Raw genomic sequence first — 57,671 nt, 5'->3', positions numbered from 1 at the left:
TATGCATTTCATGGTATGACTGATTTAGCCAAAAAAGAGCATGAAAAAGGCTACAGCAAAGGGACTCAATCTGCGCTTTTACTCTCTCTTATTACGACTACGCTGGGTTATTGCTGCTTACTAGGTGCACCACTAACGTTATTATCTCAAGTTGGTGTGTTTGTTATTGCGGGTTTAGTGAGTGCTTGGCTATTTACAGTTTCAGTTTTGCCATTGTGGCAATCTACACTCACGTTATCGCCTTCGAGTTTATTGATGAGTCAAAAACTCATTAAGGTTTTTTTATACTGCAATAGTTTAAAAAAGCCAATACTCATTACATTATTAGCCCTTATAAGTGCGTTATTTTTAATAAAACCCATTAGCTTTAATGATGATGTAAAGCTATTAAATGCAAGCTCCGAGCATTTAATGCTAAACGAAAAAAAGCATTTGTTATTACTTGGGCAATGGGACACCCAAATTGTTTTTATGTTTGCAGATAGCGACGAAGCGCTATTACAAAAGCAAGAACAATTTTTAAAACGCTTAACCCAACTAAACCCTAATTTTAAACATAACAGCATTAGCCATTGGTTGCCTAGTTTACAAAAGCAGAGGGATAACCAAGCCTTGTTTGAACAGGCAAAAAACAAAGGGACTTTGAATATTGCTGAGCGCGTTACAGGGCAAGTGCTAGCAAGTACAAAGGCACCGTTATTAACTTATGAAACACTCGCCACGAGTACATTTAAACCATTACTGCTTTCTCAAATGGTTGTTGAGTCAGAACAATCGATAACGTGGGTGTCTATTTCGGGTATTTCATCTGATCAACTAATTAATGAGGTTGAAAAAAACAATGGAATTTACCTTTATAATAAACCTAAACAAATTAGTGCTTTATTAAGTGATTACCGTGAATATTTACTATTAAGCCTAGTGCTTGCGGGTTTTATTAGTTGGCTGCTTTTTAGTTGGCGATTTACGATTAAGATAGCGCTGCTGCAGGTGACCATTTTATCTGTTGTGGTGTTGAGCATGCTTTGGGTATGTAATGCGATTCAAGGTAGCTTGTCGTTATTTAATTTACTCGGTGCGTTACTTGTTATTGCCTTAGCAATTGATTACCTCGTTTTTTATCAAATAAATAAGTTAGAGCCCAAAAATGTGTTAGCGATTAGCTTATCGGCTGCGTCATCAATGTGGGTATTTGGCATGCTGAGCGCATCTGATACACCGGCTATTTTTAGCTTTGGGCTGAGTGTAATGGTAGGGATTTTAGCTATTTACTTTTTATCACCGCTGAGTGTTTTAAAGCCTCAAAAGGAATAATGATTTGAATAACCTTGAGCAGTACGATGTTGTTGTTATTGGCGCTGGGCCTTCTGGTGCATTGGCTAGTAGTCTTTTAGTTCAAAAGGGATGGCGGGTATTGGTACTTGAACAGCAAGCGTTTCCACGTTTTTCAATTGGTGAAAGCTTACTGCCGCAATGTATGGCGTACTTAGAAGACGCGGGCTTAATCGATACACTACATAACAATGCAGCGGCTTTAGGTTTTCAGTTTAAAGATGGCGCTGCTTTTCATCGGGCAGGGCAAAATACGACTATAAACTTCACCGAAAAATTTACTAAAGGCCCAGGCACTACGTATCAAGTGAAAAGAGCCGACTTTGACAAATTATTAGCAGACAAAGCACAAGGGCAAGGCGTAGAAATCAGATATAAGCACACGGTGATTGACTACTGTGATGAGCCAAATGGTGCATCATTAGTGGTACACAATGAGCAGCAACAAGCTTACCGCGTTAATGCCCGATTTGTATTGGACGCAAGTGGCTTTGGGCGTGTATTACCAAAATTGTTAGATTTAGAGCTTCCCTCTAGCTTTCCTGTTCGCAGCGCTTATTTTAGTCACTTTAAAGACAATATTAGTGATGCAAGCTTCGATCGTAATAAAATTTTGATTACCGTACACCCTCAATATTCTGACGTGTGGTATTGGCTTATTCCCTTTAGTGATGGTACTGCGAGTATTGGGGTTGTGGCACAGTCAGAACGTTTTAATGATGATGAATCTAGCGATTTACTAAATCAATTTATAGAGCAAGACCCTTATTTAAAAACACTGTTAGCACAGCGTGAGTTATTAACTCCAGCAAAAAATATAAAAGGCTACTCGGCAAATGTGAGTAAGTTATATGGTAAGCACTTTGCTTTATTGGGTAATGCGGGGGAATTTTTAGACCCGGTATTTTCATCAGGTGTAACAATTGCTCTCAAATCTGCAAATTTAATTGCCCCACTTGTTGATCGCTATTTAAAAAACGAAGTCGTCGATTTTGACGCTCACTACGCACAGCCATTACAAGCTGGAGTCGATTGTTTTAGAACATTTGTAACAGGGTGGTACGATACGCGTTTTCAGGATGTGATATTTTACTCTGAACAAAATACTCAGGTGCGAGAAATGATTAGTGCTATTTTAGCGGGTTACGCATGGGATACAACTAACCCATTTGTTGCACAAAGTGAACGCCGTTTAAATGTGTTGGCTCAGTTATGTCAAAATTAATTAAGTATGCGGTGTGTAGTGTATTTATATTTGCTGTATTGAGCGCATGTACGAGCTTTACAGCATCTAAAAATAGAGTGTATCTATCACCTAATATTCAATTAAATATTAATAGCGTGCCAGCACAAATGTTTGATAAGTCTTGGCAGCATGTTTTGTATATTACGAATCAGCAAAACACACACACTGTATTTGCCCAATTAGCTATAAATGACAAAGGTGCAATTAAGTTATTGTTAATGACAGTGCAAGGCTTTCCGATTATGGAGCTTGAAAAACCTTTAAATGGCCCAGTAAAAACACGAAATATGCTGGCGGTAGAAGGGATAGACCCTCATTATATTTTAGCGGATATTGCATTAGTACATTGGCCAGTAGCATTTTTACAAAAGCAGTTAGAGGGTGCTTTAATAGAGCAGGTTGGCTCTAATCGGGAAGTATTTAACGATGAGGGTACATTTATTACCATTGACTATAGTGATGAGTCGACAACGTTGAACAATATTTTACATCAGTATCAAATAACATTTAAAAAGGTAGAACAGTGACATATTGGCTGAATGATTTAGGCATTGTGAGTGCGATGGGCATAGGCCAAGATGCAACTACAACAAGCTTAAATAAATATAACCCTGCAACTCCTTTATTAACTTTAAATAAAAGTTTAAGTGCTGAGCAAACCCCGCTGTATGTCGGGCAAGTTCAGTCTATTGCTTTATCAAATAATAAACGTATCAATACATTTATTGATCTAGCTTTAGAGCAGATTAAGCCAACCTTAGATAAACTTTCGCATATTGATAAGTCGCGTATCGCAATTGTAATGGGTACTAGTACATCAAGTATTCATGATGGCGAAAGAGCGCGTAAAAGCTATGAAAGTACAAAACTCTGGCCTGATGACTTTAGTTACAGTGATCAAGAGTTAGCTACACCCGCTCATTACATTGCACATAAAATAGGGGCTCTAGGGCCTTGTTACAGTATTTCTACTGCGTGCACGTCGAGTAGCAAAGCGTTAATTAGCGCCCGAGCTTTGCTAAATGCTGATTTAGCCGATGTGGTAATTTGTGGTGGTGCGGATAGTTTGTGCCAATTAACAATTAATGGCTTTGACTCGCTCGCTTCTTTAAGCTCGGGTTTATGCCAGCCTTTTTCTAGCACCAGAGACGGCATTAATATTGGTGAAGGGGCCGCTTTATTTGTAATGACTAAAAATAAGCCAATAACAAATAACGGCGTTATGTTACTAGGCAGTGGCGAAAGCTCAGATGCGCATCATATGTCAGCCCCCGATCCTAATGGGATGGGCGCCCAAGCCTCAATGGAAAAAGCACTAAAAAGCGCAAAGTTATCCTGTGGTGATATTGATTATATTAACGCTCACGGTACGGCTACTGTAAAAAATGACGAAATGGAAGCACTTGCAATTAATCGCGTGTTTGGCAACAATACCCCGCTTAGCTCAAGTAAGCATTTAACAGGGCATACTCTTGGTGCTGCAGGCGCCATTGAAGCCGGTATATGTTGGTTATTATTAAAAGATAGCGGCCAACATATGCTGCCGTATAACGTGATTAAAGAAGGCAGTGATTTGGCTGATATAAAAATAATAAAACAAGCGTTTAAGCCCGCTCTTAAATATTGCTTATCTAATTCATTTGCGTTTGGCGGTAATAATGCCAGCTTAATATTGGGAGTTAACGTTGACTAATTACCCTATAGAGCAAGTAGTCCCGCATGATGCGCCTATGATTTTAATAGATAGCCTTTTAACACACAGCGAAGATGAAGCTCAATGCGGCGTTACTATCACTGAGCAAAGCCCTTTTTTTAGTCCTGCAATTAACGGCGTACCTAGCTATATTGGTGTTGAGTACATGGCGCAGTCTATTGCCGCTTACGCTGGTGCGTTAGCGAATGATGAAAATAAACCTGTAAAAATTGGTTTTTTAATTGGCACGCGAAAATATCAAACTTATCAACCGTGTTTTAAAAACGGCAGTAAGCTGACTATTGAAGTGAAAAAGCTATATCAAGAAGAGTCAGGTTTAAGTGTATTTGAATGCCAAATACTCGCGTGTGAAACTCTACTTTGCCAAGCAAAAATTAATGTATTTCAGCCTGAAAACCCGTTGGAATTTATAAGAGAAAATCAATGACAAAAAGAATTTTAGTTACGGGTTCAAGCCGTGGTATTGGTAAAGCTATTGCGTTAAAACTTGCTGAGCAAGGGTTTGATATTGCAGTACATTGCAGAGCGGGTGTTGAGCAAGCTCAAGCAACATGCGATGAAATTAATGCATTAGGTAGAGCCACCAGTTTATTACAATTTGATGTATGCGACAGAGAGCAGGCCAAAGCACAAATAATAGAAGATATAGCTCAGCATGGCGCTTATTATGGTGTGGTGTGTAATGCAGGTATTACTAACGATATGGCATTTCCTGCTATGCAAGGGGAAGACTGGGATTGTGTAATACGTACAGGCCTTGATGGGTTTTATAATGTAGTACACCCAACTGTAATGCCTATGGTACAAAGCCGTAAAGGTGGGCGAATAATTACAATGTCATCGGTGTCAGGTATTGCAGGTAACCGAGGGCAAGTAAATTATAGTGCAGCAAAAGCCGGTATTATTGGGGCCACTAAAGCACTTGCATTAGAATTGGCAAAACGCAAAATCACAGTTAATTGTGTGGCACCTGGTTTAATAGAAACCGCGATGACTGATGAATTACCTATTGATGAAATGATGAAAATGATACCCCTTAAACGCATGGGGAGCGTTAAAGAAGTTGCGGGAACAGTCGCTTTTTTAATGTCTGATGATGCAGCTTACATAACACGCCAAGTGATTTCGGTTAATGGTGGCATGGTTTGATTAAACGCGTTGTTGTAACAGGGATGTCGGTGGTCACTGCATTGGGCGATGATTGGTCTGAATTCAAACAAGCCTTAATTAAAGGCGAAAATGCTGTTGTTACTATGCCAGAGTGGGATATAGCTGACGACCTCAATACTCGTTTAGCCGCGCCAGTTAAACACTTTGAGCGACCAAGTCATTACAAACGAAAACAAATCCGTTCAATGGGGCGAGTGTCACTTATGTCAACTCGTGCTACTGAATGCGCACTTGAACAAGCCAAACTACTCGAGCACGAAAGTCTAACAGATGGCTCTACGGGCATAGCGTATGGCTCATCTACGGGCTCTACTGAGCCACTACTCGCCTTTGCAAATATGATGGAAACGGGGTCGATGTCAGGTGTAACAGCCACGAGTTACATTAAAATGATGGCGCATACTGCCCCTGTAAATGTTGGTGTGTTTTTTGGTTTAAAAGGGCGTGTTATAACAACAAGCTCTGCTTGTACATCGGGATCTCAAGGAATAGGCTACGCCTATGAAGCGATTAAGTTTGGCCGACAAAAAATAATGGTGGCTGGTGGAGCTGAAGAGTTATGCATTACTGAAGCCGCCGTATTTGATACGCTTTATGCAACATCTACAAAAAATGAAACACCAAAACAAACACCAAGACCTTTTGATAAAAATCGCGATGGCTTAGTGATAGGCGAAGGCGCGGGTACACTTATTTTAGAAGAATACGAACATGCAAAAGCGCGCGGAGCAACAATATTAGCTGAGGTGGTTGGTTTTGGTTGTAATTCTGATGGACAGCACGTTACTCAACCAACATCAAAAACAATGCAACTAGCGATAGAAATGGCACTGCAAGATGCCAATTTAGAACCAGAAAAAATTGGTTACGTTAATGCTCATGGTACATCAACAGATAAAGGTGATATTGCCGAGTCTCACGCAACGTTTAAAGCATTGGGCAGCAAACCTATTAGCTCGTTAAAAAGTTATTTGGGGCATACATTAGGTGCTTGTGGTGCAATAGAAGCATGGGCAAGCATTAATATGATGGCAGATAACTGGTTTGCACCAACAATTAATTTAGATAACGTTGATGACGAATGTGCTCAGCTTGATTACATAAGGCATCAAGGGCGTGAGATTAATACCGATTACGTGATGAGTAATAACTTTGCGTTTGGTGGTATTAACACCTCTTTAATATTTAAACGCTATAAAGTAGATTAAACACGTTAAAAGATAAGTTATGACTAACTGTTAGCTCGTTTTTACTGTATAATTTGCGACCCTTGATAATGTGGCCGTAGGTTATACAGCATGAATTTTAAATCTTTTAGTTTCGCTCCTGAAATCATCCAGGCGTTGGACGAACTTAACTATCACACCCTTACGCCCATTCAGCGCGCAGCAATTCCTGCTGTTCGTAAAGGTAAAGACGTTTTAGCCAGTGCACAAACTGGTACCGGCAAAACTGCCGCGTTTGCTTTACCTATCATCCAAAAATTGGTTGAGTCTGAACTCAGCACAACTAATGCACCTCATGCATTAGTACTTGCTCCAACGCGTGAACTTGCAGAACAAATTGCAAATAATTTTAGAGATTTTGCAAAGCATACATCACTTAAAGTCGTTAGCTTATTTGGTGGTGTTAGCACTGCCGGCCAAGCAAATGCTTTAAAAGAAGGTGTAGATATTGTTGTTGCAACGCCAGGTCGTTTATTTGATCATATTCGTTTAGGTAACTTAAGCCTTGCAAGTGTTAAGCACCTTGTTCTTGATGAAGCTGACCGTATGCTTGATATGGGCTTTATTGAAGATATGCAAAACGTTATTAAAAGCTGTGCAGAAGAGCGCCAGATTTTACTTTTCTCTGCTACATTCCCTGCAGCAATTAAACAATTTGCATCTAAAGTATTGAAACAAGCTGAAATAGTGCGTGTTGATCAAACTAACAGTACAGCAAGCACCGTTGAGCATGTTGTTTACCCAGTTGAAGAACGTCGTAAGCAAGAGCTACTTTCTGAATTGATTGGTAAGAAAAACTGGCAACAAGTGCTTGTCTTCGTAAACATGAAAGAAACAGCTGATGAGCTTGTTAAAGAGCTTAACCTTGATGGTATTCCGGCAGGCGTTTGCCACGGTGATAAATCTCAAGGTAACCGTCGTCGTGCTTTACGTGAATTTAAAGAAGGCAAGGTACGCGTATTAGTGGCTACAGAAGTCGCTGCTCGTGGTATTGATATTGATGGCTTACCTCGTGTAATTAATATTGATTTACCTTGGCTTGCAGAAGATTACGTTCACCGTATTGGCCGTACAGGTCGTGCTGGTCGCCAAGGTCAAGCAATCTCATTTGTTAGCCGTGAAGAAGAAAACACTTTGTTTGAAATTGAAACGCTAATCGGCCAAAAAATCAAACGTGTATATTTAGAAGGTTATGAAGTAAGTAACCGTGAAGTACTAATTGATAAAATTGGTAAAAAACCAGCGCATTTACGCCGTACACGTTCTAACAAGTTATCAGGACAAGCAACCGGTGAAGCGAGAGCAGTAAATCGCTCACGTATTTCAAGCGTTCGTAAAAGCTTAAAAGGCGAAAAACTGTCACTTAAAAAGTCATAGTTAACGCCGTTTAGTTTAAAAAAACCTGAGTTTACTCAGGTTTTTTTGTGCCTGGTGATAACACCTCATCAATAATATTTGCGTATAAATAAGCCGCTTGCTCGTCCTCTTTATTTGCTATTATGGACAAACCAACCGGTAAACCACTTACTTTTCCGACTGGTAGGGTTATGTGCGTTGTGCCAGCAATAGCAGATAACGAACTACTACTGCCATTAAAATTATCACCATTAACTAAGTCAGTTTTCCAGGCGGGGGATACTGTAGGCGCTATAACAATATCAAGCTTGTTGTTTTTATATACATTAATAATGGCTGTTGTTGCTAAAGTGCGATAGCGTTCTTTAGTCTGCTGGTATTTTTGTTTGTTAGTTAAATCAATAGCCTGCGATTGAACTAGGATATCTTGCTCAAAATGGGGCATTTCTGTTTTTTTATTTTGAATATTAAAATTAATAAGTGCTTTTAGGCTCTTAACAGCCACTTGTGTTGGAGTGTTTGCGAGGTAATGATTAATTTCGGCTTTGAAGTCGTAAAGTAAAATATAGTATTCATCAGCAAATAGCGTATCTAAGTTATCAGTAATATCTACATTAATAACAGTATGCCCAGCCTGTTTTAATGCTTGTAACTGCTTGGCATAAAGGCGCTGCGTTTCAACTGTAAATTTATCACTTGGTAGTGCACCAATGGTAAGTGATGATTTTGGTTTTAGATTATCTGTTTTTAATTCAAACCCTGTAGTTGTCGCATCAAGGGAGTCTTCACCTTGCAAAACAGATAAAACCAGCAGCGAATCTTTAAGTGAATGCGCCATCGGCCCTACTGAATCTTGGCTACTTGAAAGAGGCACAACGCCTGAGCGTGATACTTGGCCCATACTCGGTTTTATTGCATAAACTCCATTTACTGAGGCAGGGCACGTAATTGAACCGTCTGTTTCAGTCCCTAATGCTATAGGCGCAAAGTTAAGTGCTACCGCAACAGCAGAACCTGCGCTAGAACCACATGGGTTACGTGTTACATCGTGCGCATTATGTGTTTGTCCGCCTACGGCACTCCAGCCTGAAGATGAATAGGATGAACGAAAATTTGCCCACTCACTTAAATTAGCTTTACCTAAAATTATAGCGCCCGCATTACGTAGTTGTTTAACGACAAAAGCATCATTATTAGTAACGTTATTTTTAAGTGCTAAAGAGCCAGCAGTTGTGGGAAGTGTGCCTTTAGTTTCTATATTATCTTTAAGAAGTACAGGTATTCCATGTAATGGCCCAGCCCAAGTTCCTTTGGCGGCAAGTTCATCTAACGTTTTAGCTTGAGCAATAGCTGTAGGCTCTAAACTAATAACCGCATTATAGTATGGATTAAGTTTATTAATTCGATCTATATAATTTTGGGTGAGTTGCTGTGCATTAATAGAATTATTTTTATATGCACTGTGAATTTCATCGATGGTTTTTAGCTCTTGTGCTTTAGCGTTAAAAATTGCTAATACACTAAGCAACGAAAAGGTAAATGTTTTGATCATTGTTGAGGTGCTTGGGTTGTTATTATTTTCTATACATTTAGCACAAAAAAGCCTCACAAAGTGAGGCTTTTCGATAAACAGCTTAAAAAAGAGGTTTAAGCGTTTTCTAACATAGACAGTGCGACCGCTTCAGCCGCTTTAATACCATCAATACCCGCTGATAAAATACCGCCAGCGTAGCCTGCGCCTTCACCTGCAGGGTAGAGCCCTTTGGTGTTAATACTTTGGAATGTTTTATCACGCTTAATACTAATAGGCGACGAAGTACGTGTTTCAACGCCGGTTAATAAACCGTCGTTAGTTGAAAAGCCACGAATTTGTTTATTAAACGCTGGTATCGCTTCGCGAAGAGCATCAATTGCAAATTGTGGTAACACTTTACTCAAGTCGGTTAACTTAATACCGGGTGTATAAGAGGGTTGTACTTCACCTAAGTTTTCTGATGATTTACCTTTCAAAAAGTCGCCAATTAACTGGGCTGGTGCATCGTAGTTGCTACCACCAAGCTCATACGCTTGCTCTTCAAGTTTACGTTGTAAGTCTATTCCAGCAAGTGGATTACCTGGGAAATCTTGCTCCGGTGATATGCCTACCACAATAGCGCTGTTAGCGTTGCGCTCACTTCGTGAATATTGGCTCATACCGTTGGTAACAACACGGCCCTTTTCAGAGGTTGCAGCGACTACTGTGCCACCTGGGCACATACAAAAGCTGTAAACTGTGCGGCCATTGTCGCAATGATGAACAAGTTTATAATCGGCAGAGCCTAAAATTGGGTTTCCTGCATTTGTACCAAAACGACATTCATCGATCATTGATTGTTTATGTTCGATTCTAAAACCGACTGAGAATGGCTTTGCTTCAACATAAATCCCTTTTTTGTGGATCATATCAAACGTGTCACGTGCGCTGTGACCAACGGCTAATACAACATGGCGAGTGTTTAGTTGCTCGCCATTTGAAAGCGTTAAACCTGTTACTTGCCCGTCGTCTAAATGAATATCGTCAACACGTGTGCTAAAGCGAATTTCGCCGCCTAGTTCTATTATACGAGCGCGCATTTTTTCAATCATGGTGACAAGTTTAAACGTACCAATGTGTGGCTTACTTACGTATAAAATTTCATCGGGCGCGCCTGCTTCTACAAATTCAGTTATTACTTTGCGGCCATAATGTTTTGGATCTTTTACTTGGCTGTATAACTTACCGTCTGAGAATGTACCTGCGCCACCTTCACCAAATTGTACATTTGATTCGGTATTAAGTGTGCGTTTACGCCAAAAGCCAAACGTGTCTTTTGTACGTTCACGTACCTCTTTACCGCGCTCTAATATAATGGGATTAAAGCCCATTTGAGCAAGTAATAAGCCTGCAAATAAACCACAAGGGCCAAAACCAATCACGACAGGGCGCTCTGTTATATTTTCGCTGGCTTGGGCTACAAATTTATAGTTTGTGTCTGGCGCTACTTTTACATGTTGGTCTTTTTCAAATGCCGCGAGTAGCTCGGCTTCGTTATCAACTTCTATATCGAGTGTATAAATCAGTAAAATAGCTGATTTTTTACGTGCATCATAACCACGCTTAAACACATTAAAACTGTGCAATTGTTCTGGTTGGATTTTTAGTTTATTTACAATTGCTTGACCAATTGCATCTTCGTCATGATCAAGTGGCAGCTTTATTTCGGTTAAACGTATCATTTATATCTCTTTTAGGTGTCATAGCGGGGTATTATTACCGCTCACAATAAGGGGATGCAGGGCACAACGGGTGTGCAAACATAAGGCGCGTATTTTACGTTAAAATAGGGTGATATGGCACTTATTTATTGTATTTTTGGAGTGGATGGGTATGATCCACAACTGTTGTTTAAAATCTTAGGTATTAAAATAGTATGGCGTTTGTAGTCACCGAAAATTGTATAAAATGTAAGTACACCGATTGCGTATCAGTGTGTCCAGCAGATGCATTTTTTGAAGGCCCTAATTTTTTAGCTATTAGCCCGATTGATTGTATCGATTGTGGTTTATGTGTCCCTGAGTGTTCAGCTGATGCTATATACCAAGAAGATGAATTACCAGAGTCTCAAAAAGAGTTCACTGAATTGAATGCTGAACTTGCACTGGTCTGGCCGCGCATTACAGAGGTTAAACCTGCACTAGAGGACGCTGATGTATGGAATGGCATAGACGATAAACTTAAACTACTCGAAACATAATTCGTAACAATTAGTTACTCCTTTATCATTAAATAGTTGATTTTTTATTTCAAAGTATTAACAAATGTACCTGGATAAATTACAATCCCCAGCTTAAGTTACTCCCTATGAGTAATTACAGTCTAAATGGATGTTTATGCAGTACTTTATAATTATAATAAAAAAGTTTACCTTCCTATTTTTAAGTTTCGTTTTATTACTCTCAAGCCTTGATGTAGCGGCTAGTAAACAGCAAGTATCCTTATCTCGTATTGATTCAAATATCACTATTGATGGTGTTATGGATGAAGCGCACTGGCAAAATGCGACACGTATACCTCTACTCTACCAAGATGAGCCTAACGAAAAAGGCACACCTCCTGTAAAAACTGATGCCTTTATTTACGAAGATGGCACAAACTTATATGTTGCCTTCATTGCAGAGGATCCAAACCCTGAACAAATTCGTGCATCACTTCGTGACCGCGATACGCTATGGGAAGACGACGTAGTCATTCTTGTTATTGATACATTTAATGATGAACGCAGTGGTTATGAATTTCATGTGAATCCCCTTGGTGCACAAGGCGATATAAGAATGACCGATACCGATGGATGGAGCTCAGATACCTCATGGAATGCTATTTGGGATAGCGCGGGACAAATTAACGAGAAAGGTTACGTTGTTGAAATGCGTATTCCTTTTAAGGCACTGCGCTTTCCTGAAAATAAAAAAGAGCTAACGTGGGGTTTTTCAGTCATGAGAAACTACCAACGTGATGTTTTATATCAGTTATCAAATATGGGGTTTGATAGAAATATAAAATGTAGCCTTTGTCAGTTTGATAAGTTAGTGGGTTTTAGCGATATTGAATCGAGTAAAAATATTCAATTAACACCTACATTGACAGCACTTCGTAACGATAATAAATCTGAATTACCGGGTAACTGGGATAATGGCGATATAGATACCGAAGTGGGCTTAGATTTACGCTGGGGTTTAACCAAGGACGCTGTTTTAAATGCGACTATCAACCCAGATTTTTCGCAAGTAGAAACAGACTCTTTAGAGCTCGATGTAAATACAACCTTTTCTATTTATTATGCTGAAAAACGTCCTTTCTTTTTAGATGGAGCTTCTTACTTTAAAAGCAGCTTATTTGAGCTTTTATACACGCGTACAATTGCAGAGCCTACTTTAGGTGCAAAATTAACGGGTAAAACGGGTGATCATAGTTATGCGTTAATGCTCGCTGATGACGACAATAGTAATATTTTACTGCCAACGAATCAGGGCTCTGGCTTTGCAAGCTTAAACGAAAAAACGAATGCGGCCGCAGGGCGTTATCAATATGACCTAGGTCAGCAGGGTACTATTGGCCTTTCAAGCACGCACAGAGAAAGTGATGACTATCACAACACTGTATTATCAGTGGATGGTAGCTACTGGTTTAATCAATCGGATACTCTTTTGTATCAAGTATCATCTGCTAATACACGTAACTCTGAATTTTTAATTCAAAATTATAACTTATCTGAAACTCAGTCAGATGAAGCATATGCCCTGGAACTTACCCGCGATAAACGTGATTACAAATTATTTGCATCTTATGAAAATATTGGGCAGGACTACCGAACTGATTTAGGTTATCAAGCTAAAGTCGATTATGAAAAAGTAGGCTTTGGTGGCGGACAAACATGGTACAGAGATGAATCTGATCTACTTACCTCATGGTCATACGAAGCTGACTGGGATAAAACGTGGGCGCAAAACGGCGACTTACTTGAAGAAGAATACGAAGGCTTTTTAAGCTTCAAAGGCCAAAAACAATCTATTTTTGAAATTGGTTTAGTGCACCGTTATGAAAACTATAACGACAATTTTTATAATCAAAATATTGGTTTTATTTATACGGGCTTTAAACCCACTAAAGATTTAAAGCTTTCGTTATATATTGAATACGCTAGCCGCATTGATTATGCAAATGAGCAATTAGGCGATGCGTTTGACACTCAAACCCAAGTGGTTTGGGACATTAACGACCATTGGCAGCTCGATGTAAAACATAACTACAGTCAATTAGACAACCCGCAAGGGAAACGTGTGTTTACTGCTAACTTGGTCGACTTTAGACTTCATTATAAATTTAGCATGCGTTCAATTCTTAAATTAATTTTACAATTTGAGGACATTGATAGAGACGAAAACGCCTACTTTTACCAAGTTAGTCAAATCAATAAAGACTATGGCAGCCAGCTTGTTTACTCATATAAAATTAATGCGCAAACACTGTTTTATTTGGGTTACTCAGATAGAGGTTACCAAGACGATTCTCTTAAAAATATTGAGCGAGATCAGCGTACATTTTTTACAAAAGTTAGCTATGCATGGCAGCTTTAAATAAAAATAATAATTGTACCTGCGATAGTTGTTACATTCCTAGGTTGTGTAGCAAGGCATGATTTTGAAGAATAATTTTAGGAAATGGTGTATTGAAGCATCGGGAATGTCAGAAAGGATTAGCAAATACAGATACTAAAGGCTGTGATGGTGTGGCCTAGATTGACGCGGAAGGAAAAACAAAAGAGAGCTTATCGATGGTATGTATTAAATTTTAAACAATTAGAACCTTTTTGTTTATTTTTGTTAATCCCACCTATACTATATATCAAATATAATTAGTTAATCCGTTATTGTTACAATTTTTTGTTATTCTAATGGCTTAGGATTATATCAATGCTTGCGTAGTACTAAATGCAAGCGATATAATCCGTTTTTGGTAATAGGTTTGATAGGAGAAGCAAAGTAGATGGATTTTTTTTATGAGTAAACTTAAGCCGCTCGGTTTTATTTTCCTAATCATAATTCTATTTTGTTTTTGCATAAACATAGAGTTAACGAATCAGATTAATCGTATAAATTTATTTAGTACCAGTATTGATATACGAAATTTCGAAATAACGAATACCACTCTTGATATGGCTCCTTGGTATAATCCGATCTTAAATGGCCACTATATAATTGAGCAGCCCACTGCTGACTTTTTGCTTATTAAAACCACTGACACCCAGTTTGTAGCTGCTGATTCAAGTAAGTTAATTATAATGACACTTGCATCACCTATTAATTTTTTACTTTTATGTATCTTAATATTTGGTTCTGGCCTGTACTTACGCAGAGAGCGTAGAAAGCGTCATTATAAAAATCAAATAGCGGAGCTTAATCTCCAAGCCAATAGCTTACTCACTGCATTTAATTTGCAAGTAAAACCGGCAGAGAATCCTTTGGGTGTAAGCAGCTTAAGCCAATCAATAAATAGTTTAAATACGCATGTGGCTAATTACGTAAAACAAACTCAAACCAGTATATGCCAAGATAAACTGACGTTATTAATTGACCGTCATGCATATATTGAACATATCGACAGACAAATTAATCATGCTAATCAAGAAGATCTCAAGTGTGCGCTCCTGTTTATAGACCTTGATGGCTTTAAACAAGTAAACGACTCGTTTGGTCACAGTTTTGGTGATGAAATATTAGTTCAAGTTGCTAGCCGACTTGCGAATGTATTACGCCACCATAAATTAAGTAACATAAATAGTGCTAACCAATTAGAGCAAAACTTATCAAGGTTAGGAGGGGATGAGTTCTCCATTTTTATAGAATTACTTGATGATAGCGACAGAGTCGTTGAAATTGCTAAGCATGTGCTAAGTGAGCTTGAAAAAGACTTTGTGCTTGGCAATAAAATAGTAAAAATTAGTGCCAGTATTGGTATTGCGGCTTACCCAGAAAGTGCATCAACGCCTCAAGCGCTTTTACAATTAGCCGATGTAGCTATGTATAGAGCTAAAAGTGATGGTAAGGGAATATTTAAAGTTTACTCGCCAGAAATGGGTAACAAAATGCGCCGTTACCATTATTTACTTGAAGAGCTGCGTTTAGCAGTCGCGTGTAAAGATTTTTACTTATCTTTTCAGCCAATTGTGCATGTTGAAGATTGTATGATTGATTATTTCGAAGCACTTACCCGATGGGACCACCCAGTTGAGGGCATGATCCCCCCTTCAGAATTTATTCCAATAGCAGAGGAGTCTAATTTGATATTAGAACTTGGCGATTGGATTATGCTTGAATCATGTAGGCAAATGGCTGCATGGCACAATGCAGGTATGCGTAAAGTAAAAATATCAGTAAATGTTTCGGGCATTCAATTAAAGCACCGTGACATTTATGATTGGATAATGAAGAAGCTCAAAAAAACCGGTTTACCCGCTACGTCTTTAATGCTTGAAATTACAGAATCAACATTCATTAAAGCCAGTCCAAGAATTATTAAAGAGCTAAGTAGGCTAAGAGAAGAGGGTATCACTATTGCTATTGATGACTTTGGTACAGGTTTTAGTTCTTTAAGTACATTAGCGGATTTACCAATAGATGTTATTAAAATTGATCGCTCGTTTATAGCTCAAGCTAATAAAAGCCAAAAATATAATGATATATTAAATACAATTAGTGAGCTTGGACAAAAGCTTGGCCTTAAAATTGTAGCTGAAGGCGTTGAAGAAATAGGGCAGTTTGAACTTGTTAAAAAAATGGGTGTGAGTTCTGTTCAGGGTTATTTAGTAAGTCGACCTGAGTCATCAGCTAATGTAGGTAATAAAGTATTACGCAATAACACCAGTAACCTTTCAGCATCGGGTACAAGTGCTTGGGATATTGTTAGTTAGTTTACAAATAAAAATGCCACTCTAAATAGAGTGGCATTTTTTGTTTAATCAGTAATTATTGTATTAAAGATCAAATGTGCGAGAAACGGCAAGTACGATACGCTCATCAGCATAATCGTAATCTAAGCTTGTGTTTTCAGCGGCCACTTCAATACCAAACCCTTCATAACTAGTTTGATATGCTAAACGGTAATGATTGTATGATTTTTTCTCGTTTACGTCCCACGCCCATTTTTGTCCATCAAGCGAGTTTGAAATATCAAAGCTTGCACGTAGTGCATGATTTGGAGCCAGCTCATAGGTGTGTGCAATCATTGAGATTACATGGCCTCCACCTTGACCAAAATAATCCCAGCTGTACCAAAAGTTAAGCTCAGTTTGGCCGTATTCACTTGCATAACCAAACTTAGTGTAAGCTTCAGCGTAGTTACCATCGCTGTTATTACCTTGATAAGTGTAATAAGCAATACCGTAGTCAACGCTAAATTGCTCATCAAGTTGTACATATTTACCTACGTAAGCATCAAGTTCAAAATCAGTGTCGTCACCAAAATCTACATTTGAAGCCCATACACCGGCGTAAACACCGCTATCAAAGGCATAGTCTAAGCTGCCTTGAATTGCAGGGTCGCTATCTGTTTGGCTTACACCATTAAAAGTGTAGTCAGACGCTGCAGTGATTGTTGTTGACCAATCAGCTGCTGCGGTTGTTGATAAAAGTGCAAATGGTAGCGCTACTACAAGTTGTTTTAGTTTTCTATTCATTATTAATCCCTAGTGTACAGTGTCTATTTTTGTGTAATCAATTTTATTTTCTTTTGGTGAGCTATCAATATTAGTTACTGTTTTAAATTTGTTATAGCCAATAAATGCGGCACAAATAAAGAACAAACCAATTACTAATGCACCTACCCATTGAATTTGTAAAAATTCTAATTTAAATAATAGTGTCAATAACGATAGGGCAATAACGTTCATCGCCATGTACTTTGCTTTACCAAAACGTTTTACAGTTAAATTAAGGTTATCTGTATATAATCGCACTAACGAATCAAGTGAGTTAATTACAAATACAATACCTACAAACACCATCGCAAAGTTTTTAATTCCCTGAGTCGAAATGCCTGCTTCGTGGTATTGGTATAGCACGCTAAACCAGATTGCAATTGGAATTGAAGGAAATATTAACATTGCACCAAGTACTTGGTATGTTTTAAGACCCCCGACAAAACGTGATGTAAATTGACCAATCATTATGCTCCACGCAAACCACCAAAATAAATAAAACTCATGATAGTCATTAAGTGGTAAAACAAATTCATTAAGATTAGCGAAATACGTTCCGATTGATCCTAGGTTATCTGTAAATGCTGACATCTCATTGTCGCCCATTGCAAAAGCGCCAACCCACATAAAGGCAATCAATGCTAAAAACAGCCACGTAGTAGAAATACTTAAAATACGAACATATTTAATATCTGTACTCGAGTACACAGCAAAACAAATAGCAGCGAATACGATTAGATAAAACTCAGGAGCTACACTTGAATCATCAGCCAATCCAGGTAAATACCAAGATAAATTGTTCAATAATAAATAAGCGGTGAATGCGCATGTACCAATAATTACAACATTATTGATAAATTTAACCCAAGGAATTTCGAAAAATTTCACTTTAGGTTCTATTACACAGAAATAAAAGCACGTAAGAAAGTAAAATCCCCAGATCAAAAATCCCCAGTAGCCAAACTCAATAGCCAGTGGATTTGCAAACGCGTATTCTGGGCTTGCTTTTATGTCTGCATAACCTGCAAACTCGGTTAAAGGAAACATTATAAGACCTACATCAAGGCCTGACGTAAATAGTATAGCGATAAAAGTAAACGTTTTTACCGGTGTTACACCTACTACGCGAACATTACCCCATTTAAGTAAGATAATAATAACCGCTAGTAAAGTAAAAATGATGCCAGCATTAAGCCAAATAGTCATTGTTACCCTCCAGTAATGAATAAAAATAATTCATAAGCACTCCGTATTTTATTGTTTTATTCTCGCATTAACACAACGTAACCTATTTACATCGTGTGCCACTGCAAGGCACGCATTGGTTTAGCCCGACGAGACCAAACCTAAGCATGTGGCTAAAGTTAGATCTCCGTACTACGTTGTGTTTCTTGCCAGTTTGTTGTTATGGCAACATTCACATCCGATTTCTGTAATGGTTCTTTACCTAAAATTATGTCAGCTGCTTTTTCGGCAACCATAATAGTAGGCGCATTCAAGTTTCCGTTAGGAACTGTTGGGAATATAGATGAGTCAACAACACGTAGTCCTTCAATACCATGTACTTGCGTATTTGAATTAACAACGGCCATATCATCCTCACCCATTTTGCATGAGCAAGAAGGGTGGTAGGCACTTTCTACGGCTTGGCGTACAAAGGCATCTATTTCTTTATCTGTTTGAATATGTTTACCAGGTTGAATTTCTTCATCACGGTATTCATCAAAGGCACTTTGTTCGATTATGTCGCGTGTTAAGCGAACGCACGCTCTGAAGCCTTCAATATCGTCTTGGTGTTCAAGGTAATTAAATAAAATGGTTGGTGGTTGCTCAGGGTTCGCAGAAGCAATAGTGACACTACCGCGACTTTTTGGTTTGTTATGACCAACATGTACCTGAAAACCATGACCTGCAAATGCACTTCTACCATCGTAACGCATAGCCGCTGGTAAAAAGTGATATTGAATGTCTGGCCATTCAACACCTGGTTTTGAGCGAATGAACGCACACGATTCAAAATGATTCGTTGCACCTAAACCCGAACGCGTTAATAACCAGCGCGCGCCAATCAAACCTTTTGATACAATGCCTAGCTTGCCGTTAAGTGTGATAGGTTGCTTACACTTGTATTGAAAGTAAAACTCAAGATGATCTTGTAAGTTTTGACCAACACCTGGTAAATGATGCTGTACTTCAACGCCTGCTTTTTCAAGCACTTGAGTATCACCAATACCAGAGAGTTGTAAAATATGTGGAGAGCCAATTGGCCCTGCACTTAGTACAACGTCTTTTGCAGCATGTGCAGTTTTAACGTCGCCATTTACTTTGTATTCAATGCCAGTGGCTTTTTTGCCATCTAAAATCACGCGTTGTGCTAGTGCACCTGTAATAATTGTTAAATTACTACGTGATTTAACAGGGTCTAAATACTCACGAGAAGCAGAGCTGCGCACGCCGTCTTTTACGGTCATGTGCATTGGGCCAAAACCCTCTTGCTGCGACGCATTATAATCATCTGTAGAAGCGTAACCGGCTTGTACACCTGCTTTGATAAAGGTGCGGTAAAGCGGGTTTTTCATTTCGTTGCCGTTATTAACGCCAAGCGGGCCTTTGCCACCACGGTAAGTATTTTCACCAAGGTAAAAGCTTTCTGCTTTTTGAAAATACGGTAAACACGATTGGTAATCCCAGCCGTTTGCACCGTGTTGCTGCCATTCGTCAAAATCTTTTGCGTGGCCACGTACATATACCATGCCATTAATAGATGACGAGCCGCCTAACACTTTGCCTCGAGGACAATGCATCTCACGGTTATCTAAATGAGGCTCAGGCTGCGTATGAAACTGCCATGCGTATTTGTCACTATTCATAGGAATAGATAACGCGGTTGGCATTTTTATAAAAATACTTTTATCGCTACCGCCAGTTTCAAGTAGTAACACGCGGTTACTTGAATCTTCAGATAAACGGTTTGCTAAAACACAACCCGCCGAACCCGCGCCAACAATAATATAGTCGTAATGATTACTCATAGTAGGGCGCCTTAAAATGGGCTTTCTATGTCGGCCATACCAACATAAATAGACTTAGTTTGCGTGTATTGATCAAGAGTTTGTATACCATTTTCACGGCCAATGCCCGATTGCTTATAACCGCCAACTGGCATTTCAGCAGGTGAGTTACCGTATGCATTAATCCAACAAATACCGGCTTGTAACTTATGAATAACGCGGTGCGCACGTTTAATATCGCTAGTAAATACGCCTGCGGCTAAGCCTAGGTGAGTCCCGTTAGCGCGTGCAATAACATCGTCTTCGTCGTCAAAAACAAGCACGCTCATTACAGGGCCAAATATTTCTTCTTTAACAATAGTCATGTCGTCATTACAATCAATAAACACAGTCGGTGCCACAAAATAGCCATTTGGTGCAGATTTAGGTGAAAGCGTTGTACCACCGGTTAATAGCGTTGCACCTTCTTCAATACCTTTATTAACGTAGCTCATTACTAGTTCTTGGTGCTTTTTAGAAATAAGTGCGCCAAAGTTAGTATTTAAATCTTGTGGGTCGCCAGCAATAATGCTTTTCTCAGTGCGCGCTTTAAGCTCATCAATAAACTGCTGATATACATTTTTATGAACGTAAATACGTGTACAGTTAGTACAAATTTCGCCTTGCGTATAAAAGTTACCTAACATAGCAGCACTAACCGCTTGCTCAATGTTGGCATCATCAAATACTAATAGTGGAGATTTACCACCAAGTTCCATCGTGACATCTTTTAAAGTACCGGCAGCACTTGCTACTACTTTTTTACCTGTGCCTACTTCACCCGTAAATGATACTTTATCAATATCGCTATGCTGCGTTAGCCACTGGCCTACATCGCCCGCGCCTTGAACAACATTAAATACACCTGCAGGTACGCCAGCTTCAACAAAGACTTCTGCGAGTTTAAGTGCGCCCAGTGGTGTTTCTTCTGATGGTTTAAATATAAATGCATTACCAGCTGCAAGGGCAGGGCCCGACTTCCAACATGCAATTTGTAGTGGGTAGTTCCATGCACCAATACCCGCACAAATACCTAATGGCTCTTTACGTGTGTAGTAAAAGTCATCACCAACCATTTGTTGTTGGCCTACTTGTGCTGGCGCAAGGCCTGCAAAGTATTCAATTACATCAGCGCCGGTTTCAATATCAACACAATTTGCTTCTTGCATTGGTTTACCGGTGTCGAGTACTTCTACAAGTGCTAGCTCATCGTTGCGCTCGCGTAAAATAGCCACTGCTTTTAATAAAATGCGGCTACGTTCAATGGGTGTCATTGCTGACCACTGAGCAAAACCTTGCTTTGCACTGGCAATGGCTGCGTTTTGAATAAATTCGTCGGCAATTTCTACTGCGTAAATAACCTCGCCCGTTGCTGGGTTTGTTACATCAAATGTTTTGCCGTTCTGGTTTGCAAGAAAATGGCCGTTAATAAAATTTTGATAGACAGGTGTAGTCACGCTAGGCTCCATATTGCTTGATAAGTGAAAGTACGTAGCTTTTTGCTAACTTTTCACTGTGTTTAAACTGATTATTGTCTGATTTACTAAGTACTGCTCTTAACCATAGGCCATCGATCATTGCGGCGCTAAGTTCTGCAGCTTGCTTTGCTTGCTCAATAGGCATTAATTGCTTAAAAGAAAATGCTAAATTACTTTGCAAGCGTTTACTGTTTACGTTTTGTAGTCTGTGTAATTCTTCATCATGCATCGATTGCGCCCAAAAACTTAACCACGTTCGGGTTGTATCATTACGCTGTTGTACAAGCGCAAAGTTGGCTTCGATAATAAACATTAAACGCTCAGTGGCAGTGGTTTGATGATTTACTTTACTTATTAAGCCTTGTTTTAAGCTTGTTAGTAAGTATCTAACAGTGGCTTCAATTAACCCCTGCTTACCACCAAAATAATGACTAATAATACCTGACGATAAACCGGCATTTTTACTAATGCTGTTTATAGTTGTGCCTTGTAGTCCATTAGTTGCAACTGACTCTATAGTCGCGTCAATTAGCTGCTGACGTCTGACAGGTTCCATTCCGACTTTAGGCATAATTTTTATTAATTGAACGTTCAATAAACATAAGCTTAAGGTAATAGCTCTAACAATTCAAGGCTGAAGTAAATATCTAGATGCCAAAATGTAGATTAATCATTAATAAAAGCGCAACTAATGCGATAAAGAAGATAAGGTTTTACTTTGTTTTATTTTATTTAAAACAAAGGCTTGTGAATTTTATTTTGAAATTAAATAATAGTAATGATTTGTTTACAGCAACAAATGAATAAAATGTTCAATAATCATTAGTGCAGTAATAGTTAGAGTACTAATGGTATTAATTTAATACAAAAGGGCACTAAACCTGCAATTGCTTAGTGCTCTAATAAATTTATATAGAGAGTAAACTTTGTAGTTTTATCGTTTTAAAGCGCTTGGTTTTGAAAGGTCAGGCATTATTAATAACGCCTTTAAAAAGTAGGGGGTAACGTCTTAGTCTATTGCCAATATAGTCATCAGCTAAAATTTGCTGGCAAATAAAGTCTATATCTTTGCTTGCTTCAAAAACCCAATCAAAGCGCTCTATAGCCAGTAAAAAACCACGCTTTAAATGAGTTTGAGCACGGTACTGCTCTAAATTGTCTTGAATAATTGAGACTTTGCTTGGATCAGCTTTAAGCTCTTCTACTACTTGGTTTATAAAAGTAGTATTGAGCTTACTGGTAGGGCGGTGTCTGCGTTTACGTGGGTGCATTAGCTCTCGTTTGCAATGTTATATAATTTTTTCAAAAAATCATCTTTATGCTTTTCATGTTCGTAGTCAAGGTGGTAAGTATTATGAAAACCAAAGCGTAATTCAACGCCGCTACCTTGTAGGTATACTGTGTAACCATCTACGTCTGAATAAGCGGTAACACCTTGATAATGCTTACCTTCATCAGTCATTTCACCTTTTTGAATTATACGTTCATATACGGCTAAAATCTGTTTATTGTCGAGTTCGTTTTTCATGTTTTATACCCTTCGTTTAGTAACTCATACGATACAGATATGAGGGTCGATCATCTTAAAAACAATAGCTAAAAAAGTGTGATATTACTTTGTAATTTCGCTTTTTTAAATTATGCTCAAAACTCATTTATTGTTGAGCTTACACCATGATAGACAAGGCGTTACTACTAAAGACTCGTGAGTTATCGGATCAATTAATTGCATTGCAAACTCCAATTAGGATACTCGATGCTATTAATTGGGATAAACAAACTAAAGAGGAGTTTTTTAGACAGAAATGTCAAAAAAACCCACTCATCGATCGTGCATACTATCAACAGCGCGACCTTGGTTTTGTACCTAGCGAGCTGCGCCAAGCGTTTTCTACTTTGCACCGTAACATTATTAACCAATTGGGACAGTTAAATCCGATTGCTCAATATATGGGAAAAATGTGCACCGAGTATAAAACGGTATTAAGTATGCTCGAGTATCGTGGAACGCCAGAGTTTCATGACTTATCAGTGGAGTTATTTGGACACCCTAAAGACTTATTCCATGCTGGTGAGCCCTCACTTTCTGAGCTAGCTAATATGCTAGATAAACCGCTGCAAAATTTACTTATAGCCGACATACTGCCTGACGACCCTAAAAATATTGATGCTGTTGATGCTGTGCGTATTTTGTCTGAGCAAGTAAATGCCAGTATGGCAGGCATAAACGTAGAGGTAATGCTTAGCGATGGTATTGTCAGTGATGCAGCCGCCGGTGCTAATAATATAAAGCTTAATCAAGATGTTAAGTTTTCTCAGCGTGAGCTTGATATTTTAGAAGTGCACGAAGGGTGGATACACGTAGGTACCACTCAAAATGGTTTAGCTCAGCCTTATTTAACATGTTTAAGTAAAGGCACGCCTAGCTCTACTATTACCCAAGAAGGCTTAGCGGTACTTACCGAAATTATTACATTAAAATCGACTCCAAGGCGTTTATCTAAATTAGTGAATCGTATTCAAGCCGTTACAAAGGTAATTGACGGTGCTGAGTTTGTAGATATTTACCGTGATTACGTAGCGCAAGGTTTATCAAAAGATGACAGTTACACACTAGCGCAGCGTGTATTTAGAGGCAGTACGCCAACAGGTCTGCCTTTTACAAAAGATATTGCTTACATTAAAGGCTTTGTACTGGTTTATAACTTAATACGCGTAGCAATACAGCTTGGACGAATCGATAGACTTCCTTTATTACTGGTAGGTAAAATATCGATAGATGATTTTAGATTAATATCGCAGCTTCATGATTTAGGTGTAATAGAGAGTCCACAATTTGTGCCACCACATTTTAAAGATTTACGCGGTTTGGCAACTTGGTTGAGCTTCGGTCGTTTTATTGGCGATTTATCGTTTGAAAAATTAGAAAATGATTATAAACCGTTATTTTTATAATTAATCAATATAACTTACCGACATAAAAAAAGCCCATAACGGGCTTTTAAAATAAAGTACTTTAGGTTTTGCTATCGAGCGTTGGTGCTTTCAAATATTTTGTCAGCTGAGGCTGCAACAAAACCAGTATAAAGCTCACCGTCGGCTTTAGGGTAACGAATAGCAAACTCATAAAAACAGCTAGGGATGCTCATATCACCGTCACTGAAGGTAACAGAGTATTCATCTGCAAGTGTTGACGATTGCTCTAGTAACACCTCTGGTGAGCCTTTAACTTCGCCGCCTGACGTATTAAGCGAAAAGCCGGCGTCTTTTAGGGCTTGGTTAACATCATGAATGTTATCAAACTTAGCAAGCGTATTAATATTTACGGTAAAGTGATTGGCGCGGTAACCCCACGCCGACATCCACGCTGCATATTCACTTTCAGCTAGCAGCTGCTTATAAGTATCGGTGCTTACTTGCCAATGCGTGCCTGAATACAAAAAGTTATCAGCTGTTACTGCGCTTTCGTCAATTTGGCTTACCATATCGGTTACGATAGCTTGTAACTCTGGCGAGCATTTTTCAACTAATAGCTCAGAAATAAACACTTTTGGCTGATTAGGATCGCTATGCTCGTAGTGCTTTGCATAGAGTTTTTTAGCTTCAAAATGGTACTCACCACATTCTTTGTAACCAATAGCTAAAAAGTGAGCAGCGAGCTTTTCAAGACCCACTTTTTCAATATTAAACGTACGCAGCGCAATATGATCGTTAATAATGTCATTTTTTTGCGTTGACCCTAAAAGGTCATGAATTTTGACTGCCGATGGTGTTACGTTTAAGTAGTTTTTCCAAAGGCTCTCAAATAATGTGTTTACATCAGTATGCATGTTAAATCCTTAAATCTAAAATTTTGGTTTATTACTTATTCAATTATCAAGCCTGGCGCTAGGGTTTGCGGTAAGCTCACTTTGTCTGACTCAACAGATGCCACAGGGTATGCACAATAATCAGCGGCGTAATAGGCACTTGCTCTGTGATTACCACTGGCGCCAATACCGCCAAATGGAGCTGCACTAGAGGCACCCGTAATAGGGCGGTTCCAGTTAACAATCCCTGCACGAATGCGCTTTAAAAAGTGAGTGTAATCATCTTCACTGTCGCTAAGTAAACCTGCAGATAAACCAAAGCTTGTGTTGTTAGCTTCAATAATTGCGCTGTCAAAGTCGTTGTAACGATACACTTTGATAAGCGGTCCAAAATGCTCTTCATCTGGCATGTCGGTAATGTTTGTTACATCAATAATACCCGGGCTTACAAAACCGGTGCCTGATTTTAATTGCTTAAGTTCAACAAGGATTTGCGCGCCTTTTGACACTAATTCACTTTGCGCAGCGACCATACCCAGTGCTGCTTTTTCGCTTATCATTGCACCCATAAAAGGCTGCTCTGTAGCAAAACTGTCGTCTACAACTATGTTTTTAGTCGCGCTTATTAGCTTTTCTAAAATAGCATCGCCATTGAGCGATTTTTCAATAAATAAGCGGCGTGCACATGTACAGCGCTGACCTGAGGTAATAAAGCCTGATTGAATAATATCGTGCACAGCAGCGCTTACATCACTCACATCTTTTACAATAAGAGGATTATTACCACCCATTTCAAGTGCTAAAATTTTGCCAGGGTGTCCTGCAAATTGCTTATGTAGTAAGTGACCTGTGTTTGAGCTACCGGTAAAAAACAATCCATCTATGTCTTTGTGAGAGGCAAGTGCTTTACCTGTTTCAATTTCACCTTGCACAAGGTTAATAACACCTGCTGGTAAGCCCGCTTTTAGCCAAAGTGAGAGCGTAAATTCTGCAACGTGCGGCGTCATTTCTGATGGCTTAAATATCACGGTGTTGCCTGCTAAAATTGCAGGAACAATATGCCCGTTTGGTAAATGCCCCGGAAAGTTATACGGGCCAAAAATAGCCACAACGCCATGCGGTTTGTGTCTAATAAACGCTTTTGCACCTGGCATTGGGTTTTCGGTTGTACCGGTACGCTCATGGTATGCTTTTACAGATATAGCTACTTTGCCTGTCATTGCGCCCACTTCTGTGCGGGTTTCCCATAATGGTTTACCTGTTTCGCGTGCAATTATGGTCGCAAATTCTTCGCTGTGTTCTTTTAATTGTGCGGCGAAGTTTTCAAGAATGGCTATACGCTCTTCAAGTGGTTTGTCTGCCCATTGTAATTGCGCAGCTCTGGCTGCTTTTATAGCTGAATTTACTTGCTGGGCGTTTGCGCCATTACCTTGCCATACCACATCGCCATTACTTGGATTGATTGACTCAAATGCTGGACCTTGCCCTGCATGCCACTGGTTATTAATTAGGTGTGTATTCATAAATAATTTACAGGCGGAAAAATCGCGCTGCATCTCCTTGACTTAAATTAAGTGCTTTAGCCACATCTTGGCTAATGACGAGAGTATGTTTTGCATGATTGTAATGTGCGTCTTTGGTAAATGTTGCTCTAAAGCCACTTACGCCTTGATTACATACAGCCAGCGTATCAGAGCTATTTTGTGATATGTGATCAAGCTCACCAATAGTAATAGGGCAAACTTGAGAGTCGCGAATGCTGCGAATATTACCAAGCTTTGCTTCAACCGTTGGGCCTGCGTCAAATAAATCAACGTAGCCTCTGTGCTCAAAACCTTCTTTTTCTAATAATTTTAGCGCAGGTTTTGTTTTTTCATGCACATGCCCAATAACTGCTTGGGCCTTTTTGCTAAGCAAGTTCACATAAATAGGGTATTTAGGCATTAACTCGCTAATAAATACCTTATCGCCTAAGCCAACTAAGTGATCCGCTTCTGGAAATTCGATACTAAAAAAGTGCTCTTGCAGCCATTGCCAAAAAGGAGAATGGCCGTCTTCGTCGCTAACACCACGCATTTCAGCGATAACAGTATCGGCAAAACGCTCGCTATGCTGAGCCATAAACAAAAAGCGTGAACGCGATAAAAATCGACCTGTTAAACCTTTACGGCTATTTTCGCGCAAAAATAATGTGCATATTTCAGAGCAGCCTGTGTAGTCGTTACACATGCTTAAAATATCAACGGTGTTATATACATTTAAAGTAGGCGAGTGGTGTACTGTTTTACCTAAATGATAATGATATAAAGGCACCGATAAACCTACCGCAGCTTCTATAGCGGTTGTGCCAATAACGTCACCTGTTTCACTGTCTTCTAAAACAAATAAATAGCTTTCATCAAGTGGCTGGTTAATGTTTTTGGCAAAGCTTTTTTCAGCACGTTCAATTTTTTCTTTAAGCTGTGCATCGTCCACAGGTAAAGAGGTAAACCCATGACCGGATTCAATCGCTATTTGTTTAAGCGCGTCAAAATCATTGGCAGTAATAGGACGTAATACTTGCATTTATTGCTTGCTCCAATAGCACGCCTGTAGGCGTGCTAATTTAAACTATATTAACCGTTTACTACATCGCTAACGGCTTTTTCAAAGCGCGCTAAGCCTTCTTTAATATCTTCGAACGGAATAACTAAAGACGGTGTAAAGCGAATTACATTCATGCCAGCTACAAGGTTCATTAAACCATTATTAGCACTTGCTACTAAAAAGTCGCGTGCACGTCCTTCAAATTTGTCATTTAGTACTGCGCCAATTAATAAGCCTTTACCACGTACTTCGCTAAATACGTTGTATTTTTCGTTAATTGCGTTTAATCCGTCACGGAATAATTGCTCGCGCTCTTTAACACCGTTTAGTACGTCTGGTGTATTTACTGTATCAAATGCCGCTTCAGCAACAGCACAAGCAAGTGCGTTTCCGCCATAAGTAGAACCGTGAGTACCAATTTTTAAATGCTCAGCAATTGGTGTACGAGTGATCATAGCGCCAATTGGAAAACCACCACCCAATGCTTTTGCCGTTGTTAAAATGTCAGGAACAACGCCTAAACCTTCATAAGCGTATAAATCGCCTGTGCGACCAACACCCGTTTGTACTTCATCAAAAATAAGTAACGCGTTATGTTTAGTACAAAGTTCACGTACTTTTTTAGCAAATTCATCTGTTGGTGAAATAATACCGCCTTCACCTTGTAATGGTTCCATCATAACAGCACATGTTTTATCGCTGATCAGCGCTTCAAATGCTGCTATATCGTTAAAATCACAATGTACTATGTCAGCAGGTTTAGGACCAAAGCCGTCAGAATATGCAGCTTGCCCGCCCACAGTTACTGTAAAGAATGTGCGACCATGGAAACCTTTATTAAATGCAATTATTTGCGTTTTTTCAGCGCCATATAGGTCCAGTGCATAACGACGCGCTAACTTAAGCGCTGCTTCATTGGCTTCTGCGCCTGAGTTTGCAAAGTAAACTTTATCAGCGAATGTTGCTTCAACCATTTTTTGAGCTAAACGAAGTGCTGGCTCATTGGTCATAACATTCGATAAATGCCAAATTTTTTCGCCTTGCTCTTTTAATGCTTTAACTAATGCAGGATGACAGTGACCCAAACAGTTAACGGCAATACCACCAGCAAAATCGATAAACTCGTTATCATTTTGATCCCAAACGCGTGAACCTTCACCACGAACTGGAATGATTGCTGATGGATTATAGTTTGGTACCATTACGTCGTTAAATAAGTCTCTTGTTACTTGCATTTTTACACCTAAATTTAATGGGCTTAGATAAAAGATTAGTTGCTAACTCAAAGAAGAATATAGCCTTTATTCTTCAGCAAACACGTTATTATTTCTTGTAGAGGTCATTATCGAAGGTTAGCTATTAAAATTGCAGTGCTATTTTGTGAAAAATGATTAAAATAAAAGACAAAATAACGAAGAAAATAACCATTATGATAACTCCACAAGATGAAAAGCTACTTTCTGTACTAAAAACAAACGCTAGAGCGAGTATTTCTGATCTTGCTCGCATGCTTGACTTATCTCGTTCAACGGTACAAAGCCGTATGCTCAAACTAGAAGAAACGGGCGTAATTAAAGGCTATAGCGTTGATTATGGTGACGACTACCTCAGTAAAATGGTATCAGCTCATGTGTCTATAAAAGTAAGACAAAAATTAACAACTAAAACAAATATCGAGCTTAAGCAAATTGATGCAATTTCGCAGCTCTATGCCATAAGTGGTGAGTTTGATTTAATTGCTGTAGTACAGGCTCAAAATTTAGAGCAGCTTAGCCATTTACTAGACGATATAGGAAATCTGGATGGAGTAGAGCGCACAACATCTTCTGTTATTTTAGAAACTAAATTTAAGCGCTAGAGTCAGTGAGTTTTTTGTTTTAGTCGTTAAGTGAACACTCGGTATACTTTAGGTAAGTAATAGAAAGGCTAGGGTTTGTTGATCTTTCAAGGTTGAATTTTCAGTAGCCTGTTTAGTATTCAGGCAAGGCAGAGCCTATGCAGTGTGGTTACTCCCCATAGGGTTCTTCCTAGGCGCTATTTACTCTTGGTTGCCTACATAGATGTAAGCTATTAGAGCAACGCAGGAGCAGTTATTGAGCCCACTAGGTTACAAATCTCGCGCCGCGATTAAATAGCGCCTAGTTTGAACGGATTTTAATCCTCAAAGATCAATAGATCCTAGATATAAATGCATTAATTTAAATATTTAAGTGTACTTTTTATAAGCTAATAGCAGTAGAACATAGATTTAAATATTGAAGCCATTGATAAGATACAAAATTTTGTAAGGAGAATTTATGCTTTTTTAATATGGATGACTATACTCATTTTAATTTGTACAATATTTAGTAATGGATTATGCCTGCATATTTTTTTACCCTCTTATTGGGTTTAACTGAGCCTCTTCAGTTTGGAACAAACTTACCCACCACTGCACCTGATAATGCAGTCAACCAAGTTGAGTGTATTTTATTTGAAATGGGAGCCCCTTTTCAGCTACAAACCTTGCCATGGTTACGCGCACGTCGAGAAGTAAAGTTAGACCGCTTAGACGGTTATTTCACAACTCATTTAATGCCTGAAATGAAGGCCTATGGGCGCATATCATCCCCCATCTTTTTAGAAAGCTGGTACTGGTTTACTCATCCAGAGAGCATTAATAAACCAAAAAATAAAATGCGTTATGGTGCAGTAAGAGGGAGTTACCAGGCTAATTGGTTTAAAACTCAGAATATTATTGCTGAGGTAGAAGTAAATTCATTAGAAGAAATAGTAAATGTTATGCACCATAAGCGGATTGATAGAATTCTACTTGATTTAGACGATTTTGAATTAGCAGCCTCTAAGCTAGGCATTAATGAGGATGAGTATCAAAGAGAATTTTTTAGGTATGTACCTTTGGGATTATTTGCTTCGCATTCACTTATTAAACGCTTCCCTAAATTTATGCAGCAGTTTGATGAAAATATAAATACTTGCGCGCAGGCTCCATTTTCACTATCAAAAAGTGAAGAAAAGCAAATACTTGATAGATTGTCCATTAGCGCTAAAATCTTACTAAACTTGCCTAGTTTAGTAGAACAAGTTCAAATAAGTAATGAGTCTCCCTTAAGTGAATCTGAAATTAAAAGACTAGACCAGCTATGGATAAAAGAAAGTAAACAAGTAAAGCACCCTGATGGATTAGCTATGCTTAATTTACCGTTATCTAAAGTATTTAAAAAATGGCAATCTCAATTCAAAGGTGTTGTTACTGAGCTAATATTGACTGATAACCAAGGAAAAAACATCGCTATTAGTAAGCTAACCAGTGACTACTGGCAAGGAGATGAAAATAAGTTTACTAAAACATTTAAACAGTCAAAAGATTTTAACTTTGATAGCGTCACATATGATGCATCAACACATCATTTTCAAGTTCAGCTAAGTTTTCCTGTTTTAGATGATAATAATAGTCATATTGGAGTGTTGATTTTAGGTGTTGATGTAGAAAAAGCACTTCATTCGTCAAATGAAAAGAGTAATTAACTCATTACCTTTCACATAAGTTAGCTAAGCTTTAATGCTTTAGCTTAGCTAACTAGATGCTATGGAAGTGTTTTTTCTGAAATAGGTTTTTTTCTTATAACTTCTTTTTTGGCTTTATCAAGCTTTATAAAATAAGCATTACCGCCTATGCCTTTAAACTCTTCATCTGTAAATACAATCGTGTTGTCATCAAAAAAGGTGACTGCTTCTTTTTGAGTAACAATCCCTAAATCTATTTTTGATACATCACCAGAGAAAAACTTATCACCTTCAAAGTTTTCAAATAACCAAAGACTTGTTGAATCAAGTAAGACTAATTTTTTACGATCGGGGCTGAGCGCCGCAGAGGTTATCCAGCATAGTTTTTCAAGCGTGGTACACGTTTTAAAAGAGTCAATTAGCTCAGCATCAAAATTTGCTGCATGATCGCCCACTTTATACACTTTAGTAATACCATCGAAAGGTTCTGTGCGGTTTTTAGTAAATAAATATAAATGACGACCTAGTGCTACAAATGCTTCTAAATCAAAATTGCGGTCATTGGGTTTTATTGGACTGCCATCCATTTCAGGGTAGGTAAACTTAATTATTTCGGCTTGGGTTGTGTTTGTTTTTATATCTATAGGGTTTTCTATTTTATAAATAGTGAGCCATCTACGATCATTTTTGTTATTACCAAAATCCCCTAAAAAAAAGTGCCCAAATTTGTTCTGGGTCATGTCTTCCCAATCAATGTTTTTAGCGTTTTCAACCAAAATTTCTTTGGCGATAGAACCATCTTTGTTAAGGCGGTAAAGCTTGGGTTCGTTGCCTCCGTCGTTAATAGCCCATAGACGTTTTTGTTTATCAAATTCAATACCTGAGATTTCTTTTAATTTAGGATCAACTGAGATTTCTTTTTTACTATAAAGGGTATAGATTGAAGAACCAACAAGTGTGGCTATTATTAAAAAGATGATGGCTATAGTTATTAAAATGCTTTTTTTCAACATGAAAATTATGATATTTCAGAGTATTAAGATGCTGTGTATTATCGCTGATGAAAGTACAGAACAAAAGAATTTTATAAATTTAGGCAATACTTTTGGATTATTTAACTTTAAATTCGATTAAATAAATAATATGTGATGTACGCTTAGTTGGTTCAAATATTGCTCTGTACTACTGAGCTTTTTAAAAAAGATTGTTTATATACTAACCGCACTTTTTAAGTGCAGAAAAAATGAATTGTTGCACTGTAATAATGCGTAAATAAAGTTTTGGTTAACTTACAACGTGTTTAATGATTTTGAATGGAATCCACATCGCCTTTTTGTTTAGTTGTATGGCCTGTGGCAAAGATTAAGTACCCTTTTTGGTTTAGTTGGAGCCTGCTATGTTGAATAAACGTTTTTTTAAAACAAAAGATGAAGCTGAAGTAACCTTTGAATTTTCTCATCCAGAGGCAGAAGAAGTTTGCTTATTAGGCGAATTTAATGATTGGCAACCTGTGCCAATGAAGCTTAATAAAAAACAAGGTGTGTTTAAATTTAAACAACGCTTACCTATCGATCAACAATTTCACTTTCGTTATTTAATAAATGGAGACATTTGGGATAACGACCACCAAGCTGATGGTTATATTGGCAATACATTTGGCACAGAAAACAGCATAGTAAATACTCAACGCATTAATTAAGGCGATTCAATGGATGCTCTTTCGCAGTTGTTTTACCTGCATGGTATTGGCTTTGAATTCACTAAGTATACAGGTGAACAGGTGTTTTTTAGCGAAGACACGCGTAAACGTGCTTTGCAATGTTGCGGTGTTGATACAAATAACGAAGCCGAAATAACTCAACTAACTTATGATTTAGATGCATCGCTTTGGCTGGATTTAGTACCCAGTGTGAGTTTGGTTGACCAAAAAAAATGCGCTTTAAAGCTTCGTATAGACGAACGTCAGCAGTATTTAGCCGCCAACATTAATGTCCCTTCTCTTGGGATTAATATAGCGGTTGAGAACCTTTATAATTTGGCAGTTACAGGTGAATATTACTTACATGGCGTTCGCTATATTGAGCTGGCACTACCCATAGAAACTATGCCAATTGGCTATCATGACGCTAATGTTCAGGTAGGTGAGCAACACGCTATTACACAAATTTGGTGCGTGCCTGAGCAAGTCTATCAAGTTGAAGACACAAAGCGCACAGGGTTATCTATTCAGCTTTACACATTAAAAAATAAAGCGCATTTAGGTATTGGCGACTTTGACGATTTACTAACGCTTACAAAATTATGCAGCTCGCAAAATATGGATTACATATTACTTAATCCACTGCATTTGTTATTTGCTGATATGCCAGAGCGTGCAAGCCCTTATAGCCCTAGTAGTCGGGCTTTATTAAACCCTCTTTATATTTCTATAGTATTAAGCGAAGACGCACAAAATAACACAGTTCTGCATGACCTCATGCAACGAGACGATGTAATTACACTTATAAAAAGTAATGATCAATTTATAGATTATGAAAATGTAAGCCATATAAAGTATGCGTTATTTGAAGCGCTTTATAATCAGTTTGAATTAACGGCAAGTGATGAGCGTCGCCAAGCGTTTACTGATTTTTGTAATACTCATTCAACTACGTTAAATACCCTCGAATCAGATAACTTAACATTTGATTATTACCTGCAGTGGCAAGCGCATACGCAATTGGCACTGTGTCAACAAAGTTGTGCAGAGCGAGGTATGGCTATTGGCTTAATCAATGATTTAGCTGTTGGTTGTGCGGGTGATGGGGCCGAGTTTAAAAATCAAAAGCCACTGTTTAGCCAAGGTGCAAGTGTAGGTGCTCCACCAGATCCATGGGCCGAAGCTGGCCAAAACTGGGGGCTTCCAGCACTAAATCCTCAAAGTCTTAGTAATAATCACTACCAATTCTATCGCTCGCTCATTCGCGCAAACATGCAAAATGTAGGTGGACTTAGAATTGACCACGTAATGGCTATTAGGCGCCTATGGTGGTGCTTTGAAAGCAATAGTGAACAAGATGGCTGTTATGTTTACTACCCGTTTGAGCACTTACTCGCCATTTTAAAAATTGAATCACATATTAATCAGAGTATTGTTATTGGAGAAGATTTAGGCGTTGTGCCGCCAGAGGTAAGGCAGGCTTTGGCATCTAGCGGTATTTTTTCTAACAGCTTATTTTATTTTGAAAAACAACACAGTGGTGAGTTTTTATCGACTGATGAGCTAGCAACACAGTGTTTGTTAATGATAGCCAATCATGATGTACCGCCTTTTACAGGTTGGTGGCAGCATGCTGATTTAAATATTAAGCAACAATACAAGCTTATTACTTGCAATGAATACGAGCAATTAAAGCAACAACGAATAGAAGAGCAACATAGGATACTACGATTTATTAATCGCCATACCAATACAACCGAGCTTCTATTACATAGTAATTCAGTCGAAGTATATAACGCACTTGCATTGTGTTTAGCAGGCTCTCAATCGCGTTTATTTGCAATACAAATAGATGACTTAGATGAGCAGAAGTATCCGGTTAATATCCCCGGGACAGATAAAGAATATCCTAATTGGCGACGTGTATTAACGCATACCAGTGAAGAAATTTTTACTAAAAATGGCTCACTTTTAGCTGCAATCGATTCAATAAGGAAAGGTTAAATGAGCAGTACAATTAATAAAAAATCTTCAGCGCAGGACAGCTCAAAGCTTGCTAATTCATTACAGGACAGCTCAGTACATGAAAATAGTTACGATGCACAAGTACATGCATTAAATACCGGACGATTTAAAGACCCATTTAGCTTTTTAGGGGCACATAAAACGGATGCTGAGGTTGAAATTCGTTTTTACTTACCTTGTGCAATAAGTGTGAGTGTTACATTAAACAATAAAAGTATTAAGGCGCAGCGCTACCAACAAAGTGACTTATTTATAGTCAAAGTTGATGCGCTGCCCACTGCGCCTTATCAATGCATTGCTCAGTACACAAATAGCAGCACTACCTTTTATGATGAATACAGCTTTGAAAGCACACTTGATGCAGAGGCAATGTATTTATTTAACGAAGGCAGCCTTGAACATGCGTACTCTCATTTTGGTGCACATTTTAGCACTCAACAAAATGTAGAGGGTGTGCGCTTTTGTGTATGGGCGCCTAATGCTGCAAGTGTCTCTATTATTGGTGAGTTTAATTTTTGGCAAGCTAATCGCCACTTTATGCGTTTTCATCCTGCAAGTGGTGTATGGGAGCTATTCGTACCAGGCCTTAAAGCCGACATGTGCTACAAATTTGCAATTACCGCTCAAAGTGGAGAAGTACTCGAAAAAGCCGACCCCTATGCATTTAAAATGCAACAAGCCCCGGGTACTGCAAGTGTACTGCAGTATAAACCAGAACCTATAACGCTCGGCGCTCAGGCACTTCAAAACCGACAAAAGCGTAATCATATTGATGCGCCAATTAGTATTTATGAAGTGCATTTAGGCTCATGGCAACGCGCTGAAAACAACCGCTATTTAAGTTACACAGAGCTTGCTGACAAACTGGTTAGCTACGCCCTTGAAATGAATTTTACCCACCTTCAACTTATGCCAATAAGTGAATACCCGTTTGATGGTTCGTGGGGGTATCAGCCTGTTGGTTTATTTGCACCTACCAGCCGTTTTGGCGATTACAACAGCTTTAAATACTTTGTAGAGCAATGCCACAAAGCTAATTTAGGTATTTTACTTGATTGGGTGCCTGGGCATTTTCCCAGCGATCCGCATGGCTTACATCGATTCGATGGCACCCATTTATATGAACATGCCGATAAGCGCCAAGGTTTTCATCCTGATTGGAATACCTACATTTATAACTACGACCGCCCTGAAGTTAAAAGCTTTTTGATTTCAAATGCTATGTATTGGTTACATCAATTTGGTTTAGATGGTCTGCGTGTAGATGCCGTAGCTTCTATGTTGTATTTAGATTACAGCCGAAAAGAAGGCGAGTGGATTGCTAATTGTTACGGCGGGCGCGAAAACTTAGGTGCGATTGAGTGCCTAAAGCAAGTCAATATGCGCAGCTATAAAAACAACCCAGGCATTATGATGGTGGCTGAGGAGTCAACAGCGTGGCCGGGCGTCACCCAAAGTGTTGATCACAACGGCTTAGGCTTTGGCTATAAGTGGAATATGGGTTGGATGAACGATAGTTTGCATTACATGCAGCATGACCCTTTATACCGTCAGCATCATCATCACGAAATGACTTTTTCGATGGTATACGCTTTTAGTGAAAACTATATATTGCCATTAAGCCACGATGAAGTAGTACACGGTAAAGGATCGTTAATTGAAAAAATGCCAGGCGATGATTGGCAGAAATTTGCAAATTTACGCGCTTACTACGCATTTATGTGGGCACACCCGGGTAAAAAACTCTTGTTTATGGGCGGTGAAATTGCACAGCGAAAAGAGTGGGGACACGATCATTCTATCGATTGGCATTTACTTGAGCACCAAAGCCATAACGGTATAAAGCACACCGTAAAAGCGCTCAATACCGTTTATAAAAACCAACCCGCGTTGTATGAGTTAGATTCGAGCGCGGCTGGTTTTACCTGGATAGATAACAATAATAATCAGCAGAGTATTTTAAGTTTTGTTCGCTATGCTAAAAACGCAAAAGACTTTGTGGTTGTTATTGCTAATTTTACCCCCGCGTCATATGAAAACTACGTTATTGGCGTACCGAGTAAAGGGCGTTATAAAGTTATTTTAAATACAGACGATACTCAGTTTTTTGGCTCTGGCGTTGAAGTAACTAAAGATTCATCGCAGATAGTTCAGGCAATAAATGAATCAAATCATGGCTTTAAACACAGTATTTCAATTGCCATTGGTGGCTTAACAACTATTTACTTACAAAAGGTTGATGATGAGTAACCAATTTGATGTAGCCCCCGGTAATGTAGAACCGCTAGGTTCTAGTGTTATTAATAATGGGGTTAACTTCGCGCTTTATGCGCCAGGTGCAAGCCAAGCCTATGTGTGTTTGTTTGATAAAAGTGGCCATTCAGAAATTCTAAAAATGGCGATGAATATTAACGAAGGGGGTATTTGGAGTATTCATATTTCGCCATTAAGCGCCGGCGCACTTTATGGCTTTAGAGTTGAGGGTGAATATAACCCTAAAAATGGTCAACTATTTAACGAAAATAAACTACTGATAGACCCATACGCAAAAGACTTGTTTGGTGAGTTTACATGGAGCGAACGCCATTATGGGCAAATGCCAATTGGCACTAAAAGCACCGTAAATAATGCGATTGATATACCTAAGTCAAAAGTAGCACCCCCTACGTTGTATGCGCATAAAAAGCCAAACCACCGTTGGTCAAACACGGTTATTTACGAGTGCCATGTTAAAGGCACAACGTGTCGTCATCCTAAAATACCTAAATCTCTACAAGGAAAGTTTTTAGGGTTAAGTCACCCAAGCTTTATTGAGCACTTACAAAGCTTTGGCGTTACAGCAGTTGAGCTTTTACCTGTTCATTCTTTTATTAGTGAGCAATTTTTAACAGGAAAAGGGCTGCAAAACTATTGGGGTTATAACACGCTTAACTTTTTTACCCCTCATAAAGACTATTTAGTAAACGACGATATAAACGAGTTTAAGCAAATGGTGCGCGAGCTTCATGCTGCCGACATAGAAGTTATTTTAGATGTTGTTTATAACCATACCGCAGAGGCGGGGGCCGATGGCCCTATATTATCGCTAAGAGGCTTTGATAACTTAGCGTATTACCGCACAGTAGAGGGTCAGCCTAATGTATATATAAACGATACCGGCTGTGGGAATACCATAAATATTGATCACCCTAAAACACTGCAACTTGTACTTGATAGCCTTCGTTATTGGGTTGAGGTAATGGGAGTTGATGGATTTAGGTTTGATTTAGCGACCATTTTAGGGCGCTCAAAAGCAGGCTTTAGCTCTGCACATACTTTTTTACAAGCAGTAGCCCAAGACCCTGTGCTTAATAAGGTTAAGCTAATAAGTGAACCTTGGGATATAGGTCCTGGCGGCTATCAACTTGGGGCGTTTCCGCCGCCATGGCGAGAATGGAACGATCAATACCGCGATGTAATTAGACGTTTTTGGCAAAGTGAAACGGGCATAATTGCCAACGTTGCAAAACGTTTGCATGGATCGTTTGATATTTTTGAGCACAGCCAACGTGGACCACTTAATAGCATTAACTTTATAACGAGTCATGATGGTTTCACGCTTGCCGATTTAGTGAGTTATGAAGAAAAGCATAACGAAGCCAATGGTGAGCAAAACAGAGATGGGCACAGTGCAAATCACTCGTTCAACTGTGGAGTAGAAGGCTTTACCAGTGACTCAAAAATAAACGTACTGCGTTTGCAACAACAAAAGAACTTTTTGCTTACTTTGATATTCTCAAAAGGTGTTCCCATGATTGCCGCTGGCAGCGAAATGGCGCACTCTCAAGGGGGTAATAACAATGCTTATTGCCAAAATAATCGCACTAGCTGGCTTGCCTGGAAAGATTCTCAGCTTAATCATTCGTTAACACGATTTATTGACGATGCTTTAAAAATTAGACGCGCGCACAGTGCGTTCAAACACAGTGTATTTTTAGATGATATAGACGAGCGTTTTACCGTTAAGTGGTTTACTGAACAAGGTAAAACCATGACCGACGCTCATTGGCATGAAGATACCAGACAGTTTTTAATGTATAGCTTACTTGATAAGCAAAACAATCATGCATTACTGATGGTATTTAATGCCAGTAAAAAAACAGTTTTTTGCCAAATGCCGCCTTCGCCTATTAATGCGCCGTGGCAAATGGTTTTATCAAGTGTAAATAATGCATCTGTGAGTAGTAATGAAGATGCGATGGTTGAAATTTCAGCACAAAGTAGTTGGGTTTTTAGTGCTAATTTAGAGGATGTAAGTCATGGCTAAACAAAGTGAACAAGTGTGTGTAGTAAAGGGCTGGCAAGAAGGTCCTGTTATAGATGAAAGTACGCTTAAAGATGACTTAACACGGCATTTTTATTATACCCTAGGTCGCGATAAGGTCGGCGAATCAAGACTGTATTTATACCATGCTTTAGCGCTGACTATTCGCGACAGACTTGTTGCCCGCTGCAGAGAAACGAATCAACAAATTAAGCAAGAGAAACGCCGCAAAACGGCTTACCTTTCTCTTGAATTTTTAATGGGACGTGCGCTGGGTAATGCAATACTAAACCTAGATTTAGACGACCAAGTTGCTGCTGCATTACAAGAATACTGCACAACAGTAGAAACGCTTGAAGATGCTGAGCACGACGCAGGTTTAGGTAACGGTGGTTTAGGCCGCCTAGCTGCTTGTTTTTTAGATAGCTGTGCAAGTCTAGCGTTACCTGTCATTGGTTATGGCCTTCGTTACGAATACGGCATGTTTAACCAATCAATTAAAGATGGTAACCAAATTGAGCAACCAGATAACTGGCTGCGCGAAGGGCACCCATGGGAGCTAAGCGCGCCAGAGCATGCAAAACGTGTGAAATTTGGCGGCTACGTGCAAAGTTACACGGATAAATTCGGCCGAGAGCATCGTCAATGGATGAGTTCACAAGATGTATTAGCTGTACCTTACGATGTACCTGTTCCAGGTTATAAAAACAATATTGTAAATACGCTACGCTTATGGAAATCAGAAGCGACAGATGAATTTAATTTGACCGAATTTAATGCAGGCAGTTACTCAGAAGCCGTCGCACAAAAAAACCTAGCTGAACAAATTACCATGGTGCTGTATCCAAACGACAGCAGCGAAAATGGTAAAGAGCTTAGATTGCGCCAACAATACTTTTTATCATCTGCGAGTATTCAAGACGTAGTTGATCAGTGGGTTTCCCAACATGGCGAGAACTTTAGCGACTTTGCTGATTTTCATGTTTTTCAGTTAAACGATACACACCCAAGTATTGCTGTTGCAGAGCTGATGCGTATTTTAATTGATGATTACGAACTTGATTGGAACGATGCTTGGCAAATCACTACTAAAACAATGGCCTACACAAACCATACGCTACTTCCTGAAGCGCTTGAAAAGTGGTCTGTTTCGTTGTTTTCAAAATTATTACCACGCATTTTAGAAATAGTTTACGAGATAAACGCACGCTTTTTAGCACAAGTTGCACAGCAATGGCCGGGTGATGTTAATAAACAGCGTGCATTGTCGTTGATTGAAGAGGGCGATGAGCCGCAAATTCGTATGGCTTACTTAGCCATTGTAGGTAGTTACTCGGTAAATGGCGTAGCAGCACTGCATACCGAACTGTTAAAAGCGGGTTTATTTAAAGAGTTTTACGCACTGTGGCCAGATAAGTTTAATAACAAAACAAATGGTGTTACACCAAGACGTTGGCTTGCACATTGTAATCCCGTTTTAAGTAAATTAATCAGCGAAAAAATTGGTCATGACTGGGTTAAAAACTTTTCAACAATTAGCGATCTACGTCGTTTTTACGATGACAAAGCATTTCATGGGCAATGGCAAAATGCTAAACGCGAAAACAAACAGCGTTTAGTTGATTTAGTTAAAGCGCGCTGCGATGTTGATTTTGACGTATCGATGATGTTTGACGTACAAGTAAAACGTATCCACGAATACAAACGTCAGCTATTAAACATACTTCATGTGATTCATTTATATGACCGTATTCGCCGTGGTGATACCCAAGGGCTTGTTCCTCGCTGTGTTTTATTAGGTGGTAAAGCTGCACCGGGTTATTACATGGCTAAAAAAATTATTAAGCTTATTAATAACGTGGCAGAAGTTATAAATAAAGATCCGTTAGCAGCCCCGTATTTACGCGTCGCCTTTTTACCTAATTACAACGTAACCGCTATGGAAGTTATTTGTCCTGCAACCGATTTGTCAGAGCAAGTATCTACCGCAGGCAAAGAAGCGTCTGGTACTGGCAACATGAAGTTTATGATGAATGGTGCATTGACGATCGGCACGCTGGATGGTGCAAACATTGAAATTAGAGACGCCGTTGGTGCAGACAACTTCTTTTTGTTTGGGGCACAAGCTCATCAAATTGATGATATTAAGTCACGTTACAATCCTGAGCATTTAATCGCGCAAAATAGCGATTTAAATAATGTAATGCAACTACTCGAAAGCGGCCATTTTAACTTGTTTGAACCATGCTTATTTGACGATATTACAAATGCAATTAAGAGCCCACACGATCCATGGCTTGTTGCACACGATTTTGAAAGTTATGTAGCAGCTCAAAAAGAAGTTGATAAAGCTTACGCAGATCAAACCTACTGGACACAAATGAGTATTTTAAATACGGCAGCCAGTGGTATGTTTTCAAGTGACAGAACCATAAGCCAATACAGTGAAGATATTTGGCATTTAGAACCCCTCAATATTAGTGAAACAGACTTAACGACAACTAAAAGCCATGCCACTAACAGCCTAGACTAAATGGAGAGAGTATTATGCCTAATTATGCAAATCGCTACATAAGTAGCCTAACCAGAGAAACTTACGCGTTAATACTGGCAGGTGGTCGCGGTTCTCGCCTGCATGAGTTAACCGATTGGCGAGCAAAGCCAGCAGTTTACTTTGGTGGTAAGCATCGAATTATCGATTTTCCACTATCAAACTGCATTAACTCGGGTGTGAGACGTGTTGGTATTGCTACACAATATAAATCACATTCATTAATTCGCCATGTAAACCGCGCGTGGGGCCACTTTAAAAAAGAGCTTGGTGAGTCGGTTGAAATACTACCTGCATCTCAGCGCCAAGGTGATGATTGGTACTGTGGAACCGCAGATGCTGTTTTTCAAAACATAGATATTATTCGCCACGAGCTTCCTAAATATGTGATGATTTTGTCTGGAGATCATGTGTATCGCATGGACTATGGCGCTTTATTAGCTGAACATGTGCAAAAGGGCGCAGATATGACAGTGTGTTGTATTGAAGTGCCCGTAGAGGAAGCCGCAGATACGTTTGGTGTAATGACCGTTGATGAAGAAAACAGAGTGTGTCGTTTTGATGAAAAACCAGCAATGCCGAGCTCCGTACCCGGCAAGCCAGGTACATGTTTAGCATCAATGGGTAATTACATTTTTAATACTGAATTTTTGTTTGAGCAACTTAAAAAAGATTCTGAGAATGAAGGCTCTGGCCGAGATTTTGGTCACGATATTATTCCAGCAATTATAGAAGAGCATAATGTATTTGCTTTCCCATTTAGAGATCCAAACCAAGAAGGGCAGCCTTATTGGCGCGATGTAGGTACGCTAGATTCGTTCTGGGAGGCTAATATGGAATTGGTAATGCCAGAACCACAACTTGATTTATACGACCCAACGTGGCCAATATGGACATATCAAGAGCAACTACCACCTGCTAAGTTTATTTTTGATGACGAAGATAGGCGCGGTATGGCATTAGACTCAACTGTGTCGGGTGGGTGTATTATTTCGGGCTCTGCGGTTAGAAAGTCACTCTTGTTTTCTAATGTCCACGTTCGCTCATTTTGTACCATTGAGCAGTCGGTAATTTTACCCGGTGCGGTTATAAATCGAGGTTGTAAAATTAAGCGTGCGATTATAGATAGGAGCTGTGAAATACCGGCAGGTCTCGAAATCGGTTTTGACAAAAAAACAGATGAAGAAAACGGCTTTAGAGTATCTAAGAAAGGCATCGTTCTTGTTACTCGTGATATGCTCACTGAGCTTGCAAAAAAGTTAGAGCGCCAAGCGCGTGAGAATAAAAAGCTAGCGTAAAACACGTTAAATATTAAGCACGACAACAAAGCTTGCTCATTTATGAGCAAGCCCACACAGGTTAAAGGAAGTAGTAAATTAATGCATGTATTAATGGTTGCAGCAGAAAATGACGCGTTACCAGGCGCAAAAGTAGGCGGTGTGGCAGATGTAGTACGCGATGCGCCAAGGGCACTCGCAAAACAAGGTATAACGGTTGACGTTGTTATTCCTGACTACGGGTTTGAGCCGCTTGAGCGTATTTATATAGGTGAAGTAACCGTTGCATTTAATGCTCAACCCCATGTATTAACCATTTTTAAAGTACAACAAGCCCAAAATAATGTAAGCCAAATTGTTATTAGCCACCCGCTATTTAGTGAATCAGGCAGTGTATATTGTAACGATGCACCGGGGAGGCCTTTTGCTACCGACGCGACAAAATTTGCTTTATTTAATGCAGCTGTCTGCGAAGCATTATTACAAGGTGTATTAAAGCGCCCTACAGCGCTACATTTACATGATTGGCACAGCGCCTGCGTTGCAGTTTTACTTAAGTTTGAGCCACGTTATAGCTCACTTAATACCTTACCCATTGCCTACACAGTGCATAATATTGCACTGCAAGGTATAAGACCTTTTAAACACGACGACTCAAGCTTAGAGGCATGGTTTCCGTCACTTAGTTATAATGGCCAGCAACTATGCGACCCGCGTTACCCTCATTGCTTTAATCCTATGCGCAGTGCAATAAATCTGTGCGATAAAATACATGTTGTATCACCAACCTACAGCCAAGAGGTTCTTGAACCTAGTAATTACGAGCATGGTTTTTTTGGTGGCGAAGGGCTTGAGCAAGATCTGCAAAATGCAGCAAGCCAAGGTAAGCTTGTCGGTATTTTAAATGGCTGCGAATATCCAAGCAATGCACTTGAAGGAGCAACTCTCGCTGATTTTTATAGCCAAGCAGAGAATACTTTATTTACTTGGATGGCAAATAGCGAGCAGTTACAAAGCGGCTACTATATTGCCCACCAACGACTACAGCAATTTAAAGCAACGGTTAATAATGGCCCATTAGTCACAAGCGTTGGCCGACTTACAGAGCAAAAAGTGTTGTTATTGTGCCAGCAGGTTAATGAGGCTTTAGCTATTGATAAAGTGTGCCAAGTCATTAATGAACATAACGGCAGACTTATTATTCTAGGTTCGGGTGACAAAGAACTCGAAAGCATATTTACCAAAGCAATGGCGCGTAATTCTAATCTTTTATTTTTGAAGGGCTATGGTCAAGGTGTTGGCGATTTAATGTATCAGCTAGGTGACTTATTTTTAATGCCAAGCTCGTTTGAGCCTTGTGGTATTAGCCAAATGCTAGCAATGCGTGCGGGGCAACCGTGTTTAGTTCACAGTGTTGGCGGATTAAAAGATACAGTTAAACACCACGAAAATGGTTTTAGCTTTAATGGAGATACGTTAGCAACGCAAACGAGTAATTTAATTAGCTGTTTAGACGAAACTCTCTTAATTAAAAAGCAAAATCCTAAAAAGTGGCATAAAATTAAGCACAGCGCAGAGAAAATGCGTTTTTCGTGGCCACAAGTGGCAACTGATTATATAACAACCTTATACCGGTAAATCGTTGCTGTACTTTAAAGTTTAGTGACAAATGTACCTGCTTAGGGTTTAATTACTTAGTATTATATAAAAACTAAGAAGTAGGTAATGTGTCTGTATTTGTTGCAAGGCAAGCAATATTCAATCGAAGTAAAAAAGTAGTAGCCTATGAGCTACTTTTTCGTGATAGTCCAAAAAATTATTTTCCAGATATTGCAGAAGGCCAAGCAACAGCAAGGCTTATTATGGAAAATCAATTAAATTTAGGTACACGCCATATTACATCAGGCAAAAAAGCGCTTATTAATATAGGACCAGAATCATTAAAGCTCGATTTATGTGCTTTCCTACCATGCCAAGACGTTGTGATTGAGTTACTCGAAACCATAGAACCCACCGACGATAACTATGAACTGTGCCGAGGTTTATTTCATAGTAACTACAAACTCGCACTCGATGACTTTGTATATAAACCACAGTGGGATCGTTTTTTAAAGCTTGTGAAGCTCATTAAATTTGATATTGCGATTACACCTCTTAGCGAAATACAGCCCATAATTAATAAGTTACAAGCGCATAAACAAATAAAAATACTAGCCGAAAAAATAGAAACACAAGAAGACTATAAGCTCGCCTTTGATATGGGGTTTGATTATTTTCAAGGCTATTTTTTTGCAAAACCCACCATGATCAAACAAAATGACATTGACTATAACTATGGTTTAGTCGTCGCTATTTACGCCGAAATAATGAAAACAAGTCCAGATATAAAAACTATATCTGGACTATTTGAGCTTGATGCTGCACTTGCATATAAATTGTTGCGTTTAATTAACAGTGGTGTTTTTCCTATACAAAGCCAAATATCGTCATTAAAGCAAGCGCTTGTGTATTTAGGCCATGAACGCCTTAAAAAGTTTGTGAGCCTTATTGTTACTGCTCATACAGCGGGTAAAAAGCCTGCAGAGCTAATGCAAGTGTGTGTTGTACGTGCTCGTTTTTGTGAGTTGTTAGCAAAAAAGGTTAATAAAAGCCAGTCAGGCGAAGCATTTTTAACTGGGTTATTTTCACTGCTAGATGCAATCCTTGATCAACCAATGAGCTTGCTTGTTGAAAAGCTACCTTTCCCTGATGAAATAAAAACGGCATTATTAGGGGATAAAAACACACTTTATTATATTTTAAACGTTGTTAAAGCATACGAAACAGGAAGCTGGTGGGCACTTGAACAAGCTGTACTTTTGCTAAATATAGACAGTGCTATACTTCCTCCACTTTACCAGCAGTCAGTCGATTGGGCTGACAGTTATAAGAATAATATTTAACGGATAATAGCTTTAATGCGCAATTATAATATGGACTTTATTCGCGGCGTTGCCGTACTTGGCCTAGTTTACATGAATGCTTACGCCTTCGGCCTTTTTGAATACGGGTATACCTCTTTAACTAATCCTCCTGTTAGCGACTCAATTATTCATACCTTTAGCAGCTTGTTTGTAGACGGGCGTTTTAGAACGCTGTTTAGTTTGCTTTTTGGTGCCGGACTTTACATTCAGTGGCAACGTTATAAGTCTGAATTGCAGTTAAAAAGCAGGCTCTATTGGTTAATCCTCTTTGGTTTAGCGCATGGTTTTTTACTTTGGGCAGGTGATATTTTATTTGTTTACGGTGTATCTGGCTGGTTTGTTATTAAATATTTAGAGAGTGATAGCACTGTTCTTTTAAAAAGAGGACTTGAGTTTATTTTGTTATCGGGTGTAGCTACAGTGCTTATTGTATCTAGCGTACCCGATGAAATAATTTACCGCGATACAGCACAGTTTATAGATTTATATAACCCACACTATATTGATTACTTTATTAGTAACCTCGCTATGAACACATTGATGCTTGTTATGGTGCCAATAATGACAATGTGGATGTGCGTGGGCCTTATGCTCATTGGCATTTATTTATATAAACAAGGCGTTTTTAGTAAAGGCTTAACTACTCAGCAATTAATAGTTTGCGGTGTAATGACCCTTATTTTTTGTGGAATCAGGCTTTATGCATCACAGCTTAATGGCAGTTTAGGATATGGGGTGCAAGAATTTGTAAATATGTTTGCGGCCCTAGGTATGGCTACGCTGTATATTCATTTAATTGTTAAATTTTGCAATAACAGCGCACACGTAGGCAAGCTTATTCAACAAGCAGGGCGCTTAGCATTTACTTTATATATTAGCCAAACACTCATACAACTGTTGTTATATAAAGTGCTATTTACCCACTGGGTGCTCAGTTTTGATCGTATTGACTATTGGTTAGTTGCAACGGCATTAGTTGCGCTGCAGCTCATATTTACCTTTTTATACAGCCGCTATTTTAATCAAGGTCCGCTTGAATGTGTATGGCGTAAATTAACTAAAGTAAAAATTAGTGCTTAAACGCCTATAAATAGTAAATTAGGGGCGAAAAAATAGTGTGGGTGGTTTACACTACTCGCCTTAAAAATTACTACGCTATAAGTGCCATGACCGAATTAAAACGTTTAAATAAATTTATTAGTGAAACAGGATTTTGTTCACGCCGCGAAGCCGATAAATATATTGAGCAAGGTCGTGTCAGCGTTAATGGCTACTCACCAGAAATGGGCGTAAAAGTAGCCGCTACCGATGTTGTATTAATTGATGGTAAGCCTCTTAAAGCCACGCCAAAGCGCGTTTACATTGCCTACAATAAACCCGTTGGTATAACGTGTACTACCGAAAGTAAAATTCAAAGTAATATTATTCGCGCGGTAAATTATCCTACGCGTATATTCCCAATAGGGCGCTTAGATAGACCGTCTGAAGGGCTTATATTTTTAACTAACGAAGGCGATATCGTTAATAAAATTTTACGTGCGGGCAATAATCACGAAAAAGAATACGTTGTTACGGTAGATAAACCGCTTAATCGTCAGTTTGTTACAAAAATGGCGAATGGTGTGCCTATTTTAGATACCGTTACTAAAGAATGTAAAGTAACGCAAAGTGGCCCCAAAGAATTTAAAATAGTACTTACTCAAGGTTTAAACCGTCAAATACGCCGCATGTGTGAATACTTAGGCTACGAAGTTGTAACCTTAAAACGTACGCGCATAATGAACGTAACACTTAAAGGTTTAAAAGTAGGGCAATGGCGTCATCTATCAGATATTGAAATGGCGCAAATAAACGATTCAATTTCTGATTCTGGTAAAACCCAAGAGCATTCGCTTGATACTAATAAGCAATCAGAAAATAATGTACCTTTAGCACCTAAAAAACGCGATTTTCAGGGCGAAAACCCACGACGCTTTAATAATGGTGATCGAAATAATGAGCGTAGTACTGAGCGAAATACAAATCGTAACTCTGAGCGCAGCAACGCTAACACAGAGCGCAAAAATGAGCGCAGTAATACTCCTTACCAAAAGCGTTCTACAACGTATGTGGGTAAGCCAAAAAGCATTAAAGAGAACAAGTCGTCTAATGCTAAATCAGACTCAAAACCAAGCTCGGACCGTATTCTCAGTCTAAAAAAATAATGTGCAGCTAAGTGGTATTCTACTACCACTGTATTTCTTGTACTATATTACCAAGTGGGCTTTTAACGCCCACTAAGTTTACGTTGTTATTTTGCAAACTCACCAATCTACCTTTATCTAAATACCATCTAAAAGTGTGCTTTTTATAGCTTTTTAAATCCAGTACAGTCAGTTTTGCGCAACTGTATTCATAATCCGCTGGGCAAGTACCTACTTCGAGTAACTGATATTCTTGCTGCCATATATTATCGCCGTATTTATTAGCCAGTAACTTTACTGAAATACATACTGACGTCCACAACCATAAGTAAATTAAAATAGGTAAACCGATTGGTATAAATACTGAACGGAATTTCCCGTGCTCAACAATATAATCTTTAACCGTATGTTTAAATTCAAAGTTATTATTGTATTTTTTATATAGGTGCCTAAATAAAGCAACCGATAACACGATCGTCATTATTGGAAATAACGTAAATGTTAAGGTGTTATATATACCGTTGGGGATAAAAGCGGGATCGGCTTGTTCATCCCATGCAAGTAAAACCAGCGGAGGTGCTGTTACTAAAAGTAATAAGGCGCTGTTGAATAGTTGTTTAAAGGTCACAGGGGATTCACTTATAAAATGCTGCTTGTATAAAGCCCAAATTAGCGCTTAATGTTTAGCTATTGAATGCTAAAGCCAATGTAAAATAAGAGTATACCTAAATAAATTGTAATCGCCGATAATGCTTTTTTAGAGCGCAGGCGCTTAACAAGGTCGTGTGTGCCATCAACCATACCGGAAATAACCAGTAATATGCCCCCTGTAAAACGGTAGTTGTTTAAGTTCACGTTACCATTATCGTCAGTTATAAAGCGTAAATAACCAAAAATTATAAAAAGACTGCCTGCTATTAGTACTGCAATTTTAAAGTTTTCCAATGCTTTTCCATAATATTGAGTTAGATACTAAAACGCCACTAAGTTGAGTCATTATAATTTTACTATATTTCGAATTTAAATTTTGCCTAAATCCATTAAATGGCCTTATTATGTCGCTATATTAGGCGTATATACGCTAAAGCCTGATTTATATTGTGCATTAGCAAGTACACCTTAGTTATATTTTGGGTAAGCTGTTAAGATGCGCCGTCTTAATAATGTAGAAAGGTTATAGAAGTAACATGTCAAAATTTTTCTTTATGGGTAAGCCCGACATAATGGGTAAAAATAACAGTAATGGATTTGCGCCAAATCGTACTGCAAAGGTAGGCACAGAGTTGCACCCGTTAACGCTAATTGTAAACTCAGCTGAACGACAATCAGAAATAGAAGCAATACTAGAAGAGCATTCGCTGTTTGCTTCAATTGAAGTTAAAGCAGACGTACCAGAAGATATTCGCGAACTAGACTTTGCGCTTAGTAAGTCAACACCACAAGTATTTGATAAAGTACCAGAGCGTAACGCACCTTGTGTATGTGGTAGCGGCAAAAAATATAAGAAGTGTTGCGGTTAGTTTCTTAACAACTAAATATGTAGCCTTTCTTTTTTCATCGGTATTAAATAAAAATGCCACTGACCTTGAGCCAGTGGCATTTTTAATGTTAACCGATTATATGTTTAACTACTTACGTGGCTCGTAATCAATTCTAAATATAACCGTGTAAAGTACTGGCACTACAATGAGGGTTAGTATGGTAGCAAAGCCCAAACCAAACATTATTGTTACCGCCATTGACTGAAAAAATACGTCAAATAACAGCGGGATCATACCCAAAATAGTGGTTATAGCTGCCATTGCAACCGGTCGTACACGGCTCACACCAGAGTCAAACACGGCTTCATAGGGCGATTTACCTTCCCTTAATTCAAGATTTATTTGATCAACTAATACAATACCGTTTTTAATTAGCATACCGCTTAAGCTTAACAAACCAAGTAGCCCCATAAAGCTAAACGGCGCATTCATTGCTAACAAGCCCGCGCTTACACCAATAATAGCCAAAGGCACAGTTGCCCAAATAACAAGTGGCTGTTTAAGTGAGTTAAAAAGTAATACCGTGACTGCAAACATCGCTAAATAACCCAGCGGTAATGAGCCAAATATTGCTTTTTGCGCCTTGCTTGATGACTCAAACTCGCCGCCCCATTCTAGTTGGTAACCACGTGGTAGTTCCATGTTCTCTATTGGGCCGCGAATACGGGCAAATAGTTTTGCAGGTGTTTCATCCCCTAATACATTATTATCGGCCATTACTGTAATAGTACGTTTGCGATCGCGGCGCATTATTAGGCTGTCTTCCCACTGCACATCAAATTCGTCTACAACCTGAGTCACTGGTACAAATACACCCAATACTGGGCTGTATATTTGAAGGTCGTGTACGCTTTCTACGTTTAAGCGCTCGTTAGCGGGAGAACGGGCAATAATGGGTAGCAACTGCGTGCCATCGCGATATACGCCCACTTGTTTACCCGATAAGCTCGTTAGTAATACATTGTCTAAGTCTGATTTACTAATACCTAATCGGCGTGCTTTTTGCTCGTTAAATTGCGGGCGAATCATTTTGGTACGTGCGCGCCAGTCATCACGAATATTGTATGCACCATCGTCGCTACCAATCAATTCTTCGGCTGTAGCGGCGAGTTGTCTTAAAACAACAGGATCTGGGCCCGAAAAACGTGCTTCTATTTTTGCATCAGTAGAGGGGCCAATTTCCATCGGTTTAATTTTAAGCTGTGCAGAGAGTGCATGATTGCTTGAGTAATCACGCACTGTTTGCATTACAGTTGCTACGGCTTCTCTGTCGGCAACACGAATAATTAATTGCCCGTACGCTGGGTATGATTTTTCTGGCGCGTAGGTAAGCATAAAGCGCGGTGCACCTTGGCCTGTTGTACTTGTTACTTCTTCAACAAGGTCTTCTTTTTGTAAAAACTCTTCGAGCTTTTTAACGCCCTCTAGGGTTGAGCGAATATCAGAGCCTTGCTCTTGCCAGTAATCTACATAAAACATAGGTGTATTAGAGGCAGGAAAAAACGACTGTTTTACAGAGCCAAAACCAACAACCGCAGTACACAGTAAAACAACCATTAATATAAGCGTGGTTTTTCTAAAGTGCAGCGCTAAATCTAAAATCGCTTTGTAACCATTAAAAATAAAGCCTTTGTACGGGTCTTCATCTTCTTGGCCTTCTTCGTTTTTAAATTCGTTTTCTTTAAACATTAAATTGGCAAAAAATGGCGTTAGCGTAATGGCTGTTATCCAGCTTAATAAAAGCGAAATAAACAACACCCAAAACAAGCTACCGGCAAATTCACCACTGGCATCAGAGCTTAAACCAATTGGCGCAAAGGCAGTGACTGCAATTACTGTTGCACCTAGTAAAGGCCATTTTGTTTGCTCAACAATATTAACAGCCGCTTTGAGTTTTGTTTGGCCACGTTTAAGGTTTATCAGTATGCCTTCAGTGACGACTATTGCGTTATCAACCAGCATACCAAGAGCAATAATAAGTGCCCCAAGCGATATACGTTGCAAGTCGATAGCAAACAACTTCATAAATATAAACGTACCCAGTACAGTAAGCAGTAAAATACCACCAATTAAAATGCCGCTTTTTAAACCCATAAATAACAGCAGTACAACAATAACAATCGCAATGGCTTCAAGTAAGCTGATAATAAAACCATCAACCGATTTTTGAACCTCTTGTGGTTGGTTGTATACCGAATTTATGTGAATACCATGAGGGCGTTGATATTCAAGTGATGCTAAATGCTCGTCTATGTTTTTACCCACATCAACCACGTTAACACCCGACATAAACGACACGCCAATAAGTAAAGCTTGCTGAGAGTTATAACGAATAATGTTATTTGGTACTTCTGCGTACTCTCTGTAAACCTTGGCTACATCGCCTAAGTAAATAAGCTCATTGGCACCTGATTTTGAAATTAATAAGGTTTCGAGCTCTTTTACATCTTTAAATTCGCCAGTAGGGTGCAAGCGAATTGACTCATCACCCACGCGAATTTTACCTGCGTTAGATACCGTGTTTTGCGATTGTAATAACTGGAATATATGGCTTGGCGCAATACCTAATTGAGCAAGCTTACGCGTAGAAACTTCAACCATTACTTGCGCTTGTTGTTGCCCCGCAACGGTTACTTTACTAACGCCTTTAACCAATACCAGCTCACGCTTTAAAAAATCGACGTAATCTTTAAGCTCGTCATACGAGTAGCCATCGCCGGTTACCGAATACATAACACCGTACACATCGGCAAAGTCATCCAAAATTGTACTAGGATAAACACCACTGGGTAACGACGGAGAAAGGTCGTTAATTTTACGACGCATTTCATCCCAAATTTGGCGAAGCTGCTCTTTACGATAATTGCTTTTCATTTCTACTGAAATTTGTGATTTACCGTTAGATGAAATAGACGTAACGTAATCAACATAAGGGAGTTGCTGAATCGCGTTTTCAATCGGAAAAGTAACTTCTTCTTCAACTTGCTGCGGCGAAGCGCCAGGGTACATGGTGATAACCATGGCTTTTTTAAGCGTAAACTCAGGGTCTTCTAGTTGCCCTAAATCAAAATACGATACACTACCGCCAATTAATAGAAGCAGCGTAAACATCCAACTGATTACTTTTTTCTCTATGGAGAGTTGTGCAAAGCTCATAATTATAAGCCTCGCTCTTTATTCCATGCTCTTACTTTCATGCCTTCTTTTAGTGAATGCACACCGGCTGAAACTACAATTTGGCCTTCTTTAATACCACTTAACACTTCAATACCATCGCGGTGCAACTGGCCAACCTTCACAGCTTGTTTGTGCACTTGGCTAGTTTTTGAATCAAAAAGCCATACGTAGGCGTTATCTTCAATTGATTCTTGCGGCTCAGAAAACACCGACTCGATAGGTAGTATTGTGTAGGCAACTTGCGAGCGCGTTACTTTGCTTAAATCAATAAGCACACTACCCGTCATACCTGCGAGTAAATTAAAGTCCTCAGGTACTGGTAGCGAAAATACAACCTTATAAGTAAGTGTTGCAGGATCTGCTTGGGTATCCCACTCTTTAATATCAAGTATGTACTCTTTATCGTCAAAGCCATCAAACTTTACAGTAGGGTGGTAATCAGTGCCTTTTTTAAAGCGAGCGACTATTTTTTCAGGAACCTGAATTTCTACGTCCATTAAATCGCGTGTTTCTAAGCGTAATATATTTTGCTTTGCTTGAATATTTTCAAAGTTTTTAACAAACACCTTAGCGACAGTGCCTGAAAATGGTGCGCGTAGTTCACTGTATTCAAGGTTCGTTTGTGCAATTCTAAATGCAGATTCAGCAATTTGCATATTAGCAGTGGCTTCATCTAGTTCTGATTGGCTGGTGATTTTTTTCTGAAACAATTGCTCAATACGGCCAAGTTGTGATTTTGCCAGCTCAAAGCGCGCTTTGCGCTCGTCAAACTGTAATTGAAAATCTTCTGGATCCAGTTTTGCTAATAAATCACCTTTTTCAACGTGTTCACCAGCGAGAACCGGAAACCTAATAAGTTCGCCGTTTACCCTAAAAGCAAGGTACGAGCCTTGGTTTGCAACAACTTCAGCAGGAAAACTACGAATGTTAATTTGCGTATCATGACCTATGTTGAATAATTTAACAGGGCGAATAGGCTCTTCTTTAACTTGTTGTTCTGGCTCAGAACAGGCTATTAAGCTAAGTAAGGTCGTTGTTAATAAACATAGACGAAAGAGTTTCATGTCTTCTCCGTTGCAATGATGGCAAAATAATTAAGTGCAGCATACGCTGCAAACATATAAAATAAAAATCATTAAATTTTAGAAACTCAATAAGTTTTATTTATGATGTTGCAGAGCGGTATATGAAGCTGAATCAATTAATAATTTTAGATGCCATAGTGCAAAGCGCAAGCTTAAGCGGAGCAGCACTAAAGCTACATAAAACGCAGCCAGCGCTTACACTCGCCATTAAAAACTTAGAAGCCAAAATAGGATTTGAGTTACTAGACAGAAGTAAGTACCGATTACAGCTTACTGAAAAAGGGCGTATTTTTCACCGCGAAGCGCAGCAACTTTTGCATGCCAACGACGAGCTAGCACAGCTTGCTAAAGAATTGGCATTAGGTAATGAACCCCAATTTAGAATTTGTTACGAACAACTTTGCCATACGCAGAGTTACAACGAGATCATAAGTAATACTTTTAGATTATTTACCAGCACCGAATTTAGCTTAACAAGCGGGAAGCGCTTTATTTCGTTAGAGCAAGTAAATAGTGGGCAAGCTGAATTAGGCATTGGCCCGTGGTTTGATTTATTTCATGCGACAGGCGATTTAGAAAGCGTACCTATAGGCAGGCTCGATATTGGCATTGTCAGCGCTAAAGGCGTACTCCCTAAAAAGCTAACCTATAGCGAACTACAAACGTATCCGTGTTTAGCCATGTTTGAAAGTGATTTGAGTATCGACAGTGACAGACTATCGTACTCAAAAGGCTCCGCCATGATGAAAATTGATGATGTATCGACCTTAAAATCGTTTTTACTTTCAGGCGCGGGTTGGGCAATGATGAGCCTAGAGCACTGCGACCCTGAAATAAAAGCAGGCTTACTTCAAGAAATACACATAACTGACCGAGAGCATAAATTTAGCGCGCAAATTAGAGCCTTTAGGCAGCATGCAATGCATCACGGCCCTGTAGCGCGTACTATTTGGGAGCAATTTAAACAATTAAGTAAGGAATATTCTAACAACAATGGATATTGATAAAGAAACACTTATTTATACTGTTATCGCAGGCATACCAATAGGAAAAGTAGCAAGCTATGGGCAAGTTGCTGCTCTTGCAGGCTACCCTCAAAACTCACGGTTGGTGGGGCGCTTATTAAAAGTGATGCCAAACGACTCGGTTATACCTTGGCACAGGGTAGTGAATAGCCAAGGTAAAATATCGTTTCCAGCGGGTAGCGAAAAATACCAAGAACAACGCGAAAAGTTATTATCAGAAGGTGTGTTGTTTAAAAACGACAAAGTGAATATGCGCGAGTGCCGGTGGGAGTGATATGACTATTATTGGCAGGTAAGTGCCATAGCTGACCTCTAGGCGTGAATTGATACTCTGTTGGGTGGCGCCTTCGGCTTAAGCAATCTACCTTTTGACGTAGGTCGGATAAGTGGCTTCGCCATGCCATCCGACACAGTAAAATACCTTGCCAATTATTATCAATATTTTATGTTGTCGACTGGCTGGAGAGTGCCAATTGCGGACATTAGTAACGCTTGCTTAACCGGCGCGTAATAGCAGGCTAAAATAGCGAGGAAGGAGCGCAAGCCTGCTGTTTTGCATCCTTTGGTTTAGGCACTTGTTAGCTTTTATTACTTTCATAGTTTTCGAATATGGATGCTACATGTTCAGAGAAGTCATCAAATTCACTAACTTTAAAAGTATTGCAACCATTAGTGGTTAAGTGAAACGCAATAATCTCGCCACCAATGTAAACACGTTCGTTTTTTGGAGCAGAGTTTTGAATGAGTCGTTGTTGTTTCATCATTTCAGGGAGCAATTCAATCAAGTTACCTTCTAAAACATCACATTCAGGCTTTACTCCAGTACCATAACCAATCTCCTCTGAAATAAAGTTGTTGGTTGAGCGATAGGCAAAACCAACAACGCCTTCCGCTTTTTCAGATATGCCAAATTGATATACAGTAGTTGTAAAACCTTCTGGCAAAGAGTACTTTTCTTTGTATTGTTCCCAGAGAGCACGTAACCCTTCAGGAGTATGGTAGTCTAGATTGTGAATGCCTTTTACGACCATTCTAGTTGAAGCCTGTAAAGCCCATTCGTTCGAAAAACCTCCAGCTCCAGTACCAGCAACAATCATTTTTAAATGCGGAATATGGTTTGCTTTCGAACAAAAAAATGCAGGATTCCCATGAGCATCAACAGCTAAAGAGTCTGTTGCAATTAGAGCCTGCGACTCATCAGTGTAAAAAATTAAAGATGACATTCTTCTTCCTTTGAAAGCCCGCTATATTTAGTCCGGCTTGAATGACTTGATATGTATTCCATTGATAACACCATTGGCTAGCTTATTGAGATATTCTTTTGCAATGCCTGCTATGAATGAATGTGCTTCTGATAACTCCATAATTGGAGTTTTATTTTCTTTAACAGCTTCTTTAAACCCATGCCTAGAATCCAAGCCTGACACAGTATAGTTGTTAGCCGTATTCGTAAAAGCTTTCCTTAAATTCTTATCTACCGAAATTTCTATACCTGTTTTTTTTGATAAAGCTTCTAATGTCTCTAGAGTTTTATAATAGTTAATATAATTTCCTTCAACTGCGAAGTATTTCAATATAAAATAAGCATCTTCACACTCAGTGGCCAAGTTCATCATAAAAAAACGAACATCTAATTTTTTTACTTTTTCAAATTCCTGATTATATAGGTAGTCAGAAATATTTGGTTTTCCTAATAAAGCTAGGATATTTCTTTTTTGGGGTTTTCCAACTCTAACGCCATCATGCAACAATTCGGCTAACTCAAGTTTCCGAACATTTTCAGATAATATTGACGAAACTCCATTGTATAAGCTTGCTAGCTCATACCCTATTTGCCACACAACTTCAGGATCGTCTTCGTCATCAAAATATACAGATGAAAGACGAAAATCATCATTCATGCAATCATTGTGGTGATCAATCCCTCCAGAAATATCAAAGTATAAATTCTCGGGTCTCTGAGAGTAGCCTCTAAAATGTTGAGAATCTCCGTCTAAATAGAATTCCCACTTTACCGGTTCGGTCAAAACTAGCTCCTAATACATAACACTTTAGTATTTATGCGACACGCAGTTTGTGTTGCATAATCGCTTGTT

The 57,671-nt window shown here is 39.0% G+C and carries 47 protein-coding genes (1 of these 47 running past the window's edge); 27 read left to right on the top strand and 20 right to left on the bottom strand.

All coding sequences use genetic code 11. The features are described from left to right. The 8 genes from GQR38_RS16875 to GQR38_RS16840 form a co-directional block, all read left to right on the top strand. Positions 1–1,314 carry the 3' portion of a transporter gene (locus tag GQR38_RS16875; RefSeq protein WP_165722739.1) on the top strand. It extends 924 nt beyond the left edge of the window, so 1,314 of the gene's 2,238 nt are visible here — the last part of the coding sequence; its start codon lies off the left edge, out of view; its stop codon occupies positions 1,312–1,314. Positions 1,315–1,318: 4 nt separating this feature from the next. Continuing rightward, on the top strand, positions 1,319–2,557 hold the full coding sequence (locus GQR38_RS16870; RefSeq protein ID WP_165722740.1) for an NAD(P)/FAD-dependent oxidoreductase: 1,239 nt from the start codon (positions 1,319–1,321) through the stop codon (positions 2,555–2,557). After that, positions 2,545–3,105: a DUF3261 domain-containing protein gene (locus tag GQR38_RS16865; RefSeq protein WP_024593016.1), complete on the top strand. Its 561-nt coding sequence runs from the start codon at positions 2,545–2,547 to the stop codon at positions 3,103–3,105. Before GQR38_RS16870 ends, GQR38_RS16865 begins: the two co-directional genes overlap by 13 nt. Then, a complete protein-coding gene (locus GQR38_RS16860) occupies positions 3,102–4,271 on the top strand; it encodes a beta-ketoacyl-ACP synthase (RefSeq protein ID WP_165722741.1) in 1,170 nt (389 codons plus the stop codon). Before GQR38_RS16865 ends, GQR38_RS16860 begins: the two co-directional genes overlap by 4 nt. After that, complete coding sequence (locus tag GQR38_RS16855; protein WP_165722742.1) at positions 4,264–4,719, top strand: hotdog family protein; 456 nt, start codon at positions 4,264–4,266, stop codon at positions 4,717–4,719. The genes GQR38_RS16860 and GQR38_RS16855 overlap by 8 nt, the downstream gene beginning before the upstream one ends. Further along, entirely contained in the window at positions 4,716–5,441 is a 726-nt protein-coding gene (gene fabG / locus GQR38_RS16850) for a 3-oxoacyl-ACP reductase FabG (protein WP_007580797.1), read from the top strand. Before GQR38_RS16855 ends, fabG begins: the two co-directional genes overlap by 4 nt. Beyond that, positions 5,441–6,670 carry a beta-ketoacyl-ACP synthase gene (locus GQR38_RS16845; protein ID WP_165722772.1) on the top strand — a complete coding sequence of 410 codons (1,230 nt, stop codon included), beginning with the start codon at positions 5,441–5,443 and terminating at the stop codon, positions 6,668–6,670. The genes fabG and GQR38_RS16845 overlap by 1 nt, the downstream gene beginning before the upstream one ends. A 90-nt stretch (positions 6,671–6,760) precedes the next feature. Further along, positions 6,761–8,065, top strand: coding sequence for a DEAD/DEAH box helicase (locus GQR38_RS16840; RefSeq protein WP_002958629.1), 1,305 nt, complete (start codon positions 6,761–6,763; stop codon positions 8,063–8,065). 31 nt (positions 8,066–8,096) lie between these two features. Here the strand turns inward: GQR38_RS16840 and GQR38_RS16835 are convergent, their stop codons facing one another. Continuing rightward, positions 8,097–9,596, bottom strand: coding sequence for an amidase family protein (locus tag GQR38_RS16835; RefSeq protein WP_165722743.1), 1,500 nt, complete (start codon positions 9,594–9,596; stop codon positions 8,097–8,099). 95 nt (positions 9,597–9,691) lie between these two features. Continuing rightward, a complete protein-coding gene (locus tag GQR38_RS16830) occupies positions 9,692–11,299 on the bottom strand; it encodes an NAD(P)/FAD-dependent oxidoreductase (RefSeq protein ID WP_024593013.1) in 1,608 nt (535 codons plus the stop codon). A gap of 194 nt (positions 11,300–11,493) precedes the next feature. Between GQR38_RS16830 and fdxA the strand changes: the two genes are divergently transcribed. The 3 genes from fdxA (at position 11,494) to GQR38_RS16815 (ending at position 16,530) form a co-directional block, all read left to right on the top strand. Next, positions 11,494–11,817, top strand: coding sequence for a ferredoxin FdxA (fdxA, locus tag GQR38_RS16825; RefSeq protein ID WP_165722744.1), 324 nt, complete (start codon positions 11,494–11,496; stop codon positions 11,815–11,817). 136 nt (positions 11,818–11,953) lie between these two features. After that, positions 11,954–14,197, top strand: a complete 2,244-nt coding sequence (locus GQR38_RS16820; RefSeq protein WP_165722745.1) for a carbohydrate binding family 9 domain-containing protein — start codon at positions 11,954–11,956, stop codon at positions 14,195–14,197. A gap of 422 nt (positions 14,198–14,619) precedes the next feature. Next, positions 14,620–16,530 (top strand): bifunctional diguanylate cyclase/phosphodiesterase, encoded by a 1,911-nt coding sequence (locus tag GQR38_RS16815; protein ID WP_165722746.1) that lies wholly within the window; start codon positions 14,620–14,622, stop codon positions 16,528–16,530. Positions 16,531–16,593: 63 nt separating this feature from the next. Here GQR38_RS16815 and GQR38_RS16810 read toward each other — a convergent pair whose 3' ends face one another. The 7 genes from GQR38_RS16810 to GQR38_RS16780 all read right to left on the bottom strand — a co-directional run bounded on the left by GQR38_RS16810 (position 16,594) and on the right by GQR38_RS16780 (position 23,372). Further along, positions 16,594–17,295 (bottom strand): TorF family putative porin, encoded by a 702-nt coding sequence (locus tag GQR38_RS16810; protein WP_165722747.1) that lies wholly within the window; start codon positions 17,293–17,295, stop codon positions 16,594–16,596. 9 nt (positions 17,296–17,304) lie between these two features. Next, positions 17,305–18,522, bottom strand: coding sequence for a BCCT family transporter (locus GQR38_RS16805; RefSeq protein ID WP_024608402.1), 1,218 nt, complete (start codon positions 18,520–18,522; stop codon positions 17,305–17,307). A gap of 158 nt (positions 18,523–18,680) precedes the next feature. Next, positions 18,681–20,348 (bottom strand): choline dehydrogenase, encoded by a 1,668-nt coding sequence (betA, locus tag GQR38_RS16800; RefSeq protein WP_165722748.1) that lies wholly within the window; start codon positions 20,346–20,348, stop codon positions 18,681–18,683. 11 nt (positions 20,349–20,359) lie between these two features. Continuing rightward, the gene (gene betB / locus GQR38_RS16795) at positions 20,360–21,823 is read right to left on the bottom strand and encodes a betaine-aldehyde dehydrogenase (RefSeq protein ID WP_165722749.1); all 1,464 of its coding nucleotides are present in this window, start codon (positions 21,821–21,823) and stop codon (positions 20,360–20,362) included. A gap of 1 nt (position 21,824) precedes the next feature. Next, complete coding sequence (gene betI / locus GQR38_RS16790) at positions 21,825–22,400, bottom strand: transcriptional regulator BetI (RefSeq protein WP_101163452.1); 576 nt, start codon at positions 22,398–22,400, stop codon at positions 21,825–21,827. Positions 22,401–22,809: 409 nt separating this feature from the next. Beyond that, a complete protein-coding gene (locus GQR38_RS16785) occupies positions 22,810–23,115 on the bottom strand; it encodes a hypothetical protein (RefSeq protein ID WP_165722751.1) in 306 nt (101 codons plus the stop codon). Next, the gene (locus GQR38_RS16780) at positions 23,115–23,372 is read right to left on the bottom strand and encodes a DUF3081 domain-containing protein (RefSeq protein WP_008169639.1); all 258 of its coding nucleotides are present in this window, start codon (positions 23,370–23,372) and stop codon (positions 23,115–23,117) included. Before GQR38_RS16780 ends, GQR38_RS16785 begins: the two co-directional genes overlap by 1 nt. A 146-nt stretch (positions 23,373–23,518) precedes the next feature. Between GQR38_RS16780 and GQR38_RS16775 the strand changes: the two genes are divergently transcribed. Further along, positions 23,519–24,799 carry a flavohemoglobin expression-modulating QEGLA motif protein gene (locus GQR38_RS16775; protein WP_008169642.1) on the top strand — a complete coding sequence of 427 codons (1,281 nt, stop codon included), beginning with the start codon at positions 23,519–23,521 and terminating at the stop codon, positions 24,797–24,799. A 71-nt stretch (positions 24,800–24,870) separates the two neighbouring features. Here GQR38_RS16775 and GQR38_RS16770 read toward each other — a convergent pair whose 3' ends face one another. The 4 genes from GQR38_RS16770 to GQR38_RS16755 are packed head-to-tail and all read right to left on the bottom strand — an operon-like array spanning position 24,871 to position 29,474. Next, the gene (locus tag GQR38_RS16770) at positions 24,871–25,674 is read right to left on the bottom strand and encodes a DUF1338 domain-containing protein (RefSeq protein ID WP_024609188.1); all 804 of its coding nucleotides are present in this window, start codon (positions 25,672–25,674) and stop codon (positions 24,871–24,873) included. A gap of 35 nt (positions 25,675–25,709) precedes the next feature. Then, positions 25,710–27,176 (bottom strand): succinylglutamate-semialdehyde dehydrogenase, encoded by a 1,467-nt coding sequence (astD, locus tag GQR38_RS16765; protein WP_165722752.1) that lies wholly within the window; start codon positions 27,174–27,176, stop codon positions 25,710–25,712. A gap of 7 nt (positions 27,177–27,183) precedes the next feature. Then, entirely contained in the window at positions 27,184–28,218 is a 1,035-nt protein-coding gene (gene astA / locus GQR38_RS16760) for an arginine N-succinyltransferase (RefSeq protein WP_007580762.1), read from the bottom strand. 50 nt (positions 28,219–28,268) lie between these two features. Next, complete coding sequence (locus GQR38_RS16755; RefSeq protein ID WP_165722753.1) at positions 28,269–29,474, bottom strand: aspartate aminotransferase family protein; 1,206 nt, start codon at positions 29,472–29,474, stop codon at positions 28,269–28,271. Between the two features lie 194 nt (positions 29,475–29,668). On the opposite strand from GQR38_RS16755, the gene GQR38_RS16750 reads away from it, so the two are divergent. Together GQR38_RS16750 and GQR38_RS16745 are read left to right on the top strand one after the other, a co-directional pair. After that, the gene (locus GQR38_RS16750) at positions 29,669–30,097 is read left to right on the top strand and encodes an Lrp/AsnC family transcriptional regulator (RefSeq protein WP_002958609.1); all 429 of its coding nucleotides are present in this window, start codon (positions 29,669–29,671) and stop codon (positions 30,095–30,097) included. A gap of 500 nt (positions 30,098–30,597) precedes the next feature. After that, positions 30,598–31,767 carry a cellulose-binding family II protein gene (locus GQR38_RS16745; RefSeq protein WP_165722754.1) on the top strand — a complete coding sequence of 390 codons (1,170 nt, stop codon included), beginning with the start codon at positions 30,598–30,600 and terminating at the stop codon, positions 31,765–31,767. A 59-nt stretch (positions 31,768–31,826) separates the two neighbouring features. On the opposite strand, the gene GQR38_RS16740 is transcribed toward GQR38_RS16745, so the two are convergent. After that, positions 31,827–32,759: a hypothetical protein gene (locus GQR38_RS16740; protein ID WP_007580756.1), complete on the bottom strand. Its 933-nt coding sequence runs from the start codon at positions 32,757–32,759 to the stop codon at positions 31,827–31,829. Between the two features lie 383 nt (positions 32,760–33,142). Here GQR38_RS16740 and GQR38_RS16735 point away from each other — a divergent pair, with 383 nt between their 5' ends. The 10 genes from GQR38_RS16735 to rluF all read left to right on the top strand — a co-directional run bounded on the left by GQR38_RS16735 (position 33,143) and on the right by rluF (position 48,768). Further along, a complete protein-coding gene (locus GQR38_RS16735; protein WP_007580752.1) occupies positions 33,143–33,445 on the top strand; it encodes an isoamylase early set domain-containing protein in 303 nt (100 codons plus the stop codon). Positions 33,446–33,454: 9 nt separating this feature from the next. After that, complete coding sequence (gene malQ / locus GQR38_RS16730) at positions 33,455–35,449, top strand: 4-alpha-glucanotransferase (protein ID WP_165722755.1); 1,995 nt, start codon at positions 33,455–33,457, stop codon at positions 35,447–35,449. Further along, on the top strand, positions 35,450–37,720 hold the full coding sequence (glgB, locus tag GQR38_RS16725; protein WP_165722756.1) for a 1,4-alpha-glucan branching protein GlgB: 2,271 nt from the start codon (positions 35,450–35,452) through the stop codon (positions 37,718–37,720). After that, positions 37,713–39,776: a glycogen debranching protein GlgX gene (gene glgX / locus GQR38_RS16720; protein WP_165722757.1), complete on the top strand. Its 2,064-nt coding sequence runs from the start codon at positions 37,713–37,715 to the stop codon at positions 39,774–39,776. The genes glgB and glgX overlap by 8 nt, the downstream gene beginning before the upstream one ends. Further along, positions 39,769–42,306: a glycogen/starch/alpha-glucan phosphorylase gene (locus GQR38_RS16715; RefSeq protein WP_121954772.1), complete on the top strand. Its 2,538-nt coding sequence runs from the start codon at positions 39,769–39,771 to the stop codon at positions 42,304–42,306. Before glgX ends, GQR38_RS16715 begins: the two co-directional genes overlap by 8 nt. A 14-nt stretch (positions 42,307–42,320) precedes the next feature. Further along, positions 42,321–43,622, top strand: a complete 1,302-nt coding sequence (gene glgC, locus GQR38_RS16710) for a glucose-1-phosphate adenylyltransferase (RefSeq protein WP_002958601.1) — start codon at positions 42,321–42,323, stop codon at positions 43,620–43,622. Between the two features lie 81 nt (positions 43,623–43,703). After that, the gene (locus GQR38_RS16705) at positions 43,704–45,239 is read left to right on the top strand and encodes a glycogen/starch synthase (RefSeq protein WP_165722773.1); all 1,536 of its coding nucleotides are present in this window, start codon (positions 43,704–43,706) and stop codon (positions 45,237–45,239) included. An 89-nt stretch (positions 45,240–45,328) separates the two neighbouring features. Next, positions 45,329–46,543 (top strand): HDOD domain-containing protein, encoded by a 1,215-nt coding sequence (locus tag GQR38_RS16700; protein ID WP_165722758.1) that lies wholly within the window; start codon positions 45,329–45,331, stop codon positions 46,541–46,543. Positions 46,544–46,573: 30 nt separating this feature from the next. Then, entirely contained in the window at positions 46,574–47,644 is a 1,071-nt protein-coding gene (locus GQR38_RS16695) for a DUF418 domain-containing protein (RefSeq protein ID WP_165722774.1), read from the top strand. Positions 47,645–47,730: 86 nt separating this feature from the next. After that, positions 47,731–48,768, top strand: a complete 1,038-nt coding sequence (gene rluF, locus GQR38_RS16690) for a 23S rRNA pseudouridine(2604) synthase RluF (protein ID WP_165722759.1) — start codon at positions 47,731–47,733, stop codon at positions 48,766–48,768. Positions 48,769–48,790: 22 nt separating this feature from the next. Here the strand turns inward: rluF and GQR38_RS16685 are convergent, their stop codons facing one another. Both GQR38_RS16685 and GQR38_RS16680 read right to left on the bottom strand, forming a co-directional pair. Then, a complete protein-coding gene (locus GQR38_RS16685; RefSeq protein ID WP_165722760.1) occupies positions 48,791–49,375 on the bottom strand; it encodes a hypothetical protein in 585 nt (194 codons plus the stop codon). A gap of 59 nt (positions 49,376–49,434) precedes the next feature. Continuing rightward, positions 49,435–49,692, bottom strand: a complete 258-nt coding sequence (locus GQR38_RS16680) for a MetJ regulator of methionine regulon (RefSeq protein ID WP_165722761.1) — start codon at positions 49,690–49,692, stop codon at positions 49,435–49,437. Between the two features lie 242 nt (positions 49,693–49,934). Here GQR38_RS16680 and GQR38_RS16675 point away from each other — a divergent pair, with 242 nt between their 5' ends. Further along, the gene (locus tag GQR38_RS16675; RefSeq protein ID WP_010552992.1) at positions 49,935–50,267 is read left to right on the top strand and encodes a PBPRA1643 family SWIM/SEC-C metal-binding motif protein; all 333 of its coding nucleotides are present in this window, start codon (positions 49,935–49,937) and stop codon (positions 50,265–50,267) included. Between the two features lie 108 nt (positions 50,268–50,375). Here the strand turns inward: GQR38_RS16675 and GQR38_RS16670 are convergent, their stop codons facing one another. Both GQR38_RS16670 and GQR38_RS16665 read right to left on the bottom strand, forming a co-directional pair. Further along, positions 50,376–53,444 carry an efflux RND transporter permease subunit gene (locus tag GQR38_RS16670; RefSeq protein ID WP_165722762.1) on the bottom strand — a complete coding sequence of 1,023 codons (3,069 nt, stop codon included), beginning with the start codon at positions 53,442–53,444 and terminating at the stop codon, positions 50,376–50,378. Between the two features lie 2 nt (positions 53,445–53,446). Continuing rightward, positions 53,447–54,529, bottom strand: coding sequence for an efflux RND transporter periplasmic adaptor subunit (locus tag GQR38_RS16665; protein WP_165722763.1), 1,083 nt, complete (start codon positions 54,527–54,529; stop codon positions 53,447–53,449). A 122-nt stretch (positions 54,530–54,651) separates the two neighbouring features. On the opposite strand from GQR38_RS16665, the gene GQR38_RS16660 reads away from it, so the two are divergent. Both GQR38_RS16660 and GQR38_RS16655 read left to right on the top strand, forming a co-directional pair. Then, complete coding sequence (locus GQR38_RS16660; protein ID WP_165722764.1) at positions 54,652–55,554, top strand: LysR family transcriptional regulator; 903 nt, start codon at positions 54,652–54,654, stop codon at positions 55,552–55,554. Further along, positions 55,544–55,849, top strand: a complete 306-nt coding sequence (locus GQR38_RS16655; protein WP_165722765.1) for an MGMT family protein — start codon at positions 55,544–55,546, stop codon at positions 55,847–55,849. Before GQR38_RS16660 ends, GQR38_RS16655 begins: the two co-directional genes overlap by 11 nt. 304 nt (positions 55,850–56,153) lie before the next feature. On the opposite strand, the gene GQR38_RS16650 is transcribed toward GQR38_RS16655, so the two are convergent. Together GQR38_RS16650 and GQR38_RS16645 are read right to left on the bottom strand one after the other, a co-directional pair. Continuing rightward, complete coding sequence (locus GQR38_RS16650; RefSeq protein WP_165722766.1) at positions 56,154–56,798, bottom strand: hypothetical protein; 645 nt, start codon at positions 56,796–56,798, stop codon at positions 56,154–56,156. A 27-nt stretch (positions 56,799–56,825) separates the two neighbouring features. Further along, positions 56,826–57,602, bottom strand: coding sequence for a hypothetical protein (locus GQR38_RS16645; protein WP_165722767.1), 777 nt, complete (start codon positions 57,600–57,602; stop codon positions 56,826–56,828). Positions 57,603–57,671: the final 69 nt, after the last annotated feature.

It is taken from the genome of Pseudoalteromonas sp. c7(2019), assembly GCF_011378625.1.
GTDB lineage: Bacteria > Pseudomonadota > Gammaproteobacteria > Enterobacterales > Alteromonadaceae > Pseudoalteromonas > Pseudoalteromonas arctica.
The sequence above is the reverse complement of the archived record's forward strand: the minus strand, read 5'-3'. Positions and strand labels throughout refer to the sequence as shown.

Bases quoted from the DNA above. Each gene is read 5' to 3' on its own strand.
- GQR38_RS16650 (WP_165722766.1), bottom strand. From the start codon at position 56,798: ATGTCATCTTTAATTTTTTACACTGATGAGTCGCAGGCTCTAATTGCA.
- GQR38_RS16660 (WP_165722764.1), top strand. From the start codon at position 54,652: ATGAAGCTGAATCAATTAATAATTTTAGATGCCATAGTGCAAAGCGCA.
- GQR38_RS16810 (WP_165722747.1), bottom strand. From the start codon at position 17,295: ATGAATAGAAAACTAAAACAACTTGTAGTAGCGCTACCATTTGCACTT.
- GQR38_RS16835 (WP_165722743.1), bottom strand. From the start codon at position 9,596: ATGATCAAAACATTTACCTTTTCGTTGCTTAGTGTATTAGCAATTTTT.
- astD (WP_165722752.1), bottom strand. From the start codon at position 27,176: ATGAATACACACCTAATTAATAACCAGTGGCATGCAGGGCAAGGTCCA.
- GQR38_RS16675 (WP_010552992.1), top strand. From the start codon at position 49,935: ATGTCAAAATTTTTCTTTATGGGTAAGCCCGACATAATGGGTAAAAAT.
- fdxA (WP_165722744.1), top strand. From the start codon at position 11,494: ATGGCGTTTGTAGTCACCGAAAATTGTATAAAATGTAAGTACACCGAT.
- GQR38_RS16785 (WP_165722751.1), bottom strand. From the start codon at position 23,115: ATGCACCCACGTAAACGCAGACACCGCCCTACCAGTAAGCTCAATACT.
- GQR38_RS16740 (WP_007580756.1), bottom strand. From the start codon at position 32,759: ATGTTGAAAAAAAGCATTTTAATAACTATAGCCATCATCTTTTTAATA.
- glgC (WP_002958601.1), top strand. From the start codon at position 42,321: ATGCCTAATTATGCAAATCGCTACATAAGTAGCCTAACCAGAGAAACT.
- GQR38_RS16820 (WP_165722745.1), top strand. From the start codon at position 11,954: ATGCAGTACTTTATAATTATAATAAAAAAGTTTACCTTCCTATTTTTA.
- betI (WP_101163452.1), bottom strand. From the start codon at position 22,400: ATGGAACCTGTCAGACGTCAGCAGCTAATTGACGCGACTATAGAGTCA.
- GQR38_RS16770 (WP_024609188.1), bottom strand. From the start codon at position 25,674: ATGCATACTGATGTAAACACATTATTTGAGAGCCTTTGGAAAAACTAC.
- GQR38_RS16665 (WP_165722763.1), bottom strand. From the start codon at position 54,529: ATGAAACTCTTTCGTCTATGTTTATTAACAACGACCTTACTTAGCTTA.
- GQR38_RS16780 (WP_008169639.1), bottom strand. From the start codon at position 23,372: ATGAAAAACGAACTCGACAATAAACAGATTTTAGCCGTATATGAACGT.
- GQR38_RS16830 (WP_024593013.1), bottom strand. From the start codon at position 11,299: ATGATACGTTTAACCGAAATAAAGCTGCCACTTGATCATGACGAAGAT.
- GQR38_RS16655 (WP_165722765.1), top strand. From the start codon at position 55,544: ATGGATATTGATAAAGAAACACTTATTTATACTGTTATCGCAGGCATA.
- malQ (WP_165722755.1), top strand. From the start codon at position 33,455: ATGGATGCTCTTTCGCAGTTGTTTTACCTGCATGGTATTGGCTTTGAA.
- GQR38_RS16735 (WP_007580752.1), top strand. From the start codon at position 33,143: ATGTTGAATAAACGTTTTTTTAAAACAAAAGATGAAGCTGAAGTAACC.
- fabG (WP_007580797.1), top strand. From the start codon at position 4,716: ATGACAAAAAGAATTTTAGTTACGGGTTCAAGCCGTGGTATTGGTAAA.
- GQR38_RS16840 (WP_002958629.1), top strand. From the start codon at position 6,761: ATGAATTTTAAATCTTTTAGTTTCGCTCCTGAAATCATCCAGGCGTTG.
- GQR38_RS16695 (WP_165722774.1), top strand. From the start codon at position 46,574: ATGGACTTTATTCGCGGCGTTGCCGTACTTGGCCTAGTTTACATGAAT.
- GQR38_RS16705 (WP_165722773.1), top strand. From the start codon at position 43,704: ATGCATGTATTAATGGTTGCAGCAGAAAATGACGCGTTACCAGGCGCA.
- GQR38_RS16865 (WP_024593016.1), top strand. From the start codon at position 2,545: ATGTCAAAATTAATTAAGTATGCGGTGTGTAGTGTATTTATATTTGCT.
- GQR38_RS16750 (WP_002958609.1), top strand. From the start codon at position 29,669: ATGATAACTCCACAAGATGAAAAGCTACTTTCTGTACTAAAAACAAAC.
- GQR38_RS16775 (WP_008169642.1), top strand. From the start codon at position 23,519: ATGATAGACAAGGCGTTACTACTAAAGACTCGTGAGTTATCGGATCAA.
- GQR38_RS16745 (WP_165722754.1), top strand. From the start codon at position 30,598: ATGCCTGCATATTTTTTTACCCTCTTATTGGGTTTAACTGAGCCTCTT.
- astA (WP_007580762.1), bottom strand. From the start codon at position 28,218: ATGCAAGTATTACGTCCTATTACTGCCAATGATTTTGACGCGCTTAAA.
- glgX (WP_165722757.1), top strand. From the start codon at position 37,713: ATGAGTAACCAATTTGATGTAGCCCCCGGTAATGTAGAACCGCTAGGT.
- GQR38_RS16670 (WP_165722762.1), bottom strand. From the start codon at position 53,444: ATGAGCTTTGCACAACTCTCCATAGAGAAAAAAGTAATCAGTTGGATG.
- rluF (WP_165722759.1), top strand. From the start codon at position 47,731: ATGACCGAATTAAAACGTTTAAATAAATTTATTAGTGAAACAGGATTT.
- GQR38_RS16805 (WP_024608402.1), bottom strand. From the start codon at position 18,522: ATGACTATTTGGCTTAATGCTGGCATCATTTTTACTTTACTAGCGGTT.
- GQR38_RS16715 (WP_121954772.1), top strand. From the start codon at position 39,769: ATGGCTAAACAAAGTGAACAAGTGTGTGTAGTAAAGGGCTGGCAAGAA.
- GQR38_RS16815 (WP_165722746.1), top strand. From the start codon at position 14,620: ATGAGTAAACTTAAGCCGCTCGGTTTTATTTTCCTAATCATAATTCTA.
- glgB (WP_165722756.1), top strand. From the start codon at position 35,450: ATGAGCAGTACAATTAATAAAAAATCTTCAGCGCAGGACAGCTCAAAG.
- GQR38_RS16755 (WP_165722753.1), bottom strand. From the start codon at position 29,474: ATGCAAGTAACAAGAGACTTATTTAACGACGTAATGGTACCAAACTAT.
- betA (WP_165722748.1), bottom strand. From the start codon at position 20,348: ATGAGTAATCATTACGACTATATTATTGTTGGCGCGGGTTCGGCGGGT.